Here is a 57,671-nt window from a genome sequence, read left to right as displayed (position 1 = left end):
TATAAGGAATAATTAAGAAAAGCGGTGTTCCTCAGATGTTTTTTGACCGCTCAGCGTATCTCAGCATCCGCTTGCTTGTTTTTCTGATGTCTCTCAGTCAGGCATTCCATTTTGTAATGTTTTTTCATGAGTATTGAGAATGTTTGAGCCAAGCACCTAATGCCCGCAGAAAGGACCGGGCCCCCGGCAGCAGGTGCTGTCGGGGGCCCGGTGCGCATGCTCGGAAAACCGTCGCCGTCAGGGGACGCTACTCGAAGTCGTACGGCTTGATCTGGCGGATGACGTCGAGGATGGTGTCGTCGCGCGCCTCGACGATGGCGACGACCTTATCCTCCCACTGCAGCGGGTCGGGCTCGCCCACGATGGAGTAGGCCTTCTCCTGCAGGCTCTCAATGCTGACATGCGGGATGCCGGCCGCATCCAGGCACTCGATGATATCAGTGCGGGCGGGGTTCACCGCGGTGCCGTAGTCGGTCACGAGCACGTCGACGCACTCGCCCGGCGTGGTGACGGTGGTGACGTCCTTGCACACAACGGGCATGCGGCCGCGCACGAGCGGTGTCACGATGATGCAGCACTTCGAGGTTGCCGCGGTATCGGGGTGACCGCCGGGAGCGCCGCGGACCACGCCATCGGAGCCGGTAACGACATTGACGTTGAACTTGGTGTCGATCTCGAGAGCGGAAAGCACCATGTAGTCCAGATAGTTCACGAACGAGCCCTTGGATCCGGGGTTCGCGTACTCGCTCTGACTCATCTCCACATGGTTCGGGTTGTTCGCAAGGTGATTGATTGCGGTCTGATCGAAATCCTGCACATCGATGATTTTGCCAACAAGTCCCTTGTCCAACAGATTGCAGATAGCACCGGACGCGCCACCCAGAGCGAAGCCCATCTTGATGTTCTCCTCGCGCATGTGATCCTCGAGGAATCGATTCACCGCGAGCGACGGGCCGCCGACACCGGTCTGGAATGAGAAGCCGTTCTTGAAATACGGCAGCGCGGCGATAACGTCGGCAGCATTCTTGGCCATCATGAGCTCGCGCGGATCCTGAGTGAAGCGCGCCTCCTTAGAGGCGATGAGCAGGGTGCGGCCGACCTCGACGCCGAACTCGCGCTCCGCGGCCTCGACGGCGGCCTCAACCTGGCGGACCATGTCGGCGCTCTCGCACTTGGCGATGCGGATGCCGTCGGCACCGCCGGCGACGCACACGCGCACGTCCTCCTGCCAGTACTCCGTATCGAGACCGTTGATGCGGACGATGACCTCGGTGTCGCCGTAGTCGATCGTGGTCAACGCGTGGTAGAGGCTGAACCGAGCAGCGTCCTTCTGGTTGACGGCGACCGCGTCCTCGAGGTCGAGGATGATCGAGTCGACACCATAGATATAGGCGTCCTTGATGAGGCCCGGGCGCTGCGCGTTCATGAACATCATGGTGCGGCGCAGACGATCCTTCTTCGGGCGCGGGCGGGTGATCTTGTCTGCCATTATCGAATAGCACCTCCCCAGGGGATATCGGTGAGCGATGCGTCGCAGCTGCGGAACACCGCGCACTCGACGCGGGCCTTGAGCGTGCAGTCCAGCGCACCCTTGTCCACGATGGAGATCAGGCCCTGCTTGATGTCCAGGCGGTCGAGGACATCCTCGACCGTGGCCTTGATCTGGCGACCGTACTGGTTGATGACGCTGCTCTCGATGATGACTTCCAATGTATCGGCGGGCGACACGGTCACTTGAGCGTCGCTCGACTCGAGCGTGCCGGCCATCGCGGTCTTCTCGACAACCATTTGCACTCCCTTCTTCCTATGCTCGGGACGACCCTTGCGGTCCGATTTGCCCTCCCAAGCGCTTCATCGCAATCATAGGAAGTGGTTATCAGTATTAGAAGTTCTTGATTTACCTTGTATTCCATTCCAGTTAGGAATTGTTCTGCTCTCGCCGAGATTTCTCGCGGTGCGCGACCGTTCAGCTCCAAAACCCATCCGCCTGCCTGTTCTTATGCTGTTCTTGCAGCTAACATTCCAAATATGAAACGCGGTCCAGAACGATATTGCATAGAATGCAATCCATGCGTTGCTACCATTTCCATTACGTTGCGGAATCCTATACACCGGTTTCCATGAAGCCGGCGTATAGACATGAAAGGAGGGCCGCCGGTGGACGAAAAGGACTTCGCGCTGCTGCATGTGCTCAAGGAGTGCGGCAACATCACCCATGCCGCCGACCGGCTCTATCTCACGCAGTCGGCCCTTTCCAAACGCATCAAGGCGGTTGAGCGCGAGCTAGGGTGCGAGATCGTCCTGCGCACGCGCAAGGGCGTCCGCTTCACGCCCGCCGGCGAACTGGTGCTCGAGCACACCGCGCAGGCAGCTCGCGAACTCGGTCTTCTGCGCCGCGAGCTCGACGCCGCCCAAGACAAGGTCTGCGGCACGCTGAGCGCGGGCTTCTCGGTCAACTACGCCTTCATCCACCTGTCCGAGCTGCTCACCGAGTATCACCGGCGCTACCCCCAGGTGCAGCTCAACATCGTCACTGGACAGAGCCGCGACCTGCACGGACTGCTGCAGCGCGGCGAGCTCGATGTCGCGGTGCTGCGCGGCGAGTTTCCCTGGGACGGTATGCAGTACCTTCTGTCGCAAGAGCGCATCTGCGCCGTCTGCACGCACGAGAACGAGCATACGCCGCTGTCGGAGCTGACCTATATCAACCACACCACCGACGTGGCGCACACCGCGCTCATGACGCGGTGGCTGCACGAGAACAACCTTGCGCAGACCGCGAATCGAATCAACGTCACCGCCCTCATGACCTGTCAGGAGCTCGTCAAGCAGGGCATCGGCTGGGCGCTGCTCCCCGAAATCGTGCTCGGCGGCTTCGACGGCTGCATTCGTCCGTGCATGTTCTCCAACGGCGAGCCGTTCATCCGGCGTATGTACATCGACTGCCAGAAGGAGGCGGAGCAGCTCCCCCAAGTCCAGGCGCTTGTGGACCTCATCAAGGAGCAGTACGCCCGCGGATCGGGCGCAAGTCCGGTCAACACCGCGATATCGCCCCAAAGCGCCTTGTCTGACCTGCCGTAACGCTCTTTTCGTCCGCCTCCTCCCCCATCCAGAAAGGACCACCATGGAAGACTACACCGTGTCCAAGGTCTGGCCGTCAGACGCCTACACCCTCTCCAAAGTCGACGCCCTCCTCGAACGGGAGGGCATCCAGCGCGACGGCAACCTCGACTACACCTGCGCGATCCAAGATAACGACCTGAACGTCATCGCAACGGGCAGCTGCTTTGGCAACACCCTGCGCTGTCTCGCGGTCGATAGCCGCTATCAGGGCGAGGGCCTCATGAACAAGCTCATCACCCATCTGATCGATGTGCAGTATGAGCGCGGGAACACCCATCTGTTCGTGTATACGAAGGTCTCGTCGGCGAAGTTCTTCTGCGACCTCGGCTTCAAGGAGATCGCCCGCGTCGACGGCATGCTCGTCTTTTTGGAAAACCGCCTCGACGGCTTCGCCTCCTACCTGCGCAACCTCTCCGCGACGCGTCGAGAGGGCACCGCAGGCGCCGTCATCATGAACGCCAACCCCTTTACCCTCGGCCATCAGCATCTGGTCGAAGTCGCCGCCGCGGATGTCGACACGCTCCACCTGTTCGTCGTGAGCGAGGATGCGAGTCTGGTGCCGTTCGCCGTGCGCAAGAAGCTCGTGTGCGACGGCGTCGCCGAAATCGACAACGTCGTGGTGCACGACTCCGGTCCCTACATCATCTCGTCGGCCACCTTCCCGAGCTACTTCCTGAAAGACGACACCGCCGTCAACGAGGGCCATGCGCGCCTCGACATCGCCATCTTCAGCCGCATCGCGCACGAGCTCGGCATCACGCGCCGCTATGTGGGCGAGGAGCCGACCAGCCAGGTCACCGGCGTCTACAACCGCGTCATGCTCGAGGAGCTGCCCCGCGAGGGTATCGAGGTCGTCGTGGTGCCGCGCGTGGGCGTCGACGGCGCCCCCGTCAGCGCCTCGACCGTGCGCCGCGCCCTGCAGACGGGAGACTGGAATCGCGTCCGCGAGCTCGTGCCCGAGACGACCTACAGCTACTTCCGAAGCCCGGAGGCCGCCCCGGTACTCGAGCGCATCCGCGCTGCGGAGAACGTGGTCCACTACTAGGCGAACTTTTGGGCTTTTGGGGACAGTCCCTTTTTGTTCACGACGGCGCAGCCGCGCCGTCGTGAACAAAAAGGGACTGCCCCCAAAAGATCGCCCCCGTCTTGCAGACCAACTCGGGGCATATTAGAATAGTTGACATGTCAAGTATTCTCGAGATTCGCGAGGCCCCGTGGAACTGATTCATATCCTGGCAACCCTGTTCATCGCCGTTGCGGGCTTTTTGGTCGCCCGCCGCATCGGCATACCCGTCCCCGCCATGATCGGCTCCATGCTTGCCGTGGGCATCGTCAGCGCGTTCACCGGCTTCACCGAGATGCCCGCTCCCATCAAGGCGATTTCCCAGGGCATCTCGGGCGCATTCATCGGCCTTTCCATCTCACGGCGCGATGTGCGCAACGTCCCGTACATGATCAAGCCGCTTATCCTGCTGATCACGCTGCTGACCGTCAACACGATTTCTCTCGGCATCGTGTTCCACGTTGTCTTTGGATGGGACCTCATGACGGGCCTGCTCTCCTGCGTCGCGGGAGGCATTGCCGACGTCTCGCTCATCGCCATGGATCTCGATGCGGATGCGAGCACCGTCGCCATCATGCAGACGCTGCGTCTGGCCACCGTGCTCGCCTTTCTGCCCTCATGGGTGCAGTTCATGACGCGCAACATCGACGAGGAGGAGGATTCCGGCCCCTCGCTCGACATGAGCCATGTCGACAACCCGACCGTGCTGGACCGATTCATCAACACGCAGAGGCGCAAGACCGCCTTCACCCTGATTATCGCTCTGACCTGCGGCGCTGTGGGCTATGCGAGCGGAATCCCCGCGGGCTCGCTTGTCTGCTCGCTGATCGTGGTCGCTGCGCTCAACATCTTCACCGATGCCTGCGCGATGCCCATGACCATCAAGCGCATTGCACAGGTGCTCGCCGGCAGTCTCGTGGGCTCATCGGTCACGCCCGAGACCATTTCGCACCTCAACACCATCGTCGGCCCGGTCATCATCATGATGGCAATGTACATGATCGTGAACTTCACGTTTTCGAAGATCGCGACCAAGACCGGCATGCTCGATATGAAAAGCGCCCTGTTCGCCTCATCGCCGGGCGGCGCGAGCGATATGGCGCTCATCGCCGGCGACCTGGGGGCAGACCTGGCCAAGATCGCCGTGCTGCAGATCTGCCGCGTCATCTACGCGTCGGCGCTCATGCCGCAGGTGGCCATCTTGGTCGTGCGCCTCATGGCCTGATTTTGGGGCGAACTTTTGGGGACAGTCCCTTTTTGTTCACGGCGGCGCAGCTGCGCCGCCGTGAACAAAAAGGGACTGTCCCCAAAAGTTCGCCCCTCCCGGACTACATGCGACCGAGCTCGCGCATCTTGAGCTCGTAGGCCGTGGCGATGATCTCGCAGCAGCCCTCCACGCCGAACAGGGCGCGGTTGATGACGAGGTCCTTGCCCTGGCGCAGCTTGCGCTTGCCCGCAGAGTAGCGCTTGTAGAACAGCTCGCGGTTGCGCTGCATCTTCTTGATGAGTTTCACAGCCTTGGCCTCGGTCAGGCCGCGGCGGCGCTGCACGATCTCCACGCGCTCGGAGAGCGGCGCGGTCACGTACACCGTGATGAGGTTCGGGTTGTCGCGCAGGATGTAGTCGGACAGGCGGCCGATGATGATGCACGACTCGCTGGAGCCCACGTCCAAGATGACCTGCTTCAGGTTCTCGAACAGCTTGTCGGCCGTGGTGCGCGAGTCGAAGCGGTCCGGCAGAAACGTCATCATCTCCGCCGCGACCATCTCGTCGTAGGACGCGACCTTGTCGACCACCGTGTCCGAGCGGCGGGCGGCGCGGATGAGCAGCTCGTTGTCGTACAGCGGGATGCCGAGGCGCTCCTGCAGCGCGATGCCGATCTCGTGCGCATCGGTGCCGTACTCGCGCGCGATGGTGATCACCACGGGGTACTCCGGATCGCTCGTCTCGGTCGGCGCGCCGAGGGCGTCGTTGGCGTACATGTCCTGCGCGTAGAGCTTGGTCACATCCACCGATTTCTTGTTCGCAAGTGCCATGGGAGGCCGTCCAATCTGCCGGAGGCGTGCGCCCCGGCGGCTCGTTCGCTACGCGGCGACCACGCGACGCTGGTAGGCGCGCACGATCAGCGAGATGCCGAAGTTCAAGATGAAGTATAGCGCGAACACGAAACCGTACACGAGCAGCACCTGGTCGAGGTTGGTCGTGTAGCCCATGACCACCTTGGACTGGAACATGAACTCGGCCACGTTGATGCCGGCCAGGTACGAGGAGTCCTTGATGACCGTCGTGCACTGGCTGAACAGCGCGGGGATAATCGTCTTGAACGTCTGCGGCAGGATGATGAGGCGCATGCTCGCAAAGAAGCCGAAGCCCTGGGAGCGCGCCGCCTCGAACTGGCTCTTGGGGATGGAGTTCAGGCCGCCGCGGATTATCTCGGCCATGACCGCCGACGTGAAGATCGTGAAGGCGAGCACCGAGATGAAGATGTCATCGCCCTTGACCGTGAAGTAGATGAACAGGATCCACAGCAGGTTCGGCGTGCAGCGGAACAGCTCGATGTAGGCGCTCACGAGCCACTTGAAGATGGCGAGCTTGCCCGTGCAGAACTGCTTGGCGAGCGCGAGCACCGTGCCCAAGATGACCGAGAAGATGATGGCGAGAACCGAGATCTCGATGGTCCTCACGAAGCCCATCAGCATGAACGTGACGTTGGCTTGGGTAAAGATCTCCATGCGCTACGCCTCCTTCGCGGGCTCGGGGGCAGGGGTGATGCCCGGGATGTTCTTGGCGCGCGGACGGCGCTTGGAGCGGCGCTCCAGGAACTGGACGAGCAACGCCAGCGGGAAGCAGATGAGGAAGTACAGCACGCAGGCCATGATGTAACCCTGCAGGTAGCCGTAGGTCGACACGAAGTTGTCCGCGTTGTACATGAGGTCGCCGCCGGCGATGAGCGCGAGCACCGAGGTGTTCTTGACCAGGTTCAGCGCCTGGTTGCACAGCGGGGGCAGGATGACCTTGAACGTCTGCGGCAGGATGATGTAGGCGTAGGCCTGCGGGCGGGTGAAGCCCTGCGACAGCGCCGCCTCCATCTGGCCGCGCGGCACCGACTCGATGCCCGTGCGGATGACCTCGGAGATGTAGGCCGCGTGATAGAGGCCCACGCCGAGCGCGCCGATGGCGAAGGCCGACAGGCGGACCGGCGAGTCGGCGCCGGTGATGGCCTGCAGCAGCCTCGGGCCGGCCATGTAGTAGAAGAACACCTGCACCGGCAGCGGGGTGTTCTGGAAGAACTCGACGTAGATGCGGCTGATGGCGCGCAGCACACGCGAGTGCGTCGTCGAGAAGACGCCCAGGACGGAGCCGAGCAGAAGCGAGATCAGCAAGCCGGCGACAACGACCTGCAGCGTGAAGGCGAAGCCCTCCCACAGCGCAGGCATCTCCGCCAACGTGATCTCCCAACGCTTGGCGTCTAGCAGACCCTCGAGCATATCTCTCCTTTCCAATCTGTCTCAAGATGAGGCCGGTGCGCAGCGAAATCCGCGCGGGCGCGACCCCGCGAACCAGCCTTGTCTGAAGACAACACAGGGGCGGACGTCCTGATACGGCGTCCGCCCCGCATGCAGCTATAGGCTACGGTTACGCGCTCGCGCCCAGCCAGGTGGAAATCTCCTCATCCATCCAGCCGTTGTCGAGCAGCTCGACGACCGTGTTCTCGACCACGTCGGACAGGTCGGAGCCCTTCTTGGTGGCAATGCCGTAATCCTGCGTGCCGAACTCGATGTCGGGCTGGACGAGCTCCTTCTGATCGTTCATGTAGGTGTTCAGCGTGGAGCGGTCCATGGCGAAGGCGTCGATGTTGCCGGACTCGAGCGCGGAGTTGATGGACGGGTAGTCCGGGTACTCCTTGAACTCGGGCGTCGCGCCGATCTCCTTCTCCTCGAACATGGTGAGGATGGCGTCCTTGGTGGTGGAACCCTGGGAGACGCCGATGATCTTGCCGTCGAAGTCGGCCATCTCGGCGATGCCGGAGGACTTCATGACCATGATGCCCACGGAGTCGGTGCGGTAGGAGGTGGAGAAGTCCCAGTCCTCCTCGCGCTCGGGCGTGATGGTGTAGGTGGCGCACACGATGTCGAGGGAGTCATTGTCGATAAGCGGGCCGCGGGTCTTCGGGGTCACGGTGGTGAACTCGCAGAGCTTCTGCGCCTTGGCCTCATCGTAGGAAACACCCAGGACCGCCGCGGCGACCTGGTAGCATAGGTCGATCTCGAGACCCTCGTACTCGTTGGTCTCGGTGTTCAGATAGCCGTAGCCGAGAACGTCGGCCTTGACGCCGCAGTTGAGCTTGCCGCGATCCTTGATGGTCTGGATCTTGGAGTCGCCGCTGGCAGTGGAGCTGCCGCCGCCCGTGGTGGAGCCGGAGTCCCCACCGCAGCCGGAAAGCGCGCTGGCGCCAGCCGCCGCCACGATGCCGAGACCGCAGACCTGCAGGAAATTGCGACGAGAGATGTTCTTCATGATCGGTACCCCTTCCATCTGGTACGGATATCGCCATCTGCGACGTAAGCCGCCGCAGGGGGCTACAGGTAGGGCGAGCGTCGCCGGCTCGCTAGTGCAGAATCTTGTTGAGGAAGTCCTTGCAACGGGGATTCTGCGGGTTGGTGAAGAAGTGCTCGGGCGTGCCCTCCTCCAGGATCTGGCCATCGTCCATGAAGATCACGCGGTCGGCGACCTGCTTGGCGAAATTCATCTCGTGCGTGACGCAGATCATGGTGATGTTGTCCTGGGCGAGCTCGATCATGACGTCGAGCACTTCCTGAATCATCTCGGGGTCGAGCGCGGAGGTCGGCTCGTCGAACAGGATGATGGGCTGCTTGGTGCACATGGCGCGCGCGATGGCGACGCGCTGCTGCTGGCCGCCGGAGAGGTTCTGCGGGTACTCGCCGGCCTTTGCGGCCAAACCGACGCGCTCGAGCGCGGCCATGGCGGTGCGCGTCGCCTCTTCCTTGGTCTTCTTCTGCAGCTTGATCGGGGCGAGCGTGAGGTTGCCGAGGACCGTCATGTTCGGATACAGGTTGAACTGCTGGAACACCATGGACGAGTACTTGCGGGCCATCTCGAGGTGGTTCTTCTTGGTGAGCTCGATGCCGTCGATGATGACCTGGCCGCTCGTGGGCTCCTCGAGGTAATCGACGCAACGGATGAGCGTGGACTTACCCGAGCCGGACGGCCCGATGACAACGACCTTCTCGCCCTCCTTGACGGTGAGGTTGATGTCCTTCAGGACATGAAGGTCGCCGAAATACTTGTTCAGCCCACGGATTTCGATCATGTCGGCCATTGGCGCGGTTCCCCTCCTTCAACGAGTCGAAACCGCGTGGAGCATATGCGCCACCCGCGCGAGCGGGCGGTCATGGCGGCTCGACTCATGTGCTGTACGTTCCGTGCGGGACGCGTCTTTGATGTACGACGCGTCCGCGACGAGTTGATTTTCAAGTTAGCGCATGCGACGCGAAGCGAAACATGCAGGGTTTTGAATAAAACCATTGTCCACCGGTATGGTGAAAAAGGATTTACCCTATTGGAGCTCCATTATACACACCGCTTGAATGCAGTATTTACAGGCAGCTTCCCGAAACAGTTTGGTTACCAAGAATGTATAACGCCGCTGAACCTAGATAAGGCGCGCGCCGACCTCCTTGGCTGCCATCGGCTTGTCGAAGTTGCCCCCGGTCGCCTTGGTGAGCGCGCCCATCACGCGGCCCATGTCCTTCTTGGACGTAGCGCCCAGCTCGGCGATCGTCTGCTCGATGAGGGCGATGAGCGCATCGCCCGTCACCTGCTCGGGCAGCAGGCTCTCGAGAATCTTGACCTGCTCGGTGAGCGTATCGGTACGCTCCTGGTTGTTGGCGGCCTTGATCGACATCTCCAGCGTCTCGTTCGTCTGCTTGATGAGGCGCTTGATCATGTTGTCGACGTCCGTCTCGGTCGCATCGCGGCGCTCGTTGACCTCGATGTTCTTCACCTCGCCGATAACCTGGCGGATGATGGACAGCCTTGTCTTGTCCTTGGCCTTCATGGCCGCGATCATCTGCTCGTGCAGCTCTTCGCTCGTCATATGTCCTCCTTATCCTTGCGGCTCGCCGAGACGGCGAGGACCCCGTTCGGGGGACCCTCGACCGTCTCGGCGAGCCTCTTCGCGATCACATGCGCACGCCCGCGGACGCGGCGGTTGGGCCAAAAGGCCGCGGCGGCGCAGCCGAATCTCCGATGCCCCGTCCTACTGGGCGCTGCCGTTAGAGGGCTCGACGCCGTCCAGGCTCACGTTGTAGGGAACGTTCTCGGGCATGGGGTTGATCTGGATGTCGGCCTGCTCCTTGTAGTTGTTCCACCACTCGGTCCACGCGGAGCTCTCGGCCTGCGTCTTCACGATGTTGGAGATGTAGGTGCGGATCTCCTCGGGCACCTCGTCGATCGAGGTGACCTCGTTGTCGACATGGAAGTAGCCGGTGCATTTGATGATGTGGTAGCCGTAGGTGCTCTCGACGATGCCACTCACCTGGTCGACCGACAGGGCGCTCAGCGCGTCCTGGTACTCCGTCACGAAGCTCGTGAGCTTGTCCCAACCCACGTCGCCGCCGTCCTCCTTGGAGCCGGAGTCATCGGAGTACTGCTCGACCGCATCCTCGAACGAAAGCTCACCGGAGTTGATCTTGTCGAGCGCCTCCTGGGCCTTCGCCTTGGCATCGGCCTTCTCCTCGTCGGTAGCGTCGGACGCCACGCTCACCAGCAGGTTGGAGGAGCGACGTGCGTCGTTGTAGGTGTCGAGGTTCTCGTTCAGGTAGTCGATGATGTCCTGGTCGCTCGGATCGTCGACCGGGCACACCTTCTCCTTCAGCTTGTCGAGGGCAAGGCTGTTCGAGAGGCTCTGCTTGTAGGAATCCTCGGTGTAGCCGTAGCTGGACAGCTGCTCGATGAACGCGTCCTCGCCGCCGTAGGACGCCGCGGCGTTCTGCCACGCCTCCTCGATGTCCTCGTCGGTGACGGTGATGTCGTTCTCGCTGATGGCCTGCTGCTGCAGATACTGCTCGGCGTAGCTGTTGATGGTCTGCTCGCGGTAGCTCTCGGGCGTCTGGCCGGCGTCGACCAGATACTGGGCCCAGCTGCCCTCGCTGCCGTAGCCGTAGGCGTTGCGCACGGCCATGATCTGCTTGGTGATGGTGTCCTCGGTGATGTTGACGCCGCTGACCGTCGCGGCCACGCCGCCGGTGAGCTCGTAGTCCTCGCTGTTGTCGCCCGTGATCTGGCTCAGGACACCCGAGCACGCCATGGCGGTGACCGACAGCAGCATCGCCGCGCAGCCGATGGCGACGATCAGGATCTTCACGCCCTTGGAAAGCGTCTCCTTCTTGCTCTTCTTGGCCTGGCTCTTGGTGGGCTGGCCCTCAGGTGCGGCATCGCGCTTGACGCGCGGATTCTTGTTGAGCGGCATAGCGTCGTCCCTTTCCGGTCCCGGTAATCCACGGTTCATCTGCCGTGAGACGAAATCGACATAAAGCTTTCCGTATTGTCGCACAGGGGGCCAGAAGACCACCATAAAAGCAAGCGATAACCACAGAGCGCATATGCAAAGAGGGCCTGTTGCCCGAGGCGGTCGGATGGGTGGAGGCAATCCACCCCAATAGGATGGGTTGGAACGAACCCGTCCCCAACCAACCCATCTCCAAACGCGCCGAAAAACGTGTATAGCGAGTTTGGTGCGATTTTTCGATGAGCTTTGCCCATGGGCGGTACACCCCTCAGCATTTGCCCAGTTGGATCCTGCGGAATTACTGATGGGTGCGGCGCGTGTGGGGAAATGAGCCTCAAAAATCGTACCAAACTCAACCTACTGTCTCTATAGGTTTTATTCAGAGCGTCTTTTTATGCAACTTTGTGCAGTTTTGCAGTGGAAATATACATTTCGCACCAGTCCCGACAAAGCCACAGCTGCCTAAAACGCATCGCGGGGCGGGAGGATAGCGCACCCTCCCGCCCCGCGGCTTCATCGTTTTAGAAACGGCTGCCTTAGTCCACGGCCTCCGCCAGCTTCTCGGCGCGATCGGCTGCCGCCAGCGCGTCGATGACGGTGGCGAGCTGGTCGCCCAGCAGCACACCGTTGTACGTGGAGTTGAAACCGATACGGTGGTCGGTCACGCGGTCCTGCGGCTGGTTGTACGTGCGGATCTTCTCCGAACGGTTGCCGTGGCCGATCTGGCTCTGGCGCTCGGCGCCAAGCTCGGCCTGCTGCTTCTCGAGCTCCATCTCGTACAGGCGGGCGCGAAGCATCTGCATACAGACCTCGCGGTTCTGGATCTGCGAGCGCTGCTCCTGGGACTGGACCACGGTGTTGGTCGGAAGATGCGTGATGCGCACCGCGGAGTACGTGGTGTTCACGCACTGGCCGCCGGGGCCGGAAGCGCAGTACGTGTCGACGCGCAGGTCGGACGGGTCGATGTGGATGTCGATCTCATCGGCCTCGGGCAGCACGGCGACGGTGGCCGTGGAGGTCTGGATGCGGCCCTGGCTCTCGGTCTTGGGAACGCGCTGAACGCGGTGCACGCCCGACTCGTACTTCATGACCGAGTAGACCTTGTCGCCAGACACCTTGAACTCGATGGATTTGAAGCCGCCCGCGTCGCTCGGACTGGAATCGAGCACCTCGAGCTTCCACTTCTGGCTCTCGCAGAAGCGCTGGTACATCTTGAACAGATCGCCCGCGAAGATGGCGGCCTCGTCGCCGCCGGCGGCCGACCGAATCTCGACGATGGTGTTCTTCTCGTCGTTGGGGTCGCCCGGGATCAGCATGAACTTGATATCTTCCTCGAGCTGGGGAAGCTTGGCCTCGTTGCCGCTGATGTCCTCCTGGAGCATGGCCTTCTCGTCCGGATCGGACGTGTCGTGCAGCATCTCCTTGGCGATCTCGATGTCATCGAGCGCCGCCAGGTACTCGCGCGCCGCCGTCACCAACGGGGTCTGGTGCGCATACTCCTTGTTGAGGCGGGTGTACTCCTTGATGTTGGCAGCGACCGAGGGGTCGGCGAGCTTCTTCTCGAGCTCCTCGTAGGCAGCGATGAGTTTTTCCAGCTTGTCGCGCATGGATTCTCCTTTTCCTGAGGGCGTCCTCGCCCTGCATGGTTCGACGTGAAACGATGCCCCGCACGGGGCGGCAGCGGTCAGGGACCGCACAGCTGCGAATGTAGCTAGAACTTGTCGAACTTGATAAACACGCGCGAACCTCTTTCTCTCGGCCTTCTATCATACCCAGCGTTCCCGCACAGGCAAGCACGCGCGCCCCAAACGAGCCCACAGCACGCCCCACCTGCGCAAAACGTCCACAGCAAACACGCGGTGCGACGGCTGCGCACTCGACGCCCTTTCATGGAAATGCTCGACTATCTCACAACTAACTCAGAAAAACTCAGAATTCTGAGTTTTTCTGAGTTTAAAAAGGGCCGAGGGGAATATCCCCTCGGCCCGCAGATGACAGCTGTAGCCGCGCTCCTACTCGTCTGACTTGTCATCCAGGTAGCGCGCAAGGAACTCGCGGGTGCGCGGATGCTTGGGCGAACCGAAGATCTCGGCAGGCGAGCCCTCCTCCGCGATGATGCCCTTGTCCATGAACACGACGCGGTCGGACACGGTCTTGGCGAACTGCATCTCGTGCGTCACCACGACCATCGTCATGCCGTCGCGCGCCAGGCCGCGCATGACCTCGAGCACCTCGCCCACGATCTCAGGGTCGAGTGCGGACGTGGGCTCGTCGAAGAGCATCAGGTCGGGCTGCATGCACAGCGCGCGGGCGATCGCCACGCGCTGCTTCTGACCGCCGGAAAGGTTGTTGACATCGGCTTTGGCGAAGTTCGCCAACCCCACGGCCTCCAGATGCCTCATGGCGACCTGCTCGGCCTCGGGCTTCTTCATCTTCTTGAGCGTGACGGGGGCAAGCGTGCAGTTATCCAGCACGTTCATGTTGTTGAACAGGTTGAAGCCCTGGAACACCATGCCGATCTTCTCGCGCAGGCGGTTGACGTCCACGTGCTCGGCGGCGAGATCGGCCCCGTGGAACCACACGTGACCCGCGTCGGGCGTCTCGAGCAGGTTGATGCAGCGCAACAGCGTCGACTTGCCGGAACCGGATGCGCCGATGATCGTCACGACCTCGCCGGGCATGACGGCGAGGTTGATGTCGCGCAGAACCTCGAGGTTGCCGAAGGACTTGCGCAGGCCCTCGATGCGGACCATGGGCTCGGCAGAGGTTGCGGTATTCATAGCCATGATTTACTCCTCCACCTTGACCGGCTGATCGGACGTACCGCCCAGCGCCTGGGGTTTCACATCGAGACGACGGGCGAGCTTGCCCAGAAGCCACGTGGCCACCATGGTGAGAATGAGATACACCACGGCGACGATGAGGCTTGAGTGCAGCTGCTGGTAGTAAATACCGGACACGGTGGTGTTCGCGAACATCAGGTCAAACGTGCCGATGACCGACAGAACCGACGAGTCCTTGATGTTGATGATCAGCTCGTTGGACAGACCCGGAATGGCGTATTTGATGCCTTGGGGAAACACGACCTTGCGCATGGCCTGCCACTGCGAGAGACCGAGCGAACGCGCGGCCTCGGTCTGACCCGCATCGACCGACTCGATACCACCGCGCAGCACCTCCATCATGTAGGCAGTGGAGTTGAGCGTGATGGTCACCAGACCGGCAAAGAACGTCGACCAGATGGCGTTGATCTCAGTCGTGGTGAGATTGGTGCCGCGCAGAATGCCGAACACGCCGTAGTAGATGATCATAGCCTGGACCATCATGGGCGTTCCGCGAACAACGGTGCTATAGACCTTTGCGAAACCGCTGCCGATCCTCTTCCAGAAGCGGATGAAATCGTTGTCCGGGCGATCGATGGTCTGGATACGACAGAACACCAGCAACAATGCCAGGAAGAAAGCGATCACGGTGCCGAACACCGCGAGCTCGATCGTGGTCACCAAGCCGGTGATGAACGTGTCGCGCCCGTTCCACAGGATGTAGCACATGCTCTCGAGCATGTTCTCAGAGGGACGTTTGGTCGCGCTGACGGCGACCATCCATGCGGACGCCACGCCCATGACGATACGGTCCACGGCCAGCACCAGCACGATGGCCCACACCACGTAAGATGCATAGCGCAGCACACGGCGAGCAGCGGGCTTGGTGAACGGCGAGGTCTCGGCGTAGGTACGCCACTTGGCAAGCTTAAACACCAGCGCCACCGCGCTGATGACGAGCCAGGCGACCAACAGGTAGTACATGACCAGCTCGACAGCGTACGCCTGGGACATGAAGCTCATCGCGGGGCGCGACGAGCTTGAGAGCAGCATGCCGATAAAGGCCACCGCGCTCGTGCCCAACAGCACATAACGGTGGTCATCGAGCACAAACGACGCGATACGCCCGCGCCGTCTCGGCACGTCCTGCTCACGTGTGGGAGCGGAACTCATAGGTTCTCCTTCGGTCTTCTTAATACAGGCACGGGACGTGCGCCGGCCGCAAGGCCTGGGCGCACGTCCCCTTCAAACACGAAATCGCATGTAGATGCGTCGGCGTTACGCAGGCTGACGGTCCATGCACTCGTTCCACATCGTCTGGCGATCCTCGTCGGAAATGCCGGAGATGATCTCGTTGATCTGCTCTAGGATGTCGTCCTGGCCCTTGGCGATGGCCGCGTTGTCGGGCATGACGGAGTCCTCAAACTTGTCGGTCATCTCGAGCTCGACGAAATCAGGGTAGGTCTCGAGCAGCTTGGGCACGGACAGCATAGAGTAGGTGATGATGTCGCTCGTACCGGAGGACAGGCTCTCGACAACCAGGGGCACGGTCTCGGCCGGGGTCATGTGGTTGACCTCAGCGACTTCGGCGATCTGATCGATGACGGTGTCGTACATCGTTGCCGCCTGGCCCATGATGGAGGCACCCTCGAGATCGGCAAACGTGGTGGCGCCCGCGTAGGCCGAGTCCTTCTTGGTGATCATCACGATGTCGTCGTCGACATAGGAGTCGGAGAAATCGGCGGAATCCTGGCGCTCGGGCGTCACGGACATGCCGGCGCACACGATGTCGATCTGGCCGTTGTTGAGCGAGTCGATGAGGGCGGCGAAGTCAAGCTTCACCGCGACGGGTTCCATGCCCAGGCCCTCGGCGATGATCTTGGCGACCTGCACGTCGTAGCCGTCGGCGTAGGCGCCATCAACGTTGTCGATGGGAATGGTGTAATCGGAGGCCTCGGAGACCTGCCAGTTGTAGGGGGCGTAGGCGGCCTCCATACCGACGCGCAGCGTGGTGCCATCGCCGAGCGTACCGGAACCAGACGTGGAATCATCCGCAGCGGAACCGGCATCCGTGCTATCGGTGCCCGAATCCTGTGCGGCGGGGCCGCATCCGGAAAGGAACATCATGCCTCCCACGCTGAACGCCGTAAGCCCAGAGAGCTTGAGGAAATCGCGACGAGAGCACTGCCCAGGTTGCATGTTTGCAAAGGAATTCTTGGTCATGATGGTTTCCCTTCCAAAAGTTTTTGTCTATGACCCCTTCCGTGCGACGCAACCGGAGGGGACCCATTCCCCTCCCCCTTGCAACTTAATGCGAGAAAGTTACGCGCACAATGTGGCAGGATACCGCGGGCGTATGCAGAAAACCACCCCATTTTGCAAGGAAACATGCACGTAACTCAATTATGGGCCGAAAACTGAAGGCTTGGCCCCGTCTTGCCACCCGAAAACCTGCCGCGCCCGCCCTACAGCAACGTGATGGTGAAGGCGCGCACGTCCGCTTTGCCCGCCTCGAGGATCGTGATGTTCTCCTTGTGCTCGAGCACGTCGTCCTCGGTCGTGTAGGTCGCATGCCCCGTCCAGGGCTCGAGCGCCACGAACGGCGCCCCCGGCGCGGACCAGACGCCCAGGAAATCAAAGCCCGGGAAATCGACGCGGATGCCGCGACCCGACTTGGTGCCCACAAGCGTGACGGTGTTGCCCGGCACATGATCGAAGATCATCGTGTCATAGGCGAAGCAGTCGCGGGACAGCGCAAGCGTATCGGCATCCTCGACCGGCGTGAACGTGTCCTCGGGATCGGCGAGTCCACCGCCAAGGATCTTGGGGCACTTGGCCGTCCAGGGCTCGGCGAAACGGAACTCGTAATCCTCGAACGCCTCATCGCCCGCATCGGGCACGGGGATGTTGAACGCAGGGTGGCCTCCCACCGAAAACGGCAGGTCGACATCGCCTGTGTTGGTGACGGCGAACGTCTGCGTCAGCGACGCGGGGCCGGTCAGCGCGTACGTCATATTGAGCTTGAACCGATAGGGGTAGGCCTTGAGGGTCTCGTCCGAACTCGAGAACTCGTAGGTAACCGACGACCCATCCTCGGAAACATCCACGAGCTCATGCTCATAGATGCGCGCGAGACCGTGACGCGCCATGAAGCACGGGCCGGCGGCCGACGTCGCTGCGTCTGCGCGCAGATTGCCCACGATGGGGAACAGCACCGGGGCATGCTTGCCCCAAAATGCGGGATCCGCCTGCCACAGGTACTCGCGTCCGTCGAGCGCCAGGCTGCACAGCTGGGCGCCCATGCTGTCGATACGTGCCGTCAGTCCGTCGCGAGAGATGGTTGTCATGGTGGACATGGGAACTCCTTAGCAAACGTCGCCATCCGGGCTCGACATCACGCCGATGCGCCCTAGATTCCACTATACCGCGCAGAGGTCGACACGGGCCTCTCGCGAAAGTGGCTAAAAAGTTCTGTTTTGCTGTTGCCGGGCCCCGCGCAAGCGGGCCCAAGCCCGCCCTTGGGCACCGGATGACCCCGTGCTGGGCCCCGATGAAGGCATCCGGGAGCGTCGGGCCCGCCCAATATGCAGCTAATTCGGATAACTCGGCCAAAACGACAGACTCCGCTCCTTCCGCCCAACAGCAAAACGGAACTTTTTAGCCACATCCGGCCCGCAGCGCCGACGCAACCCGGTCCCGCAGGCGTTCGCCACGGAAGCGGCCCCAAGGTATGGGAAATCGAAAGATACCGGTGCGGGGCCGCAGCGCAGCACCCTTCGCGCTAAGCTTATGCGCGTGAAATCTCGAAGATCCGGAGGATCGCATGACAGCAAAGCACACGGACATCGCCGAGGAAGGCGAGCTGTTCTGTACGCATATCGGAGGCTCGGCAACGCTTGAAGGCGTCATGATGCGCGGCAAGCTCAATTGGGCAGTCGCGGTGCGCTGCGAGGACGGCAGCATCTATGTCGAGGAGCACGACCTTCCCGACGCGTCGTCGCGCCCGGCGTGGTTCCGCTGGCCCATCGTGCGCGGGTGCGTGTCGTTCGCCGAATCCATGGTGCTTGCCTACCGCGCGCTCGACATCGCCTCCGAGCACGTTTTCATCGACGAAGAGGACGAGGAGCAGGAAGACGCTCCGTCTGATTCCCCCGAACACGAACAGAGCGATACCGAGGAGAAGGGCGGCGTGATGGGCATCGCGATGGCCGTCTCCGCCTGCATCGGCGTTCTGATCGGCATCGCCCTGTTCATCCTGCTCCCCCTGCTGATAACCAACCTGGTCGTCGGCGAGCTCAACAGCGGTAACTCTTTGGTCTGGAGCCTCGTGGAGGCGCTGCTGCGCATGGTCGTGCTCGTCGCCTACGTGGGCGGCGTCGGCCTCATCCCCGACATGGCCCGCATGTACGGCTATCACGGCGCCGAGCACCAGTCGATCCACTGCTTTGAGCACGGGCTGCCGCTCACGCCGGAGAACGCCGCGCGGTTCTCGCGCCTGCACGTGCGCTGCGGCACGGCCTTTCTGGTCATGACCGTCGGCATCGCGCTGATCCTGCACGCCGTGGTGCCCGTGGGAGCCTGGGCCGAGGCGCTGGGCCTCTCCGGCATCGCGCGCACCCTGTTCGTCATGGGCTCGCGCCTGATCCTGCTGCCCATCGTCGCCGGTGTCTCGTACGAGGTCACCGTGAAGTGGGCGGGATCGCACCCGGACAACCCGCTCGTCAAAATCGCCCTGTGGCCGGGCCTGCAGATGCAGCGCCTCACCACGCGCAAGGCGGACCCGGGGATGCTCGAGTGCGCCATCGAGGCGCTCAAGCGCGTCGACGCGCGAGAAAAGGCGGCCGCGTCGGCATAGGAAGACGGGGGCGTAAGCCCCCGTCTTCCTATGCGCTACTCAAGCGGCTGCAGGCTTTCCACGATGCAGGCGTACAGATAGTCATCGGTCACGAATACCAGGTCCGAGTTTCCGTCGTTTGCGACCATCTCATCGCGGATGGACTCGTACGTGACGTTTCCACCGGTCTGCAGATCGACGATCTCCTCCGCCTCGTCCATCGTGTAGTAGTCGTTCGGATCCGTCGAGTTGGTCATGTAGGCATATCCGATCAACCAGCCCCAGCGGTGCGCCCACACGGACGCGTAGGTTCCGTCGCCGAGGGCGACATCTCCCAGGCAGGCATAGCCCACATCGCCCACCGCTTGCGTGGTGCCGCGCTGAACGGTCACGTTGAAAAGCTCGAGATCTGGGTATTTCGCCGAGCACACCGAGACATGGTCGCCATCGACCTGCACGGTCACGCGTCCGTCCCAATACGAGGGCATATAGAACTCGTAGGAGTCGGCGACCACGTGGCGGGAATCGTAAGACTCCTGCTCCTGCTGCTCCTGCTTGGCCGCAGCCGCGTCCTCGCGGCGCTGGACGGCGGCGGCGCGCAGGGTGTCGGCGTCGGCATGGCCGTCCGCCGTATCGGCGGCGGCGAGCTGGGCGGCGGCCAGGATCTGATCGTCGGTCACCTCGAGCGCATCGATGGGCGTCAGGGTGAAGGAGCCCTGCGATGTGACGTCGACGGCGTCGCCCGGGTTATCGGTCGCCACCGTGATGTCGAGCACCGTGTCGGGAACCGTGTAGATGGTGCCGTCGGCAGCGATGGGCGAGCCGGCAACGGACAGCTGGTAGGAACCCTGGCGCAGCATCAGGCCGGTGCCCGCCGTCGTGACGTACTGTGTCTCGTCGACGGCTTCGCCCGTGGAGTTGGTGCCCACGACGCGGACCGGCAGGCGCGAGGCGCCCTCGTCGGTGTTCCACCCCTCGGCCGCCACCGCGATCGTCACGCTGTGGAGCGCCTGTGTGGCCTGCTCCGCCTGCTGGGTCGCCTCATCCTGCTGGCGCTGCGCATCGAGCGCGTACCACAGGCCTCCCCCGGCAAGGGCCGCCACCGCGATGACCCCGACGACGATGCCGACGGTCTTTCCGACATTCCGGCGCGGCTTCTCGCCATCGTCATGCGACGGGGCAGCGGACGGCGCGGGAACGGCGACGCGCGGCATGGGCCCGGTCGATCCCGAGCGCAGGCGCGGGTCGGCGGGGGCGACCGCCTCGCGAGCAATGTCGACCATCGTCGTGTCGGCGGACGGCTGCGCGCTCGGCGCGGATTGGGGAGACCCCGCGCGTGACCCGAGCAGACGCACGCCGCAAGCGGGGCAGTACGGGTCGGTAGGGCTGACGGGCGCTCCGCAAGAAGGGCAGACGAGCGCCCGGCGCGTGGGAGTCGCGCCCTGGCCGTCGCCCCACAGCGCGGCAGCGGCCTGCGCCGCATCGTCGACCATGGGCACGGCCGCCGGCACGCCGGCCGGCGCGACGGACGCGCCGCAATGCGAGCAGAACAGCGCGCCGGGAGCAAGCTCCGCCCCGCACTGCGGGCAGACGGCAGCCGAGGCGGCCGCGCCGACCGGCTCGATCTTGGTCCCGCATGAGCTGCAGAATAACGCATCGTCGGATATCTCAGCATGACAGGTCGGGCAGATCATCTCGCCTTCTCCTTCCTGCTCAACAATCGGTTCAACAACGATACCACGCCGCACAGACGGTCGGGGGCGCCCGGCGCAGAATGGACCCCCGTCGCCTCCAAACGACGCGTCCGTCCAAAACCTGTCAAAATGTACCCGTCCTCAACGAGTTGCTATACAAAGGAGCGGCCATGCATAGAATCCTGTTCATCTGCCACGGCAACATCTGCCGGTCGACGATGGCCCAATCGGTTATGGCCGAGCTTGTGCGCCGTGCGGGCCGCGAGCGGGAATTCGATATCGACTCCGCCGCCACCAGCTATGAAGAGATCGGCAACCCGCCGCACTGGGGCACTGAGACCAAGCTGCGCGAGATGGGCATACCGCTTGTCCCGCACCGCGCGCGGATCATCTCGCCCAGCGAGTACGACCGGTGGGATCACATCATATATATGGATGGGGAAAACCGGCGCGGGCTCAAGCGCATCCTCAAGAGCGACCCCGACGGCAAGGTGAGCCGGCTGCTCGACTGGACCGATCGCCCCGGCGATGTCGCCGATCCCTGGTACACCGGCAACTTCGACGCCACCTACCGCGACGTCCTCGACGGCTGCACCGCGCTCCTCGCCGCGCTCGACTGAAAAACAGCAGATTCATTGCTTTCGCGCCTCCCTGCGCAAGGGGTCCGACCCTCGCGCAGGGAGGCAAATTCGTCAGAAACATGAATAATTCGTTCACCTAATTATTCGGTACCTTGACTTGTAGATTCACGGTAGTACCCTTCTTGAGTCCAACTTGAAAAATCGATAAGGGGAAAGGAGATCTGCATGTGCGATACCGCCGATAGCGATCCGGCGACACGTCCTGCGTGCACCGCGCCGGATGCTCCACAGCCCAACGACACGCCCGAAGAGGCGCGTGCTCGCCGACTGCTGTGGAATCTCGGATATTGTGGCCATTACCTGCATTTTCATAGCGGGGGAAGGTCTGGGCGAGCGGCCATCATCTGCCTTCTGGCCAAAAACGACGGCCAGATGTCTCAACAGGAGCTCGGTGCGTTTTTCGACCTCAAGCCCGGCTCGCTGTCCGAGATTCTCGCCAAGATCGAAAACGCGGGCCTTATCGAGCGAACGCGCAACCCGGAGGACCGCCGCCAGCTTTTCATCCGCCTGACCCAAAAGGGCACCGAGGAGGCGGCGCTCGAGCAGGAGCGACGCCTGCGCTTCAGACAGCGGGCGTTTTCCTGCCTGACCACCGAGGAACAGGAGCAGCTCGTCGTCATGCTCGACACCATTCGTTCGCATTGGGAGGGATTGAATGATTAAAACGCTCATGGGGAGCATCCGCGAATACAAGAAAGCGGCTATCGCCACCCCCATCATCGTGACGGGCGAGGTGGTGATGGAGGTCGCCATCCCCTTCGTGACCGCCCAGCTCATCAACACCATCCAGCAAGGCGCCACCGTGTCCGAGATGCTGCCTTTCGCCGGCATCCTCGTCGCCATGGCGCTCGCGTCGCTGTGCTTCGGCATCGGCGCCGGCCTCACCTGCTCTGAGGCGAGCTGCGGCTTTGCCAAGAACCTGCGCCACGACGTGTTCGCCGCCGTCCAGCGCTTCAGCTTCGCCAACATCGACCAGTTCTCCAGTTCCTCGCTGGTGACGCGCCTCACCACGGACATCACCAACGTGCAGCTGGCCTACATGATGATCATCCGCACCGCCATCCGCTGCCCGCTCATCCTCATCTGCGGCATCATCATGGCCTTCATCATGGGCGGCCCCATGGCCATCGTGTTCGTCGTCGTGGTGCCCATCCTGGGCTTCGGCCTCTACAAGGTCATCCGCACGGTGCACCCCATCTTCCGCTCGGTGTTCCACAAGTACGACGCGCTCAACGAGTCCATTGAGGAGAACGTCACCGGCATGCGTGACGTCAAGAGCTACGTGCGCCAGGACTACGAGAAGCAGAAGTTCGGCCGTGCCGCCCAGGACGTGTGCGCCGACTTCACGCGCGCCGAGAAGATCCTCGCCTTCAACGCGCCGATGATGAACCTCGCCGTCTTCACGGTGTTCACGATCATCATCCAGTTCGGCTCCTACCTCATCATCTCCAGCCGTGGCACCACGCTCAACGTGGGCCAGTTCTCCGCGCTGACCACCTACGGCTTCATGATCCTCATGGCACTCATGATGGTGTCCATGGTGTTCGCCATGATCACCATGGCGCAGGAGTCGGCCGAGCGCATCGTCGAGGTCATCGAGACCGAGCCCACCATCAAGAACCCGGAGCACCCCATCACCTTCATGCGCGACGGCTCCATCGACTTCGATAACGTTACCTTCAAGTATTCCGAGAAGGCCGAGCACCGCGCGCTCGCCGAGATCGACCTGCACATCAAGAGCGGCGAGACCCTGGGCATCATGGGCGGCACCGGATCGGCCAAGACCTCGCTCGTGAACCTCATCAGCCGTCTGTACGACGTGACCGAGGGCTCCGTGAAGGTCGGCGGCGTGGACGTGCGCGACTACGACCTCGAGTACCTGCGCAACAACGTGGCCGTGGTGCTCCAGAAAAACGTGCTGTTCTCCGGCACCATCAAGGAGAACCTGCGCTGGGGCGACCCGAACGCCAGCTATGACGAGCTCGTCGAGGTCTGCAAGCTCGCCCAGGCGGACGAGTTCATCCAGGGCTTCCCGCAGAAGTACGACACCTACATCGAGCAGGGCGGCACCAACGTATCCGGCGGCCAGAAGCAGCGCCTGTGCATCGCGCGCGCCCTGCTGAAGCGCCCGAAGGTCCTGATTCTCGACGACTCCACGAGCGCCGTCGACACCAAGACCGACGCGCTCATCCGCGAGGGCCTGGCGCAGTACCTGCCCGAGACCACCAAGATCATCATCGCGCAGCGCACGAGCTCCGTCGAGCACGCCGACCGCATCCTGGTGCTCGACAACGGTCATATCGTGGGTCTGGGCACGCACGACGAGCTCATGCAGACCTGCGACATCTACCGCGACACGTACGAGTCCCAGAACCGCACCAACGACGAGGATACCGAGGCCGCAGCCGTCCACGACGACGCCTCGGCGCAAAAGGATCCCGCCACGCAAGCCGAAACCGCGAAAGGAGGTGTCGCCGATGAGCATTAACAGCGATGCCAAGAAGCAATACGAGGCCAGCCGCCAGAACGTCGCCGGCCGCCAGGCGCCCGCAGCGCCCGCACGCGGCGGGCGCGGGAAGACGCTCGGCCGCCTCATCCGCACCCTGTTCACGTTCTATCCCAAGCTTTTGCCCATCGTGGTCGTGTGCATCGTGGTCCAGGCCATCCTGTCCGCCATGCCTGCCACCTTCATCCAGCGCGCGCTCGAGATCGTGACCGCCACGTGGGAGTCGGGCGACTGGGCATCGGTGTCCGGCAGCATCACCACCCTCACGCTGACGCTCATCTGCGTGTACGCCGTCACGCTCGCCGCGAACTTCACCCAGACGCGCCTCATGGCCATCATCACCCAGGGTTCGCTCGAGAAGTTCCGCGAGATGCTGTTCGACCACATGCAGGATCTGCCGATCAGCTACTTCGACCAGCACCAGCGCGGCGATATCATGAGCTACTACACCAACGATATCGACACCCTGCGCCAGATGATCTCGCAGTCCATGCCCAACATCTGCCTGACAGTCATCACCTGCTGCTCGGTGATCTGCGTCATGGTGTACTACAGCGTGTGGATGGCGCTCGTCGTCATCCTGGGCGTGTGCTTCATGGCCTACATGACCAAGCAGCTCGGCGGCCGCTCCGCCCGCAACTTCGTGGCGCAGCAGCATGAGATCTCGGTGGTCGAGGGTCATGTCGAGGAGATCATGAACGGCCAGCGCGTCGTTAAGGTCTTCTGCCACGAGGACGCCGCGCAGGAGGACTTCGACGTCCGCAACGAGAAGCTCTTCCGTGCCGCCCGCGCCGCCAACATGTACACCAACACCCTGGGCCCCATCCTCATGAACCTGGGCAACCTGATGTATGTCATCGTGGCGCTCGCCGGCGGTATCTTCATCGCCTTCGGCACGCCCAACGTGTCCGTGTCCGGCCTGGCCTTCTCCGTTGCCGTCACCGTGCCGTTCCTCAACATGACCAAGCAGTTCGCCGGCCAGATCGGCCAGATCTCCCAGCAGATCAACGCTGTAGTCATGGGTCTCGCAGGCGCCGAGCGCATCTTCGAGCTCATGGACGAGGAGCCTGAGCACGACGAGGGCTACGTCACGCTCGTGAACACGAAAATGGAGAACGGCCAGCTCGTGGAGGTCGAGACGGGCAAGCACACCGGCCGCTGGGCCTGGAAGCACCCGCATCACGACGGCACCGTCGAGCTCGTGCCGCTCGAGGGCGACGTGCGCCTGTCCCACGTCGACTTCGGCTACAAGCCCGGCCACACCGTGCTGCATGACGTGAGCGTGTGGGCGAAGCCTGGCCAGAAGATCGCCTTCGTGGGCGCCACCGGTGCCGGCAAGACCACCATCACGAACCTCATCAACCGCTTCTACGACATCGCCGACGGCAAGATCCGCTACGACGGCATCAACATCAACAAGATCAAGAAGAACGATCTGCGCCGCTCGCTCGGCATGGTGCTGCAGGACGTGAACCTGTTCACCGGCACCGTCATGGACAACATCCGCTACGGCCGCCTGGACGCCACGGACGAGGAGTGCATCGCCGCGGCCAAGCTCGCGGGCGCGCACGGCTTCATCGAGCGCCTGCCCGAGGGCTACAACACGATGCTGACCGACAACGGCTCCAACCTGTCCCAGGGCCAGCGCCAGCTGCTCTCGATCTCCCGCGCCGCCGTTGCCGACCCGCCCGTCATGATCCTGGACGAGGCAACCTCGAGCATCGACACGCGCACCGAAGCCATCGTGCAGCGCGGCATGGACGCCCTGATGAACGGGCGCACCACGTTCGTGATCGCGCACCGTCTGTCGACCGTCCGCAACTCCGACGCGATCATCGTGCTCGACCACGGCCGCATCATCGAGCGCGGCAGCCACGACGAGCTGATCGCCAAGCGCGGCACGTACTACCAGCTGTACACCGGTGCCTTCGAGCTGGAGTAACCGGCACCCTCATAGCACCTGAAGCGGCCCCGTGCATCTCATGGATGCGCGGGGCCGCTCGCGTGATGGCGATATGCTTTAAGCCTCTACCGGCTCGTTCATTCATGAATAAGCGAGGTGTCGAACAATCGAATCCTGGGCAAACGTCAAAATGGCACCCGCTCTTTCATGAATGAACGGGGGCTTAGGCCAGGCGGTCAGCCTGGTTGGTTGGGGACGGGTTCGTTCCAACCCATGTCTGGCGTTGCGACGGTTTTTGCGGGAAGGCGCCGCGGGTGCATATCGGGGACGTACTTTCCGCATGCACTTCTGCACGCCGGGGACACCCCTTCGGCGCGCCCGCTCGCGCGGACCCCGTATCCAGGGAGGTCTAACAGAGGCTAGCGAGAAGAAAGGACCCTTTGGGCCTTCTCCACCACGGCGTCGCGTATGAATTTCGACGTAGATTGATCCGTCGTCCTGGCGGCACGTTTCACGTACGACACGAGCGATTGAGGGAGCTTGAAAGACATGGTTGCCGTCGGCTCATTTGCCAACCGCGGCCGACCGGGACGAACAACCCCGGCCGAGCCGGGGACTTCACCCTTGTCCCGTTGTTCCGCAGCCTCGATCAGCATGTCTTCGGTCACAAGTGACCCATCTTCTGTATGGAACGGCCTCATCGTCTTCCCCCTATCATGCCGAGCTCTCGAAGGACGTTCTGCGTGGCCGGCATGGCGTGAATGATGACCCAGCGCGCCTTTTCGTCATTCCAAACGGAAACCGTTTGGATGTCTCTGCCACGCAGGTCCGCACCCACCGCAAGGCGTTGAGGAAGATGCGTGCCGACACGCATTTGACCTAGAACCTATGGGCGCTCTCGACCTATATCATCACTAATATAGTATTACTAAATTCGTGGAGCCTCAACGCGCACGGCATCCGAGCCCCTCGAGGTCCGGGACATGCCCTATGAACCCGCGCTAAATCAAACCGAAGTGTGCCAGGCCGGTAGCCACGCCGTCGTGCGCGGCGGAATCGGTCACGTAATCTGCCTGCGCCTTGACGACATCCATGGCGTTGCCCATGGCGATCGATGTCTCGACGGCCCGCAACATGGGGAGGTCGTTCTCGGAGTCGCCGAAGGCGTACGTGTTCTTCGTGCTGTGGTTCAGCTGCTCCAGCGCCTTCGAGATGCCGAAGGCCTTGTCAATACCCACGGGCCCCGCCTCGCCCGCACCGAGCCCCAGGTTGTAGAACGTGTAATGGGAGCGCAGGGGCTCGCCCATCTGCTCGACGCGCTCGATCATGTCGCCCGCATAGGAGAACTTGCTGAAGCGCAGGTCCGTAGCGGCGCACAGTTCCTCCCACGAATGGACGGAGAGCGCACCGGGGATATCGGTGTAGACGCCGCCGTTCGGAAGCAGGGCGGCAGAGCAGTCCGTGCCCTCGAACAGCACCTCGATGCCCTCCCCCATCAGCCAATCGACCGTCGCGTGCAGAAGGTCGAGGTCGATCGTCCGCTCGAACACCTTGCGCCCCTCGAGAAACAGGCATGCGCCGGACGATGTGATGAGTCCGGTCGGATTGAGATCGAGAAGCCCCTGGTTGATCAGGTTGCGAGGACGGCCCGTGCAGATAAACGATAGATTCCCCCGCGCGTGCAGACGTTCGAACGCTCGCTTCACCCCCGGTGTCACCTGCGCGTGCGCAACGTTTTGCGCCGCATTGGCGTCCGGGTCGTGCCAGATGAGCGTCCCGTCAACATCGAAGAACGCCACGGCAGGGATATCGTACATGGGTGTCTGTCTCCCTTCTTGTCGCTCGCTTCATCATATAATGGTGCGATACCGATAGCGGCATCATCCTGCGCGCTCTTCAGCGCATCTCCATTCGCCCGCGCCATATCCGTACGATCCCGCGCGCCGCGCACATCCATCCAGAAAGGCCCCTCATGGAATTCTATGCAAGCTGCCCTCAAGGGTTTGAAAGCGCTCTCGCCGACGAGCTGCGCGACCTGGGTCTTCCGCGGGTGCGCAAGCTCAAGGGGCGCGTGTCGTTTGCGGGCGCCCCGTCAGACGCGGAGCGCGCCTGCCTGTGGTCGCGTCTGGCAAGCCGCATCTTCGTGGTCTTGAAGCGCTTTACCTGCCGCGATGCCGACGAGCTCTACGACGAGGTCTATACCATGCCGTGGGAGGACATCCTGAGGCGCGGCTCGACCATCGCGATCACGGCGTCGGGTACGAACGGGAACCTGCGCAACACGCGCTTCACCGCGCTGCGCGCCAAAGACGCCCTCTGCGACCGCCTGGCCGACGAGGTCGGCGTCCGCGCCGATGTCGACACCGGGCGCCCCGATGCCCGCATCTCGATCGCCCTCCATGACGACCGCGCCAGTCTGCAGCTCGACCTGTCGGGCGAGCCGCTGTTCCGCCGCCTGCCCCGCGAGATCGGCCGCCAGGGAGGCTCGCTTGCCCTGCGCCCCGATTACGCCGCGCTCGTGTTGGCGCAGGTCGCATGGAAACCATGCTGCGACGCGGACGACGCACCGGTGCTGATCGACCCCTGCTGCGCAGATGGGGGAATCCTTCTGGAAGCGGCATCGATTGCGGCCGGCCGCGCACCGGGGCTCGAGCGCACGCGCTGGGGCTTTTCGTGCTGGGCGGATCACGACCGCGCCGCATGGGACCGAATGCGCTCAGAGGCCAGGCAGCGAGCTCAACAGGCCGGGCGGGCGCACGCGCGCATCATCGCGACCGACTTCGATGCCGCCGCGCTCGCACGCACCCGTCGCCTGATCAAAGCAGCCGGTGCGGACGGTATCGTCACGTTCGTCCAGCCGACCGTCGAGGCGATATCGGCGCACCTCGGCAGCCCCTCGGACACCCACGTGCTCGCCGCCAACATGTGCACGCTCAGACTCAACGACGCGTCCCGCGCATCAAGGCTCATCCAGCAGCTCGCGGCGCTCGCCCCGCTGCGATGCGCGCCCGTCTCTGCGCTTTCCCGCGACGGCCTGCTCGAGGTCGCCCTGCGGATGCGCCCGACCGCCGACATCGCGATCAAGCCCAACAACGAGGACGCGCGCCTCGTCCTGTTCGACCGCTCGCACGGCTCCACCGACGCGGGATCGGACGCAGGCGCAAACACGCGCCCGAACGCATCGAAACGCACGCAGGCACCGGTCGAGACCGTCGCCACCGTGGACGTGGGAGACGGCTCCCCCGTCGCCGTGCTCGTCCCCGAATCCGATCAGTTCGCCGCACGCCTCAAAAAGGTCGCGCGCCTGCGCCGCAAATGGGCCAAGCGCGAGGGCGTCACCTGCTACCGCGTCTACGACGCCGACCTTCCCGACTACTCCGCAGCCATCGATCTGTACGAAGGGGCTCCCGACACGCCGGGCCGCTGGGTCGTCGTCGCGGAATACGCGGCGCCCAAGTCGATCGATCCCTCCCTCGCGCAGGCGCGCCTGCTCGACATGCTCGAGATCACCCCGCGCGTCCTCAAGGTCGACCCCGACCACGTCGCCGCGCGCTCGCGCACCCGTTCGCGCGGCGGCTCCCAGTACGCCACGGGCGGCGGGGCGTCGTCGGGAGGCTCCGCGCGCGAAACGGGTCGTGCCCAGACCCATCAAAACGCCTGGGAGCAGGGCGCGGTCCACATCCAGGAAGGCGGCCTGACCTTCACGGCCAACTTCAACAGCTACCTCGACACGGGCATCTTCCTCGACCACCGCGTCACGCGCGACCTCGTGCGCACGTACGCCAAGGGCTGCAAGCGCTTCCTCAACCTGTTCGCCTATACCGGAACGGCCACGTGCTATGCCGCAGACGGCGGGGCGCTGAGCACAACGACGGTCGACCTCTCCAACACGTATCTGGACTGGGCCCGCCGCAACATGGCTCAAAACGGCTTCATCGGCCCCGAGCATCGCTTCGTGCGCGATGACGTTCTGGCATGGGTCGCCGAGCAGCGGCGCGCCCATCGCACGTGGGACCTCATCTTCTGCGATCCGCCCACCTTCTCCAACTCCGCCAAGATGGGCGAGCGGACATGGGACGTCCAGCGCGACCACGTCGAGCTGCTGTGTGCCCTCTCCGGCCTGCTGGCGCCGGGCGGACGCGCCATCTTCTCGTGCAACCTGCGGACCTTCCGCCTGGACGAGCGCGCGCTCGCCGACGTGGGCATCGCAGTCGAGGACATCACCGAGCAGACCATCCCCGAGGACTTTGCGCGCAACAAGCGCATCCACCGCTGCTTCATCATCACCAACCGATAGGCCCCCGCGCCCCTCCGCACAAGAACCCGTCTCCCGTAGCCGAATCGCCACCGGGGACGGGTTCGTCTGGCAGACGGGCCACCACGTTGCATAAGTGCGCAAAGCTGCGATAATTACTTGCAATTCTGTTGTCCTACCAAGGGAGAAGCGAACATCATGGGATCTTCCCGTAATGCGAATGCTGCTGAGCGATCATCTGCGCAGCATTCTCCTGAAATCCCCATCAGCATCGGGGCCATGCTCGTGACGCTGGGTGTCGTGTACGGCGATATCGGAACGTCGCCGATGTACGTCACCAAGGCGCTGCTTGCGGGCAACGGCGGCATCATGTCCGTCAACGAGGAGTTTATCCTGGGCGCCATCTCGCTCGTTATCTGGACGGTCACCCTGCTGACCACCGTCAAGTACGTCCTCGTCTCGCTGCGCGCCGACAACCACGGCGAAGGCGGCATCTTCGCGCTCTACAGCATCGTGCGCCGCGGCGCCAAATGGCTGATCATTCCCGCCATGCTCGGCGGATCCGCGCTGCTCGCCGACGGCGTGCTCACCCCCGCAGTCACCATCACCACCGCCATCGAAGGCTTGCGCACCATTCCCGAGGTGCACGCCATCATGGGGGATAACCAGCTCAACGTGGTGATCATCACGCTCATCATCGTCTGCGTGCTGTTTATCGTCCAGCGTGCCGGCACGTCCAAGATCGGCCGTGCCTTCGGCCCGGTCATGACGTTCTGGTTCATCTTCTTGGGCGTCAGCGGCCTTATGCACGTGCTGGGCAACCCCGTGGTGCTCAAGGCGTTCAACCCCGTCCGCGGCATCATGTTCCTGCTTTCGCCCAACAACCATGCGGGCATCATGATCCTGGGCAGCTGCTTCCTCGCCACGACGGGTGCCGAGGCGCTGTATTCGGACATGGGTCACGTGGGACGTGGCAACATCTACGCCACCTGGCCGTTCGTGAAGATCTGCCTGATTCTTTCCTATCTCGGCCAGGGCGCATGGCTGCTCGCCAACGCCGGCAACACCGAGCTGCTCGGCATCGCCGACCTCAACCCGTTCTTCCAGATGCTGCCCGACGCCATCCGTCCCTTCGGCGTCGTGCTGTCGACCTGCGCGGCCATCATCGCGTCCCAGGCACTCATCACCGGCGCGTTCTCCCTGGTCTCCGAGGCGAGCGGCCTGGACCTCATGCCGCACATGCAGGTCTTCTATCCGGCAGAGACCAAGGGCCAGCTCTACATCCCCATGGTCAACTACGTCATGTGGGCCGGATGCATCGTCGTCGTGCTGCTGTTCCAGTCCTCGGCGCACATGGAGGCCGCCTACGGTCTGGCCATCACCATCACGATGATCTGCACCACCGTGCTGCTGTTCTTCTACCTGCATAAGATCCGCCACGTAAAGGTGCTGCCGTTCATTTTCGTCGTCTTCTTTGTGGCGCTCGAAGGATTCTTCTTCTTCTCGTCGCTCACCAAGTTCTTCCACGGCGGCTACTTCACCATCCTGCTCGCCGCCCTCATCATGTCCATCATGGTCAGCTGGTACAACGGCAGCCGCGTCGAGCGTCGACAGGCGAACCTGTTGCCGATCCGTTCCTACCTCGACCAGCTTGACCGCCTGCGTCACGACGAGACCTACGACAAGCTGTGCGACAACCTGGTGTACCTCACCAACAACACCCGCACCGACTATCTCGACCGCGACATCCTGTATTCCATCTTCGACAAGCATCCCAAGCGCGCGCAGGCCTACTGGTTCTTGAACGTGCAGGTGACCGACGAGCCGCATACGTTCGAGTACGCGGTCGAGAACTTCGGCACCGACTACGTGTTCCGCGTGACGTTCTACCTGGGCTACAAGGTCAACCAGCGCGTGAACGCCTACCTGCGCCAGGTCGTCGGCGACCTTTCCGCCTCCGGCGAGCTGCCGCCGCAGAAGAGCGACTACTCGGTATACAAGACGCCGGGCCCCATCGGCTCGTTCCGCTTCTGCATGGTCTACAAGACGCTGGCTCCCGAGTCCGACGTCGATCCGAGCGAGCGCAGCGCCATCGCCTTGAAGTACGCGATCCGCCGTCACGCCGGCTCGCCGGTTCAGTGGTACGGCCTGGAGAACTCCAACGTCATCTACGAGTACGTGCCGCTGTTCACCAAGTTCAAGACAGTCGAGCATCTGACGCGCATCTATCCCTCGCAGCATTCGTAAACAGGCCAACCGAGCTGGCACTTTTGAGCGGGGCCGGTACGTTTTGGACGGGGTCATCCCCGTCCAAAACGTACCGGCCCCGCGGCGTCTACCAGTTTTCGAGCCACCGCTCCATCGAGCGGCCCATCTCCTTCATGAAGTCCGAGGTGTGCTTGCGGGTGTAGATGTCGACCACCCGCTCCCCAGCCTCCTGCGCATGGGGGCGGAACATCGCATCCATCTCCGCTATCTGCGCATCGAGCGTCGCCTCGTCCGCACGACGATAGCGCTCGGACATGACGATGTTCTCGACGGGATGGGGCGTCGCGGGACGCTCTTTTGCGGGAACGCCCAAGATGAGCATGCTGAGCGGCACCGTATGCTCCGGCAACCCGAGCAGCTCGCCCACCTCTTCGGCATTCTCGACGATATCGCCGATATAGCAGCTTCCTAGGCCAACCGCCTCGGCAGCGATCACCGCGTTTTGCGCGGCGATGACCGCATCTTGCGCCGCGATGGCAAACTCCCCCAGGCCCGGGGCCCGACGAGGCTGCTTGCCCGTGCGCTCGACGAACGCCTCGCCGAAACACCCCGCGTGCTCGAACAGGTCGATCCACTTGCAATAGTCCACCACGAACACGAGCGCCCACGGCGCCTGCGCGATCATGGGCTGATGGTCGCAAAGCTCCGCCAGCCGGTCGCGCGTCGCCTGCTCGCGAATGTCGATAATGGAGTACATCATCATCGCGCCCGCCGAGGGGGCGCGCGTCGCGGCGTGCAGGACCGCTTCGCGCTGGGCGTCGGAAACGGGCTCGGGCGCGAATCGACGCGTTGAGCTGCGCCGCTCGATAACATCGAGCACGGCGTTATTCCAGGCAGGGGTCATGTCGCTCATAGGCACATCCTCCATCATCTACGGGCGGACCATTCGGCGTACAACCGAGTATACACGCGTGTATTCCTGCTGTTTTCCCATCCTAACTGTGCACTCCTTGTCGAGTCGATACAATCTCGACAATCGTTCTGTACCATTGGTTCTTGCAGCATCAAGACGATGTCACCTTTTGGTTAAGAATCTTTGGGCCGCCTGGCCCATAAAGGAGTTTTCCGCCATGGTCGTAACGATCATCACGTGTCTAGGCCTTGCCGGTACGGTGACCTCTGCAGCCCTCGCCGTGCGTCGCGCCCGCTCCGGGCAAGGATCCATCTCCCCCTATGCCATCGCATGGGGTATAGCGTTCGCCCTGCTCCAGGCCTTTATCGCCATCTGGTCGGGCATCGGGCTCGTTCAGGATGACCTGCTCTCCGCACTCGTGCTGAACATCATCCTGACCGGATGCGCGACCGCCGCCTTCAACCGCGAGCAGCTTGCATCCCACCTGCAGAGCCTGACGTCCCCGACCGGGCGCTTCCCCCACCCCCTCGTGCTCTCCATCGCGTTCATGCTGCTTGCGAGTACCGCCGCCACGCTCGGGCTCGAGCTTTCATCGAACCACAATCTGACCTGGATGTACCCGCTGTGCCTGCTGCTTGAGTTCGGCCTGATCGCCGGCGTGCTCACGGGCCTCTTCTTGGTGCTCCAGCGCCGCGGCGCCGCGAGCGCCGCCCTCGCGCTCATCCTCTATATCATCGGCGTCGCCGAGTACTTCGTCATCACCTTCAAGTCCATGCCCATCACGCCGGGCGACCTGTCCGCCCTTTCGACCGCGGCGGCTGTGGCGGGAACGGGCTACACCTACACGCTGTCCGCGTTCTGCCTGTATGCTCTCGCGTGCGCCGCGATCGCCATGCTGCTTGCCATGCTCGCTGGCACCCTGCGTCCCGCCCCCGAGGCCCGTTCGCGCAAGGGCCTCATCATCAACCTCGTCATCGGTCTGCTCATCATCGGCGGCGTCGGTGCGCACGTCACCCTTATCGACTACTACCACACCCTCGGCATCACGATCTACACGTGGCGCCCGCTCGAGAGCTACTACCGTCAGGGATTTTTGCCCGCCTTCATCTCGGGCGCCCAGACCATCAACCCGCCCAAGCCCGACGATTACAGCGTCGATGCGGCCGAGGCCCTCATCGATGAGTACGCGCGCGCCTACGATGAGCAGAACGCGACCAACGAGAACCGCGCCGCGGCCGAAGCCCAGTTCGATGAGGAGAAGCCCACGGTCATCGCCATCATGAACGAGACGTTCGCCGATCTGTCCATCTACCAGCAGATGCACGCGGACTACACCGGTCCCGAGTTCTTCAAGAGCCTGTCGGACTGCCTGCAGCGCGGCAAGCTCTACGTCTCGGCGTACGGCGGCGGCACCGCCAACACCGAGTACGAGTTCCTGACCGGAAACTCCATGTCCAACCTCGGCACGGGCGTGTACCCCTACACCATCTACAACCTCATGGACGCCGAGAACCTCGCTGGTCAGTTCAAGGACCTCGGGTACGACACGGTGGCGATGCACCCCAACCATGCAACGAACTGGAACCGCGAGAACGTCTACGAGGACTTCGGGTTCGACGACTTCCTGGCCATCGAGGACTTCCAAGATGCCGAGACGCTGCGCGGCATGGTCACCGACCGCGCCACGTACGACAAGATTCTCGAGCTGCTCGATACCAACAACAACCCGCAGTTCATCTTCGACGTGACGATGCAGAACCACTCCGGCTACAACACCGGCCTCATTCCTGCCGACAAGCGCGTCGAGCTGAGCATCGACGGCATGTCCGACTCCGAGATCAACGAGTACGTCTCGCTGATCAAGGAATCCGACGAGGCCCTGCGCTACTTCATCCGCCAGCTGGAGCGGCTCGACCGCAAGGTCGTCGTGGTGTTCTTCGGCGACCACCAGCCCTTCTTCCCCTCGCGCTTCAACGACCTGTGGTTCACCGACGAGGACGAGGCGACGCACCAGGAGCGCCTGTGGCAGACCGACTACCTCATCTGGGCCAACTACGACGTGGCGGGCAACGACCAGACGAGCGAGACGGTCGACCTGTCCACCAACTACCTGGGCTCCGCTCTCATGAACGTCATCGGCGCGCCGCTCAGCGATTACCAGAAGTCGCTCATCAGCCTGCGCGAGGCGCTGCCCGCCATCAACACCACGGGCTTTGAGGACGCCGACGGCCGCTGGTACCTCTCGAGCGTCACCGACGCAGGCGGAAACGCCACGCTGGAGGAAGCCGTTCAGGCCCGCAGCGACTACGCGACGATGCAGTACTACGAGATGTTCTACGACGGCAAGAACATCTACACGACGCGATACCAATCGGCGGCAAACGAGACCGATCCGAACCTCGCACCGGGAACGACCAAGATCCAGTAGCCGGTCATCATAAAGCGCGCGCCCCTGTTTTCCATAGAGAGCAGGGGCGCGCGCTTTTTCACCGGTGCGCACAGGAAGGCGCCGCGGAGCGCGGAGGTATCCGCAGCTACCTGATGTCCAGAGCAGCCAGCATCGCGTCGGCGATCTTTTGCACATCGCTCGCATCGGGGTGGCTTGCCGCGGCGTCGAAGTTGTCGATCATCGCCTGCACGCGCTGGTCACCAGGCTTCTCCGCCAACATGGCCTCGTAGCGCTTGCGAATCGCCGGGCCCATCTTCCCCTGACACATGGCGCCGCCCAGATACGCCGCATCTTCGGGCAGCTTTGCCTTCACGCCGGCAAGGATCCGTTCAAAATACTCGGGCGCCCCGCCGAATCCGGCCGTGCCGAACACGAAGACCTGCTTGCCAGACAGCTCGGGCAAAAGCTCCGACACCTCCTCGGAACAGGTTCCCTTATCACACCAGAAGCCCAGCAGAACCACATCGGCAGGCTTGATCGCCGAGCGCGCACCATCGAGGTCGGCTGCGGTGATCTCGCACGCTTCCGCCTCGATACCATGCTGAGCCAACGCATCCCTCAGCGCCTCGGCGACCATCTTGGTGTTGCCCCCACGGCTGTTGTAGAGCAGCGCGACGTTCCTCTTGTCCACGTCCCTCTCCCTGTCACTCGTCATGAAACCGTAATCACACCGCTCTATACCCCAGTCCGGCATCGGATAACCGCACGGCGCGCATATCAACCGTGCGATACGCCCACCGCACGCATACGCGGGCCTCCGGATCAACCGGAGGCCCGCGCGCATGAAAGGGATCGGGTGATGCTAGTTCGCCTTGTTCAGCACGTCGGCGATCCATGCCACGTCATCGGTGGTCTTCATCTTCTCGAGCACGCTCTCGTCCTCGATGGCCTTGCAGATGGCGGCCAGCACCTCCAGATGCTCGTTGCCCTTGCCGGCGATGCCAAAGAGCAGATACGCCTTCTCACCATCAAAATCCACGCCGTCGGGATACTGCTGCAGGACCACGCCGGTATGCTTCACCGCATCCTTGGCCTCGTTCGTACCGTGCGGGATCGCCACGCCCATGCCCATGTAGACGCTGGTCAGCTTGTCGCGCTCGACCATGGCATCCACGTAGCTCGCGTCGACGCAGCCCTTCTCCACGAGCAGCGCGCCGGAAGCCCTGATCGCGTCCTCGCGTGAAAGCGTCTGACAGCCCACGCGGATATCATCGGCAGTCACGCTAAGCACGGGTGCGGACGCCTCGGCCGGCTTGGGTTCTTCCACGAGCGCCGGAGCGGCGACCTCGTCGCCCTTGAGCTCGTGGGCGCGGGCGAGCTTGGTCAGCGCCTCGTACAGCGCATCGAGCGCGGGGTCGTCAAGGAAGTTGTCGATGGTGACGATCTGCGCAGTCGGCGCGCTCTTGCGGGCACGTTCGGACAGTACGCGCTGGCACACCACTATGGCCGCGTCGGCGGGAACGGTGTCGACGCTCGAATGCTCAACGGTCAGGTCGGGTCGCTCCGCCTTGATACGGTTGCGGAACCTGGTGGCGCCCATTGCAGAGGAGCCCATGCCGGCGTCGCACGCGAACACGATCTTGCCGTCCTTCGTGTCCGAGATGACCGCGGCCTCGGAGGTGCCCTTCATCTCGCGCATCTGCTCGCTTGCGCGATCGATATCCGCCACGGCCATGGAGCGCACCAGCGGGACGGCGATCGCAAACGACACTCCGGCGGCAATCGCGACGCCGATGATATTGGTGACCATGAACTCAGGCGGCGTCATGGACAAAAATGCAATGATGGAACCAGGGGAAGCCGCAGAGGTCAAGCCGGTGCCGGTGAAGCTGAACCATGCGATGGCGCACGCATTACCCACGATGGGGGCGATGATGACCTTGGGGTTCATGAGCACGTAGGGGAAATAGATCTCGTGGATGCCGCCGAAGAAGTGGATGATGACGGCACCGGGCGCGGACTGGCGCGTCTTCGCATCGCGGCAGAAGAAGCAGTATGCCAGCAGCACGCCGAGACCGGGGCCGGGGTTGGCCTCAAGCATGTACATGATTGAACGTCCGGTCTCCTGCGCCTGGGCGATGCCGATGGGCGTGAAGATGCCGTGATTGATGGCGTTGTTCAGGAACAGCACCTTCGCCGGCTCGATGAAGATCGCGAGCAGCGGCATGAGGCTGTACTGGATCAAGATCTGGACGCCACCCATGAGGACGGTGAGGATCGCCGTCATAATCGGGCCGATGGCGACGTAGCCGAGCATCGCCAGCAGCATGCCGATGATGCCGACCGAGAAGTTGTCGATAAGCATCTCAAAGCCAGCGGGCGTGCGGCCCTCCATCGCCTTGTCGAACATCTTGATGACCCAACCGGCAAACGGGCCCATCACCATGGCGCCCATGAGCATCGTCGTGTCGGGCGCGCCGGCGATGCAGCCGATGACCGCGATGGCACCGGTGATGCGCCCGCGATCTCCTCCGGTGAGATAGCCGCCCTGAGCCGCGATGAGCACGGGGATGAGATAGGAAAGCATCGGTCCCGTAATGCTCGCGAACTGCTCGTTGGGCAACCAGCCCGTCTCGATGAACAGCGCCGTCAGGAAGCCCCAGGCGATAAAGGCGCCGATGTTCGGCATCACCATACCGCTCAGGAACTTTCCGAATGACGACACTTTGTCTTTGATCGCCATCGTGTCCTCCCTTTCGTTTGTGGGTAGCGATTCGATAGCCTGTATCCTATTGTTGTTGTTTCAACAGTTCTGTCTAATCCTTGCTTTTACACTTTAAACGGTAGTTTTTAGTCGGTAAATGGCAGTTCTGGACTTTTGTTTTCACTATTTTTGACTGTTGTATTGACAAAGCATTTCGCTGATTTAGGCTGTACTTAGCTTTCGAACCAACAGAAATGAGGTTTGCGATGATCTACACCGTTACCTTGAACCCCGCCGTCGACAAGACCATCTATGTCGACAACTTCACCTTGGATGCGGTCAATCGCGTCTCCTCCATCCGCCAGGATGCGGGCGGCAAGGGCATCAACGTCTCCAAGACCATCCAGCAACTGGGGGGCACGAGCACGGCTGTTGCGTTTTTGGGCGGTGCATCGGGCTCCTTCATCACCTCCGCTCTCGATGAGATGGGCATCCCCGTGCGCGCGTTCGCAGCCGAGGGCGACACACGTACCAATACTAAGGTTGTCGACCTTGTCTCGCACACCTACACCGACATCAACGAGCCAGGTGCCGCAGTCACCAAGGCCATGCTCGACGATGCACTCGCCATCTTGGCGCTCGAGATCAATCCGGGCGATATCGTCGTGCTTTCCGGCAGCCTGCCCGCCGGCGCTCCGACCAAGACCTACGCCACCTGGACGCGCGCCTGCCGCAAGGCCGGCGCTCGCGTCTTCCTCGACGCCGACGGCGAGGCGCTCGTCGAAGGGCTCGCCGCCAAACCGAGCCTCATCAAGCCGAACGAAGTCGAACTCGGCCGTATGCTCGGACGCGAGCTTGCCGACGACGACAGCATCATCGCCGCAGCTCAAGAACTTGTCGACGGCGGCATCGAACAGGTCATGGTCTCCATGGGCAGCGCGGGCGCAATCTTTATGACCGACAAGGGCGCATACCGGCTGCACCAGCCCGCCGTCGAAGTGATCTCCACCGTCGGCGCCGGAGACTCCGTCGTCGCGGCGCTCGCGTACGCCGCCGACCAGAACCTTCCCCTCGAGCAGGCGGCGCGCCTCTCCATGGCCGTGGGCGCCGCAACCGTCATGCAGCCAGGAACCGAGCCCGCCAAGCGGGACGACATCGATCGCCTGCTGGAGCAGGTGCAGCTCACGCGCCTGTAGCCCCTCATCCACGCCCCATCGGAAATCTCGCGCTGCGATCTGCGGCGCGTCAAGAAAGGAGTAATCATGAAAGCAAAAGCAGTCCGCCTGCACGCGGCCAACGACCTTCGCCTGGAGGAGTTCGAGCTGCCCCCCATCAAGGATGACGAGGTGCTCGTGCGCGTCGTGTCCGACAGCATCTGCATGTCCACCTACAAGTGCGCCACGCTGGGCGTCGACCACAAGCGCGTGCACGAGGACGTGGCCGAGCACCCTGCCATCATGGGTCACGAGTTCGCCGGCGATATCGTCGAGGTGGGTGCCAAGTGGGCCGACCGCTTCAAGCCGGGCATGAAGTTCACCATCCAGCCCGCGCTCAACTACAAGGGCACCATGTGGAGCCCGGGCTACTCGTACGAGTTCTGCGGCGGCGACGCCACCTACTGCATCCTGCCCGCCGAGGTCATGGAGTGTGACTGCCTGCTGGAGTACACCGGCGAGGCGTATTACCAGGCGTCGCTCGCCGAGCCCATGAGCTGCTCCATCGGCGCGTTCCATGCCGCGTACCACACCCAGATGGGCGTGTACGAGCACGAGATGGGCATCCGCGAGGGCGGCAAGCTGGCCATCGTGGCCGGCGCGGGCCCCATGGGCCTGGGCGCGCTCACCTACGCGCTGCACTGCGACCGTCGCCCGAGCCTCGTCGTGGTGGCCGACATCAACCAGGACCGTCTGGACCGCGCCGCCGAGCTCTTCCCGCCTGCGGAGATTAAGGCCGAGACCGGTATCGACCTCATGTTCATCAACAACGGCGCCTGCGATGACCCGGTGGCCACGCTGCGCGAGGCCTCGGGCGGCACGGGCTTCGACGACGTCCTGTGCTACGCGCCGGTCGCGCCGGTCGTCACGCTCTCCTCGGCCATCATGGGCCGCGACGGCTGCCTCAACTTCTTCGCCGGCCCCACCGACAAGCAGTTCAGCGCCCCCATCAATTTCTACGAGGTGCACTACGGCAGCCACCATGTCATGGGCACCACCGGCGGCAACACCGCCGACATGGTGGAGTCGCTGGAGCTCACCGCGGCTGACCGCGTCGATCCGTCCGTCATGGTCACCCACGTGGGCGGTCTGGACGCCGCAGCCGACACCACGCTCAACCTGCCCAAGATCCCGGGCGGCAAGAAGCTCATCTACACGCACATCTCCATGCCGCTGACCGCCCTCGACGACCTGCGCTCCAAGGCCGCAGAGGACGAGCGCTACGCCGGCCTGGCCGACATCGTCGAGGCCAACCGCGGCCTGTGGTGCCCCGCCGCCGAGCGCTACCTGCTCGAGCACTGGGCCGAGACCGAGTAGCACGACGGTTTCTCCTCGGATCCCATCTTTCGGCGGCCGTCAGCAGGGGGCGGTCGCCGCCTCTCCCCACGATCAATGCCGCGGGCAGCGCTTTCTGCCCACGGCATTGATTTCAAACCGGCACGGGATTTATTTCTGCCGTGCTCTGTTATGATGCATCTCACAGCAACATGCTCAACTTCAAACGGAGAGAATCGCATGGAAGAGCGTCGCAATGCCATCGTAGAGCTCGTCGAAGCCATGGGAACGGTGTCGTTTCGACAGTTGAAGGAAAACTTCCCCAACGTTTCGGAGATGACACTCCGCACCGATCTCAAGGCGCTCGACGCCGAGGGGCGCATCGTCCGCATCCACGGCGGCGCGCGCTCCGTTGAGCAGATCATCGGTACCGACGGGCTGCTCAGCACGCGAACGGGCAAGAACACCGAAGCCAAGAAGCTCGTTGCCCGCAAGGCCCTCGGACTCGTTCAACCCAACACGAGCATCTTCCTTGATTCGGGCAGCACCACCACGGCATTTGCCGCCGCCCTACCCGACGAAAACGCGTTGATCTTCACCTCGGGACTCACCTGCGCCGCCGAACTTGCGCGCCTTGAACGCCCGCAGGTCTACGTCATCGGAGGCAAGCTCAACCGCTACAGCATGAGCATCACCGGCAGCCAGAGCGTCGACGCCGTCAAGGAATTGGCGTTTGACCAGTATTTCATGGGCGTGACGGGCTATTCGCCAAAAACCGGGTTCTCCTGCGGCTCTAGCAAGGAGGCGAGCCTCAAGCGCGCATGCATCGAGCAGGCCGATGAGGTGATCGCCCTCATGGACTCCAGCAAGGTCGGTACCCGCAGTACGTTTTCGGTCTGCGGGCTCGAGCGTGTCGATATCATCGTGAGCGACGGCAACCTGCCCGCCGATTTCCTGCAAGCCTGCGCCACCGCAGGCGTCGAGGTTCTGTAGGCCATCGGAGATCTGGCAGCCGTCTGGCTGCGGCAGGAGTATCGCACCCTGATTAAACCTTTTGTCACGATGCAAAAGCGACAGTAGATGAATTTGGTATCAACCTCCGGTTCCGATACCTCAAACGTTGATACCAAATCCAAACAATTGATATAAAGACCCTCTGCACGCGATTCGCCGGAGGATCACGACCACTCTACCCCTCACTGAACTGGCTGTTGTACAGCTCCGCATAGAAGCCGCCGCGCGCCAGGAGCTCGTCATGCGTGCCGCGCTCCAGAATCTGCCCGTCGCGCATGTAGAGGATGCAATCCGCGTTGCGGATCGTCGAGAGGCGGTGCGCCACCACGAAGCTCGTGCGACCGTCCATCAGCTCGTCAAAGGCGGCTTGGACCTGCAGCTCGGTGCGGGTGTCGATGCTCGAGGTCGCCTCGTCGAGCAGCAGGATGGCAGGGTCGGTCAGCATGACGCGCGCGATGCACAAAAGCTGCTTCTGGCCTGCCGAGAAGGACCCGCCGTCCTCGCCGATCACCGTGTCGTAGCCCTGCGGCAGCTGCGCGATGAACTTGTCGGCATGCGCTCGGCGAGCGGCCGCGATGACCTCCTCGCGCGTGGCATCCGGTTTGCCGTACGCGATGTTGTCGTGAACGGTGCCCTCGAACAGCCACGTATCCTGCAGCACCATGCCGAACGACCTGCGCAGGCTCGCGCGCGTGATGTCGCGCGTCTCGACGCCGTCCAGCTCAATGCGACCGGCATCCACGTCGTAAAATCGCAGCAGCAGGTTGATCAGCGTCGTCTTACCGCAGCCTGTCGGACCGACGAACGCAAACCGCATACCCGGCTTGGCGTCGATGCAAATGTCCTGCAGAAGCTTGCGGTCCTTCACATAGGAGAAATCAACATGGGACAGGCTCACGCCGCCCTGGGGATGGTCGACGACAGCAGCGTCGGCCGCATCGGGCTGCTCCTCGACGGCATCGAGCAGGGCAAACAGACGGCGTGCCGAAGCGTAGGCCGTCTGGACCTGCGTGATGACGCTCGTCACCTCGTTGAACGGCTTGGTGTACTGGTTGGCATACGACAGAAACGTCTGAACCTCGCCCACGGTCAGCGAAGCCGGCACGCCCGTGATGACGCCGACGCAACCGATAACCGCCACCACCGCATAGATGAGGTTGTTGATGAAGCGGGTCCCCGGATTGGAGAGCGAACTTAAGAACTGGGCGCGCTCGCCGGCAACATAGAGCTCGCCGTTGATGGCGTCAAAACCGTCTTGAGCCTCGTCACCATGCGCGAAGGCATCGACCAGGCGCTGATTGCCCACGTATTCCTCGATGTAGCCACCCAGCTGACCCTGCACGCGCTGCTGGTCGTTGAAGCTCCGGTTGGAAAATTTGGCGATCAGCGAAGCGGCGAGCACCGATGCGGGCGTCACGAGCACGACCACGATCGCCATGGGAACCGAGATCGTCAGCATGAACACGAGCGTGCCCACGATGGTCACCACGCCGGTGAACAGCTGCGTGAAACCTTGCAGCAGGCCATCGCCCACCTGGTCGACATCGTTGACCACGCGCGAGATGAGGTCGCCGTGCGGGTGCGCGTCGATGAACGAAAGCGGCATGCGACCGAGTTTCTCGCTCGCCTGGATGCGCATGTCGCGAACCGTCTCGTAGCAGAGACGGTTCACGCAATAGCCCTGCAGCCATTGGAACGCCGCGGCGCCGATGACGACAAGCGCAAGCACCTGCACCAGCGGCAGCAGCGCATCGAAGTCGACGCGCCCGGTATCGATGATGAGGTCGATACCGCGTCCGATCAAAATGGGCGTATACAGCTGGAGGACCACGGAGATGGCAGCGGAGACGAAGGAGATGGAGAACGAGACCGCATGCGGCCTGACATATGAAAGGAGCCTGCGCGTCACCTCGCCGGTCGACAGGCGAACGCCGCCGATCTCACCGCGCGGGGCGCCGCCGCCGTCGGCATTCAGATTATCGTTTCCCGAAACGCTGGCCGTGACCGTGGACACCGATCCGGCGGATGCATACGGATTCATCAGGCCTCACCTCCTGCCAGTTGGGGACGGACGCGCGTCGGGCGGTCGACCGCAGGCGCCGACGTGGGCGCAGCGGAGCCTCCGAGCTCTTCGCGCTTAAGCTGAGAGAGGCAGATCTCCTCGTACAGAGGGCAGTTCGCCAGCAGCTCATCATGCGTGCCGAGTCCGGCGACCTGACCGTGCGACATGACGCAGATCACGTCGGCGTCGCGCACCGATGAGACGCGCTGGCTCACGATCACCGTCGTGAGCGGCAGGCCGCCCTCGGCGGCGCTGCGCTGCCCGCGCTCGTGTATCGCGTGGCGCAGGGCGGCATCGGTCTTGAAGTCGAGCGCCGATGCGGAGTCGTCGAGAATCAAGATGAGCGGGTCGCCCACCAGGGCGCGCGCGATCGTCAGGCGCTGGCGCTGGCCGCCAGAGAAGTTCTTGCCCCCTGCCTCGACAGGTGCGTCCAGCCCTTGGGGAAGCTTGCGCACGAACTCCGCCGCCTGCGCGATCTCCAGCGCGGCCCACAGCTGATCGTCCGTCGCATGCGCATCGCGCCATGTCAGGTTGCTGCGTATGGTGCCCGAGAGCAACGATGCCCGCTGCGGTACGATGCTGACCACGTGTCGCAGCTGCTTGAGCGGCCATGCGCGCACGTCGGCGCCCATGACCTCGACGGAACCGGAACGCGTATCGTACAGGCGCAGCATCAGCGACACGAGCGTCGACTTGCCCGAACCGGTACCGCCGATCACACCGAGCGTCTTTCCGAGTCCCAGCTCGAGCGTCGCCCGGTCGATCGTGTTCACCTCGGCATCGCCGAATGCAAAGCAGGCGCCATCCATGCGTATCGCACAGGGAGCCTCGCCCGAAGCAACGGCCTCGGAGGACGGCAGGTCAACCGACTCGTTGCCCGCATCGACAATCGACGGCTCGCAGTGCAGCACCTCGTTCACACGAGACGCGCTCGCGCTCGCCTTGGTGAACACCACGACGAGGTTCGCCACGTACACGATCGACAGCAGCGTCTGCGTCATGTAGTTCACGAACGCCATGACCTCGCCCTGCGTGAGTTCGCCCGTATCCACCTGGATGCCGCCCATCCACAAGATGGCGCAGACACCGAGGTTCATGACGAGAAATGTCACCGGGTTGAGGATTGACGACAGTTTGCCGACCGCGATCGCGACGGCCGCCTGATCGTAGGCCGCATCCCTGAAGCGCTTGCGCTCGTGCTCCTCGCGCACGAACGCGCGGATGACGCGGACGCCTGAAAGCCCTTCGCGCGTAATCAACCCGATGCGGTCGAGCTTGGCCTGCATCTGCTTGAAATACGGCACGCACCGGGCCATGACAATCCAGAACACCAGGCCGATCAAAGGCGTCGAGACCAGGAAGATCAAGCCGAGCTTCAAGTCGATCAACAGCGCCGCGACCATGGAGCCGATCGCCAGAAACGGCCAGCGGATGAGCTGGCGGATACCCAGCGCCAAAGCGAGCTGGATCTGGTTGATGTCGTTGGTGATACGCGTGATAAGCGACGGGGTGCCAAATCGGTCGAGCTCCGCGTGCGAGAACTCGTTGATGCGACGGTAAAGGCGCGAACGCACCGCCGTGCCCATGCCTTGCGACGCGAGCGCCGCCATCTTCTGGCATACGAGGGTGAATCCCATGCCTACCACGGCCATCACGAACAACAGCACGCCGTAGCGAACGACGACGCCCGCGTCGTGCGAACCCACGCCCTCGTCGATCATGCGCGCGATCACCAGCGGCGTCAGCAAATCAAAGAAGACCTCGAGCAGCTTGCAGGCGGGACCGATAACGAAATACCGAACATATCCGCCCGAGAAGCGCTTGATTAGCTCCAGCATAGGCATTGTCTCCAAGCGACCGAACAACACGGTTAGGGAAACGCCGATCAATTTCTTTCGCGGCGCCCGCCACGAGGCCGACCGGCGCGAAAAGAATTGATCGGCGTTTCCCTCGCATCATCATACGCCAGATGCAGGTCGCTCAGATGTACCTCAAGGAAAGCATGACAGGAGCGTGGCCGAATCTTGACCGATCCGAAAAACAAAATGCGCCCGTGCGCTCGATGGGAACGGGTGCCCGGCAGAGGCTCCTTATGGCTGCTTCCTCCCGGACCTGACCAGATTCGGAACATATCGTCACCCGAACCCATCGAACGCGCTAGGCGCTGTTGCACTATAGTACCAGACCCCATGAATTTTTGGGGACAGTCCCTAAAATTGCATGCACGCCCCGGTGCCTATGCTTCATCGTCAGAGGTCGCGCTCGCCTTCTCTTTCTCGCGTTCCGCCTTGCGCCTTTGGCGAAGGGCGGCGAAGAACTCGCGGAGCAGACCTGCGCATTCGTCTTCCAGCACGCCTTGCGTCACCTCGAACGCATGGTTGAGGCGCGGGTCGTCGTTCACCTGGTATAACGTCCCCGTCGCCCCGCCCTTGGGATCCGGGGCGCCGAACACGCAACGGTCGATGCGCGCGTTGACCATAAGGCCCGCGCACATGAGACAGGGCTCGAGCGTAACGTAGACGGTGCAACCCGTCAGGCGCCAGCGCTTCAACACCCGGGACGCCTGCAGCATGGCGGCGAATTCGGCGTGAGCCGACGGGTCCTCCGCGGTTTCTCGCAGGTTGTGGGCACGCGCGATGATCTCGTCTTCATACACCACGACCGCACCGATGGGCACTTCCCCCAATCGCTCCGCCTTGCGCGCCTCCTCCAGGGCCTCGCGCATGTAGCGCTCGTCTGATTCGATTGTGTTCACGCACGTCCTTCCGCCGATCCGCCTTTTCGTTTGATGCTATCATTACCAATCACGGAGAGATGGCAGAGCGGTTGAATGCGGCGGTCTTGAAAACCGTTGAGCGCGCGAGCGTTCCGAGGGTTCGAATCCCTCTCTCTCCGCCACCTTGCCTTTGCACCACCTTCTGAAACCAAATATGGCTAATCCCCGCCATCGGGGTATTCAGCGGTCATGCACCGGTTCATTTCCATGTAAGATAGCGAAGGTTTTCAAGCCGCTTCTACCCTACAAGAGGATTGCCTCATGTCCGCATTGCTTTCCATCGCAACCCCCGCCCTTCTCGCTGCAAACGCCGGCGGAGGAGCTGCCAGCCAGATGGTTCCCGTCCCGATTGGATTCGAGATGCTCGCCGTCGTCACCGCTTCGGCCACCGGAGCGCTTGCCGCGCGCAAGCAGAAACTCGATCTCATTGGAGCCATATGCCTTGCGGTCGTCTGCGGTCTGGGCGGCGGTCTGCTGCGCGACATGATCCTTCAGGTCGGAAGCGTTTACTTCCTCGACCAGCCGCTCGCGCTGCCCGCATCCGTTATCACGGCGGCCATCACCTTCGTCATCCCCTCGCTTTTGGAGAAGCAGGACCGTCTTATCGCGATCCTCGATATCTTCTCCGTGGGGCTCTTTGCCGCCACGGGCGCCGATAAGGCGTACGTCTACGGATTCGAGCCGCTTATCTGCGTGACCATGGGCTTTTTCACCGCGGTCGGCGGAGGCATGATTCGCGATGTATGCCTGGGACGCACGCCCGCTATCTTTCAACCGAGCAATTTCTACGCTGTCGCCGCCATCGGCGGCGCTGTCGCCTACGTGGTCCTTGTGGATATGGACATCTCCAACATCATCGCGTTGATCATCTGCGTCGCGACGACCATGCTCTTGCGCTTCATCTCGCTCGCCTACGACATCAAGAGCCCGGCCGACATGGATATCGCTGAGGCGATCCATCGGTCACGGCGCCGCACGCGCACCACGACGCGCCCCGAAACCACCAACCGCTCCATCGAGGAGCTCGAGGGTCGACGCGAGCGCGTTCAAGCCGATATCGCACGTCGCCGCCATCGCGAAAGCAAGAAAGCGGCCCTCGATCGGCTCAAGCGGCATCGCCAGCAGCGCGAGCATCGGCGTCTCGATCTCTAAACTGACCGTATTGGTCGCTTTTCCGGCGCAATGTCGATTTCCCAAAACAAAAAAAGGGACTTTTGTTTTCTCGGGCTCTCCGACAGGGATGAAAACATAAATTTTTATTATTACTAATAAGCAACACAATATTCCGTGAAAAAGCGCCCTATCCCCACGGTGGGGATAGGGCTCTTCTCAATAGCGAATACGCATTCTACCAGGTAAAGCGCTTCTTACTTGCCGCTCATGGCGCGCGCGGCGGCCTTCTTGCGGTCGGTTGCGTTCAGCAGGCGCTTGCGCAGGCGGATGTTCTTGGGCGTAATCTCAACCAGCTCGTCATCGGCGATGTACTCCAGTGCCTCCTCAAGCGAGAAGGTGCGCGGCGGAACGAGCTGAACCGCGATGTCCGCCGTAGAAGAGCGCTGGTTGCCCAGGTTCTTGGTGCGCGCGATGTTGACGACCATGTCACCGGGCTTGGAACGCTCGCCCACGATCATGCCCTCATAGCACTCGGTACCGGGCTCGACGAACAGCTGGCCACGCTCCTGCAGCGTGCCGAGCGCGTAGGCCACCGCCTTCTCGGTCGTCATGGAGATCATGGCGCCGTTGTTGCGGTTGCCGATCTCGCCGGCATAGGGACCATACTCAAGGAAGGTGTGGTAGAACACGCCCTCGCCGTGGCTCACGTTCATGATGCGGTTCTTCAGGCCCATGATGCCGCGCGTGGGGATGCGGAACTCGATATGCGTCACGGTGCTGCCCGTCTGCATGTTGGTCATGGTGCCACCGGCATTACCGAACACCTCGATGACCTTGCCCGCGTACTCGTCAGGGCACTCGACAACGGCCTGCTCGATCGGCTCCATGCGGTTGCCGTCCTCATCCTTCTTGATCAGGACGCGCGGACGGCCGACCTGGAACTCAAAGCCCTCGCGACGCATGGTCTCCATGAGCACGGACAGATGCAGGATGCCGCGACCGGAAACCTCCACGCCGCTCTTGTCGGGCAGCTCCTCGATACGCATGGTCACGTTGTTCTCGCGCTCGTTGAACAGGCGCTCCTTGAGCTGACGGGCACCGACGATATCGCCGTCGCGACCCACGAGCGGGGAGGTCGACGCCTCGAACACGATGGACAGCGTGGGCGGATCGATCTCGATCGGGTCGAGCTCCACGGGGTTCGCGGGGTCGGTGTACACGTCGCCGATGTCGGTGGAGTCAACGCCGACCACGGCCGCGATGTCGCCCGCGCCGACCTCGGTGCACTCGGTGCGGCCGAGGTAGTCGAACGTGAACAGCTGCTTCACGGTCGCCATGGCGCGCTCGCCGTCGTTTTTGACCACGAGGATCTGATCGCCGGCATGAATGGTGCCGGAGTACACGCGACCGATACCGATGCGACCCACGTAGCTGGAGTGGTCGACCGTCACGCACTGCATGGCCAGGGGGCCGTCGACGTCGACGTCGGGCGCCGGCATGTCGTCCAGGATCATGTCGAGCAGCGGGTACATGTCCATGTTGCCGTCTTCGGGATCAAGGCGGGCGAAGCCGTTCATGGCGCTCGCATACACCACGTGCTCCATGGCAAACTCGAGCTGCTCGTCGGAAGCGCCCAGATCCGCCATGAGGTCGAGGCAGTCGTTGTACGCCTTCTCGGGGTTGGCGCCGTCGCGGTCGATCTTGTTGATGACGATCATCACGCGCAGGCCGCAGTCGATGGCGTGACGCAGGACAAAACGGGTCTGGGGCATGGGGCCCTCGAACGCATCGACCAGAAGCAGGGCGCCGTCGGCCATGCGCAGCACGCGCTCGACCTCGCCGCCGAAGTCGGCGTGGCCGGGCGTATCGATGACGTTGATCTTCACGCCCTTGTACTCGATGGAGATGTTCTTGGCAAGAATGGTGATGCCGCGCTCGCGCTCCTGGTCGTTGGAGTCGAGCACGCGATCCTCGACCTGCTGGTTGGCACGGAACGCATCCGTGGCGCGCAGCAGCTTGTCGACCAGCGTCGTCTTGCCGTGGTCGACGTGTGCGATGATGGCGATATCCCTCAGGTTATCAACGCGCATATGTCCCTCTTCCTCACTGCAGCACGCATGCCCAATCGGTGGGCGTGCGATATTCTCGGTAATCGGTTTGAAAAAACGTATATATAGTAGCGGACCTTAGAAGAGCGCGGGCTCTTCACCTGCAGGTTCAGGGTCGCTCCACATAAAGTTGTCTTTGGCGCCAACGCCGTCGTAGAGCACGTAGGCCGAAAAACCCGTCGCAAGCCCCCGCTCGTAGAAGCTCACGAGCACCGCGTTCTCATAGGCCCCGTCGATCTCGACGCATCCGGTGCACGCAATCGCATAGCGCTCGAGCTTGCCCACGCCGTCGCTGGACACGCCGTGCGCCGCATGCTCGGTCACAAACGCCTGCGCGGCGCTCAGGCAGGCCTCCTCACCGTCATCGGTGAAGACGACCTCGTATCGGTTGCACGCCTTGTCCTCAACGCACACGACAACTCCCGGATCATCGCCCTCGGCAAGCGCGTCGAGAAACATGCCGATCACATCGCAGGTCATCTCGTCGAGCTCGGGTGAGACGGTGCTGGTCGTCTGGTTGTTCTGGGGCATCGCACGCATCCTCTCGCGCAGGCAATCGTATGGTCTAACCGTTTATTCTACCGCGTATCCCGGCCATGCTGCACAGGGCGGCAATCAAACCCGCAGGTTACAGATTCGCCGCATCTTCAGCGATCTTGCGAGCGGCGTCGCGTGTCTGGAGCAGCTCGCGCGAACGCTTCTGCAGCGCATCGACCTGGCTGGACAGTATGACGGCATCGATGACGCCCCACACGGCCACCATCGAGGCGATGGAGCCGATCGTCGCCCCGAAGCCGCCGGCAAAACGCATCCGCAGGCAGACGAACGCGACCACCACGGCCACGCCGGCCATGACGAGCATCGAGCGGCGCCGTTCGCGCATGGTGCGCAGCTGCGCCACCACCGAGAGCCGCGCGGTCTCCGCAGCGTTCGCGCGGGCCGTTGCCTCGAACGCGATCGATGCGGGAGATGAGGCCTGGGGGGCAGACGGGCGGCGCGCCGAGGACCGCGCCCCCTTGAGCAGCACGTCGCGGGCCTCGTTGATGGCGCGCATCTGCTGCTCGGCGCGTTCGCGAAGACGCTTGTTGTCGCCGTACTTGTCCGGATGGAGCATCTGTGCGAGCTCGCGATAGGCGGCCGCGATCTCCTCGCGGCCGGCACCCGTCGACAACCCGAGCACGCTCAGTGCCTCGTCGCGCGTCATGCGTCCTCCTCGAATACCTATGAAAAGACCCCGTCGCCGGGGTCTTTTACATACATATGGTGGGCCGTTAGGGGTTCGAACCCTAGACCTTGGGATTAAAAGTCCCCTGCTCTGCCAGCTGAGCTAACGGCCCGCGAATGGCATTGTACCACGTCGGCCGCACATTGCCGTCCACGTTGGCACGCGAGGCAAACTACTCCCAGCTCCACTGGCCGTTCACGAACACGGGGATCTCCGTGCCGTCGGCGCAGACGCCCATGATGTCGAGGTCGTCGGTGCCGATCATGAAGTCCACGTGGGTGCTCGACGTGTTGACGCCGCGCTCGCGCAGCTCCTCGGTCGTCATGCCGTACCCGCCCTCGTAGCACTCGGCGAATCCGATGCCGAGCGCCAGATGGCAGCTCGCGTTCTCATCGTACAGCGTGTCGTAGAACAGCATCTCGCTTTCGCGGATGGGCGTGTTCTTGGAGATGAGCGCGACCTCGCCAAGACGGCGAGCGCCCTCGTCGGTTGCAAGGATACTCGTGAGCGCGTCCTTGCCGATCACCGCGTCGTAGTCGACCACGCAGCCACCCTCGAAGCGCAGCCAGAAGCGATCGATCTTGTTGCCATGGTGGATGAGCGGGAGCGCGGAGTACACGATTCCGTCCGCCTTCTCGCAGTCCGGCGAGGTGAACACCTCCTCGGTCGGGATGTTCGGGAAGAACGGGTGGCCATCCGGCGTCTCGCCGCAGCCTCCCGCCCACAGATGGCGGTCGGTCAGACCGACTGTCAGGTCCGTGCCGTTATCCGCCGTGTAGTGCAAGGCAACGAAGCGCTTCTCGTTCAGGAAGCGCAGGTTCTTCTCGAACGTCGCGTTGTGCAGCTCCCAATCGCTTTCGGGATCCGCGCCGTCAGCACGCGCGACGGACAGGATCGCGCACCACAGGCGATAGATGGCGACGTCGTCCGGCACGCCGGGGAACACGTGCTTCGCCCATGCCGCGACGGGAGCGCCCGCGATACACCAGGGGTTGATGTTGAAATCGAGGCCGCGGCGGAAAGAGCGGCACTGGGTGTTGCGGGCCTTGGAGGCTGCGGCGGGCTTTGCGGGATCGATGCCCTTGAGCGCCTCGGGGTCGGCGCCCTCGACAAAGATGAAGCAGGCTCCCGCCTCCGCGAGCGAATCGAGCTGGATGCGCTGCCACTCGGGCGTCTGCTCGAAATACGCGGTCTCGACGTTCTCATAGGTCATGCGCGTCACCGCATCGTCGTTCCAGATGACCGTCACGTGGCCGGCTCCAGCCGCGTAGCCGTGCTTGACAAGCAGGCGCACGAACTCGCAGGTCTCCACCGGCGCCTGGACCACCATCTCCTGACCGGGCTTCACGTTCACGCCCGTGCGCACAATCAGGTTCGCGTAGCGATCGATCTGCGGTGCGAGCGCCTTGATGCCGGCACGGGCCTCTTCGGCGGTCAGCTCGGCTCTATCCATGGTTCCTCCTATCAATCACGCGCACGCGCGGGCCCAAAAAAAGGGGCACGTCGCGCTCAGGCGACGCACCCCATATTCCATCCATGTTGCCGACAGGATGCCGGCCCTTGTGCACGTCGCCTCCGGCGCAGCTACTTCTTTTTCTTGGCCTCGCGCTTGGCGCGATCGGCGGCAGTAGCCTCTTCGATCAGCGCGATCTGCTTGGCCTCGGACATGCCCTCGGCACGACGGCGGGCGTCGTTGCGCAGCGGGCGGATGCGCACGATATCGTAGATGAACGCCGCGATGATGCAGACGTACGCGATGACCAGGCCCACGATCTGGACGGGCCGGGCAATATCGGCAGCACCGGTATCGATGCCCAGCAGCACGAGCCACACGGCCAGCGTGGCGACCAGACCCACGGCAAGCAACACCCAGAACACCCTGCGTCGGCTCTTGTAGTCGGGCTCGCCTTTGAGAAGCTCGTTCGAGACCGCGTAGATGCGATCCTCCTGAAGGCGCTGCTCGCGCCTGCGGGCGCGCTTCTCCTCGCGAGAGAGGCCCGCCAGGGACTCGCCGCGCTCGGCCTGCTTGCGCTTCTCCTTGGCGGAAGCCGGGACGACGCGCACAGACGAAGCGGCCGCGCGCGCCGGCTTGGCGGAACCTGCCGACTTGCGCGTGAATCCGGTCATGTCGCCGGACTGCTGCGCCTGGCTACGCTTGTTCATGGGGTTGCGGGTACTCACTTACTTGTTCTCCTTCATGGACCTGAACGCGGTGCCCGTGATGATCTCATAGGCCTCGCGGTATTTGGCCGAGGTCTCCTCGATGACGTAGGCGGGCAGCTGCGGCGCGTCACCGGTCATGTCCCAGTTGGCGAGCAGCCAGTTGCGCAGGTACTGCTTGTCGTAGCTGGACTGGACCTTGCCCTCTTCGTACTCGGCGGCCGGCCAGAAGCGGCTGGAGTCCGGAGTCAGGCACTCGTCGATCAGCGCCACCTTGCCATCGATCAGGCCGAACTCGAACTTCGTGTCGGCGATGATGATGCCGCGCGTCGCCGCGTAATCGGCAGCTGCGGAGTAGATCTTGATGGACAGGTCGCGAAGCTGGCTGGCGATGTCCTCGCCCACGATGTCGCAGCAGCGCTCGTAGGAGATGTTCTCGTCATGGTCGCCGATATCGGCCTTGGTGGAAGGCGTGAACAGCGGCTCGGGGAGCTTGGAGGCCTCGGTCAGGCCGGCGGGCAGCTTGATACCGCACACGGTGCCGTCCTGGTCATAGGTCTTCTTGCCGCTGCCGGTCAGATAGCCGCGGACGATGCACTCGATCTTGATGGGCTCTGCCTTCTTGACGAGCATGGCGCGGCCGGCCAGGTAGTCGCTGTAGTCGGCGAACTCCGCCGGGAAGTCCTTCACGTCGATCGAGACCACGTGGTTGGGGACGATGTCGGCGAACTTATCGAACCAGAACGCGGAGATGCGGTTCAGCACCTCGCCCTTATACGGAATCTCGTTCGGCAGAATATAGTCGAACGCCGAGATGCGGTCGGATGCAACCATGAGCAGGTTGTCGCCGGCATCGTAGATATCGCGAACCTTGCCCTGGGAATCCGGACGACGCTCCATCGAAGTCACGCTGGTCAACTCCTTAACCTAGATATACGTTCTCCCACACCGGAGGTGCCGATGTGCAACTGGCCTGCTCGGAGCGGCAGAAACTCGCCCGCACGGGGCGGGCGCGAGTATCTCCTTGACCGACAGGAGCACAGTCTAGTGTTTCATTGTACTTGAAGGCGCTTCGGGTGCATGCTCACGCGGAAGATGAATCGTAAAAGTCGTACCCTTTCCAAGTTCCGACTCCACGGAGATGAACCCGTGATGGCGCTCGACGATCTGCTTGGTCACCGCAAGGCCGACACCCAGTCCGCCCGCCTCGCGCGCACGGCTCGCATCGGCGCGCCAGAACCTTCCGAAGATGCGCGACAGATCCTCCTTGGCGATGCCGATACCCGTGTCGGCGACCGAGATGAGCACGTCCTTTCGGTCGAGCATGACCGACGCGACCACCCAGCCGCCCTCCGGCGTGTAGCGCATGGCGTTGGAGAGCAGGTTGATGATGGCCTGCGTGATCATGTCGGGATCGATCTCGATGGTGGCGCCGCGGCCACCCGTCTCATCGGCAAAGCGAAGGCGCAGGTCGCGCTGGACGAACAGCTGCTCTTGGGAATTCACGATGTTGCGCGCGAGCGCGACGACGTCCACCGGCTCGAGGTTGAGCGGGGCCGTGCGGTTTTCCATACGGGAGAGGTCGAGCATCTGCTGCACGAGGCGCGCCAGGCGGCGCGTCTCCGATGCGACCGTCTCAAGGTGCTCGGAATCGGTAGGATAGACGCCGTCTTGCATGGCCTCGACGGTGGCGAGCATGGCCATCAGCGGCGTGCGCAGCTCATGGGCCACGTCCGACGTCAGGCGGCGCTCGTGCTTCAGGTCCTTCTCGAGCGAGGTGGCCATCTCGTCGAACGTCTCGCCCAGCTGGTCTATCTCGTCGTCTCCGCGCATGGCCGTGCGCGCGGACAGATCGCCGTCTCGGATCTGCTTGGCCGTGCCCGTGATGCGGCGAATGGGCTTCACGAGGCTGCGCGACACCAGAAGACCGACGAGCAGCGCAATCACCACGGCCACGAACGCGGCGATGACCATGGCGTTGAACGTACGATCGCGAAACGCCGCATCGGCCTTGGTGAGCAGCACGTCGCTGCCCATGACCCACAGGCGCACCGAGCCGACGTTCTCGCCGTCGCTCGTGACGATCTGCTCGGTCACCGCGCCCTCGGCATCGGTCGGCGCCGTGGACACCAGGCTGTGCGCCTGCGCGGGCCAGCTCTCGTCATCGCTCTCCTCGCCGGAGGACCCTTCTTCCCTGAGGCGCTTGAGCTCGGCGGCGACCGGGGCGGCGGGCCACGTGTCGTCGTACAGGATGGTGCCGTCGGTATCCATCACCTGCAGGCCGATGTCATCCGATGTCATGGTGGAGTCGCTCAGCGAAGCCAGGTCGGAGAGGCTCCATGAGCCCTTGGTCTCATAGATGCTCGCAAGCTTCTGGCTCGTGAGCTGTGCGATCTCGGTCACGTTGGCGCGCGTGTACTCGGAAAACACGCCGCCCCACACCACCGAGACCACGCAGACCATGATCAGCACGGTCATGAGCGAGGTCAATGCGAACGAGAGCGCCATGCGCGTGCCGTAGCTCATATGCGTGCGGGAATCGGAACGAGGCGTGTTCCAGCTCGCACGGGAACTCGCCTCGGTGTCCTGTTTATTCTTCTGTTCGGTAACCAAGCGTGCCGGAAGCATTACTTGCTGGCGTCCTCATCTTTCTTGGGTTGCTGCGGGGCCTCAAAACGATAGCCGACACCGTGCACGGTGAACAACCACTTGGGTTTCTTGGGATCGTCGCCCAGCTTGGCGCGCAGGTTCTTCACATGGCTGTCGATCGTGCGCTCGTAGCCCTCGAAGTCGTAGCCCAGAACCTTCTCGACCAGCTCCATGCGGTTGTACACGCGGCCCGGATGGCGGGCGAGCGTAGTGAGCAGCTTGAACTCGGAAGCCGTGAGGTCGACCTCGCGGCCCTCAACCAAAATCTTATGGCCGGAGATGTCGATGACCAGATCGCCGAAGTCGAGCACCTCGACCTGGGGCTCATCGGCCAGATGCGTGCGGCGGAACAGCGCGCGCACGCGGGCCACGAGCTCGCGCGGCGAGAACGGCTTGATGAGGTAGTCGTCGGCGCCGAGCTCCAGGCCGATGATGCGGTCCTCGACCTCGCCCTTCGCGGTCAGCATGATGATGGGCACGTCGGAGGTGTCGCGGATGGCACGGCACACGCGCTCGCCGGAGAGCTTGGGGAGCATGAGGTCGAGCACGATCAGATCGAACTGATGCTTCTCGAACTCCTCGACGGCAGACTGGCCGTCACCCACGCCGACAACCCAATACCCCTCGCGCTCGAGATAAGCGGCCACAGCATCACGAATTGCCTTCTCGTCTTCGACTAGCAGAATCTTTCTTGCATCCGAAGCCATTTCAGGCCCCTTTCTTCTCGCGTCCGGGACGTATTCGTTCATTCTAACGCACATTGTGCTCATTGCTGATTATGTGCACGCCAACATGCCCGTCAAATGACGAGCGCCGGCGGTTGCAGTACATTATTCCCACTGAGCCGTATTTCTACCAGGAGACATCATGGCCTACCAAATTCGCACCGCAACCCCAGCGGACGCCGAGCGCCTGCTCTCGATCTACGCACCGTTTGTGACCGATACCGTCGTGTCCTTTGAGTTCGAAGTCCCGAGCCTCGATGAGTTCCGACGCCGCATCGAGGCAACCGGCAAAGACTTCGCCTACCTCGTCGCCGAGGACGCTGACTCCGGCGACATCGCGGGATACGCCTACTACTCTACGTTGAGGAGCCGCCCGGCATATCAGTGGGCCGCCGAGACATCCATCTACCTCAATCCGGCCCATCAGGGCCGCGGGCTGGGGTCCACCCTGCTCCACAAGCTCGAGGAGCTCATGGCCGCGCAGGGCATAGCGCTCGCCGTCGCCTGCATCACATCCGAAAACACGGGGTCGATCGCGTTTCACGAACGCCTGGACTACCGCATCTGCGGCACATTCGACAACTGCGCGTTCAAGCTCGGGCGCTGGCTTTCGGTCACGTGGATGGAAAAGCAGCTTCTCCCCTGCGACGCGGCGCCCCAGCCACGAGGCCCGCTCTCACCGGAAACCATTGCCTCGATCCTCGCATAGCGTCCGGTCGCCCGGATGGGTCCTTTGGGGACAGGTGCGGTTTTGTAGACGACAT

46 protein-coding genes, 2 tRNA genes and 1 other RNA gene are annotated in these 57,671 nt (G+C 62.9%); 17 read left to right on the top strand and 32 right to left on the bottom strand.

Annotated features, from left to right (window positions below; all coding sequences use genetic code 11):
• Positions 1 to 247: 247 nt before the first annotated feature.
• Both QVN30_RS10310 and citD read right to left on the bottom strand, forming a co-directional pair.
• Positions 248 to 1,489, bottom strand: coding sequence for an aldolase/citrate lyase family protein (locus QVN30_RS10310; RefSeq protein ID WP_289836287.1), 1,242 nt, complete (start codon positions 1,487 to 1,489; stop codon positions 248 to 250).
• Complete coding sequence (citD, locus tag QVN30_RS10305; protein WP_289836286.1) at positions 1,489 to 1,788, bottom strand: citrate lyase acyl carrier protein; 300 nt, start codon at positions 1,786 to 1,788, stop codon at positions 1,489 to 1,491. Before citD ends, QVN30_RS10310 begins: the two co-directional genes overlap by 1 nt.
• A 369-nt stretch (positions 1,789 to 2,157) precedes the next feature.
• Here citD and QVN30_RS10300 point away from each other — a divergent pair, with 369 nt between their 5' ends.
• From QVN30_RS10300 to QVN30_RS10290, 3 genes are all read left to right on the top strand, one after another.
• Positions 2,158 to 3,081, top strand: coding sequence for a LysR family transcriptional regulator (locus tag QVN30_RS10300; protein WP_079989084.1), 924 nt, complete (start codon positions 2,158 to 2,160; stop codon positions 3,079 to 3,081).
• A 43-nt stretch (positions 3,082 to 3,124) separates the two neighbouring features.
• Positions 3,125 to 4,168: a [citrate (pro-3S)-lyase] ligase gene (gene citC, locus QVN30_RS10295; RefSeq protein WP_289836285.1), complete on the top strand. Its 1,044-nt coding sequence runs from the start codon at positions 3,125 to 3,127 to the stop codon at positions 4,166 to 4,168.
• A gap of 169 nt (positions 4,169 to 4,337) precedes the next feature.
• Positions 4,338 to 5,411: an AbrB family transcriptional regulator gene (locus QVN30_RS10290; RefSeq protein WP_289836284.1), complete on the top strand. Its 1,074-nt coding sequence runs from the start codon at positions 4,338 to 4,340 to the stop codon at positions 5,409 to 5,411.
• Between the two features lie 103 nt (positions 5,412 to 5,514).
• On the opposite strand, the gene QVN30_RS10285 is transcribed toward QVN30_RS10290, so the two are convergent.
• From QVN30_RS10285 to QVN30_RS10230, 12 genes are all read right to left on the bottom strand, one after another.
• Complete coding sequence (locus tag QVN30_RS10285; protein WP_239459428.1) at positions 5,515 to 6,222, bottom strand: cytidylate kinase-like family protein; 708 nt, start codon at positions 6,220 to 6,222, stop codon at positions 5,515 to 5,517.
• A 48-nt stretch (positions 6,223 to 6,270) separates the two neighbouring features.
• Entirely contained in the window at positions 6,271 to 6,918 is a 648-nt protein-coding gene (locus QVN30_RS10280) for an amino acid ABC transporter permease (protein ID WP_087200977.1), read from the bottom strand.
• Positions 6,919 to 6,921: 3 nt separating this feature from the next.
• Positions 6,922 to 7,674, bottom strand: a complete 753-nt coding sequence (locus QVN30_RS10275) for an amino acid ABC transporter permease (protein ID WP_087200975.1) — start codon at positions 7,672 to 7,674, stop codon at positions 6,922 to 6,924.
• Positions 7,675 to 7,822: 148 nt separating this feature from the next.
• The gene (locus QVN30_RS10270; RefSeq protein WP_289836283.1) at positions 7,823 to 8,704 is read right to left on the bottom strand and encodes a transporter substrate-binding domain-containing protein; all 882 of its coding nucleotides are present in this window, start codon (positions 8,702 to 8,704) and stop codon (positions 7,823 to 7,825) included.
• Positions 8,705 to 8,795: 91 nt separating this feature from the next.
• Positions 8,796 to 9,527, bottom strand: a complete 732-nt coding sequence (locus QVN30_RS10265) for an amino acid ABC transporter ATP-binding protein (protein ID WP_066830551.1) — start codon at positions 9,525 to 9,527, stop codon at positions 8,796 to 8,798.
• A gap of 333 nt (positions 9,528 to 9,860) precedes the next feature.
• Complete coding sequence (locus QVN30_RS10260) at positions 9,861 to 10,304, bottom strand: GatB/YqeY domain-containing protein (RefSeq protein ID WP_087200972.1); 444 nt, start codon at positions 10,302 to 10,304, stop codon at positions 9,861 to 9,863.
• A 162-nt stretch (positions 10,305 to 10,466) separates the two neighbouring features.
• Positions 10,467 to 11,678, bottom strand: a complete 1,212-nt coding sequence (locus QVN30_RS10255) for a peptidylprolyl isomerase (protein WP_289836282.1) — start codon at positions 11,676 to 11,678, stop codon at positions 10,467 to 10,469.
• Between the two features lie 575 nt (positions 11,679 to 12,253).
• The gene (gene prfA, locus QVN30_RS10250; protein WP_066830560.1) at positions 12,254 to 13,324 is read right to left on the bottom strand and encodes a peptide chain release factor 1; all 1,071 of its coding nucleotides are present in this window, start codon (positions 13,322 to 13,324) and stop codon (positions 12,254 to 12,256) included.
• A gap of 405 nt (positions 13,325 to 13,729) precedes the next feature.
• Positions 13,730 to 14,503, bottom strand: coding sequence for an amino acid ABC transporter ATP-binding protein (locus tag QVN30_RS10245; RefSeq protein WP_273343400.1), 774 nt, complete (start codon positions 14,501 to 14,503; stop codon positions 13,730 to 13,732).
• Between the two features lie 3 nt (positions 14,504 to 14,506).
• Positions 14,507 to 15,712 (bottom strand): amino acid ABC transporter permease, encoded by a 1,206-nt coding sequence (locus QVN30_RS10240; protein ID WP_273355776.1) that lies wholly within the window; start codon positions 15,710 to 15,712, stop codon positions 14,507 to 14,509.
• A gap of 105 nt (positions 15,713 to 15,817) precedes the next feature.
• Positions 15,818 to 16,762 carry a transporter substrate-binding domain-containing protein gene (locus QVN30_RS10235; RefSeq protein WP_204586390.1) on the bottom strand — a complete coding sequence of 315 codons (945 nt, stop codon included), beginning with the start codon at positions 16,760 to 16,762 and terminating at the stop codon, positions 15,818 to 15,820.
• Between the two features lie 242 nt (positions 16,763 to 17,004).
• On the bottom strand, positions 17,005 to 17,895 hold the full coding sequence (locus QVN30_RS10230; protein WP_289836281.1) for an aldose 1-epimerase family protein: 891 nt from the start codon (positions 17,893 to 17,895) through the stop codon (positions 17,005 to 17,007).
• Between the two features lie 467 nt (positions 17,896 to 18,362).
• Between QVN30_RS10230 and QVN30_RS10225 the strand changes: the two genes are divergently transcribed.
• Positions 18,363 to 19,394 carry a DUF1385 domain-containing protein gene (locus QVN30_RS10225; protein ID WP_289820108.1) on the top strand — a complete coding sequence of 344 codons (1,032 nt, stop codon included), beginning with the start codon at positions 18,363 to 18,365 and terminating at the stop codon, positions 19,392 to 19,394.
• A 35-nt stretch (positions 19,395 to 19,429) separates the two neighbouring features.
• Here the strand turns inward: QVN30_RS10225 and QVN30_RS10220 are convergent, their stop codons facing one another.
• Positions 19,430 to 21,067: a zinc ribbon domain-containing protein gene (locus QVN30_RS10220; protein WP_289836280.1), complete on the bottom strand. Its 1,638-nt coding sequence runs from the start codon at positions 21,065 to 21,067 to the stop codon at positions 19,430 to 19,432.
• 170 nt (positions 21,068 to 21,237) lie between these two features.
• Here QVN30_RS10220 and QVN30_RS10215 point away from each other — a divergent pair, with 170 nt between their 5' ends.
• The 4 genes from QVN30_RS10215 to QVN30_RS10200 all read left to right on the top strand — a co-directional run bounded on the left by QVN30_RS10215 (position 21,238) and on the right by QVN30_RS10200 (position 26,156).
• Positions 21,238 to 21,687, top strand: coding sequence for a low molecular weight protein-tyrosine-phosphatase (locus QVN30_RS10215; protein ID WP_066830580.1), 450 nt, complete (start codon positions 21,238 to 21,240; stop codon positions 21,685 to 21,687).
• A 186-nt stretch (positions 21,688 to 21,873) separates the two neighbouring features.
• Positions 21,874 to 22,371, top strand: a complete 498-nt coding sequence (locus tag QVN30_RS10210; protein WP_289820106.1) for a MarR family winged helix-turn-helix transcriptional regulator — start codon at positions 21,874 to 21,876, stop codon at positions 22,369 to 22,371.
• Positions 22,364 to 24,196 carry an ABC transporter ATP-binding protein gene (locus tag QVN30_RS10205; RefSeq protein WP_289836279.1) on the top strand — a complete coding sequence of 611 codons (1,833 nt, stop codon included), beginning with the start codon at positions 22,364 to 22,366 and terminating at the stop codon, positions 24,194 to 24,196. Before QVN30_RS10210 ends, QVN30_RS10205 begins: the two co-directional genes overlap by 8 nt.
• On the top strand, positions 24,186 to 26,156 hold the full coding sequence (locus QVN30_RS10200) for an ABC transporter ATP-binding protein (protein ID WP_066830594.1): 1,971 nt from the start codon (positions 24,186 to 24,188) through the stop codon (positions 26,154 to 26,156). Before QVN30_RS10205 ends, QVN30_RS10200 begins: the two co-directional genes overlap by 11 nt.
• 962 nt (positions 26,157 to 27,118) lie before the next feature.
• Here the strand turns inward: QVN30_RS10200 and QVN30_RS10195 are convergent.
• A complete protein-coding gene (locus QVN30_RS10195) occupies positions 27,119 to 27,934 on the bottom strand; it encodes an HAD hydrolase family protein (RefSeq protein WP_289836278.1) in 816 nt (271 codons plus the stop codon).
• A 155-nt stretch (positions 27,935 to 28,089) separates the two neighbouring features.
• Here QVN30_RS10195 and rlmKL point away from each other — a divergent pair, with 155 nt between their 5' ends.
• Positions 28,090 to 30,414, top strand: a complete 2,325-nt coding sequence (gene rlmKL, locus QVN30_RS10190; RefSeq protein ID WP_289836277.1) for a bifunctional 23S rRNA (guanine(2069)-N(7))-methyltransferase RlmK/23S rRNA (guanine(2445)-N(2))-methyltransferase RlmL — start codon at positions 28,090 to 28,092, stop codon at positions 30,412 to 30,414.
• Between the two features lie 156 nt (positions 30,415 to 30,570).
• Entirely contained in the window at positions 30,571 to 32,619 is a 2,049-nt protein-coding gene (locus tag QVN30_RS10185; RefSeq protein ID WP_289820102.1) for a KUP/HAK/KT family potassium transporter, read from the top strand.
• An 88-nt stretch (positions 32,620 to 32,707) separates the two neighbouring features.
• Here QVN30_RS10185 and QVN30_RS10180 read toward each other — a convergent pair whose 3' ends face one another.
• Positions 32,708 to 33,493, bottom strand: coding sequence for a nitroreductase family protein (locus QVN30_RS10180; RefSeq protein WP_289836276.1), 786 nt, complete (start codon positions 33,491 to 33,493; stop codon positions 32,708 to 32,710).
• A gap of 217 nt (positions 33,494 to 33,710) precedes the next feature.
• On the opposite strand from QVN30_RS10180, the gene QVN30_RS10175 reads away from it, so the two are divergent.
• Positions 33,711 to 35,921 carry an LTA synthase family protein gene (locus QVN30_RS10175; RefSeq protein ID WP_289836275.1) on the top strand — a complete coding sequence of 737 codons (2,211 nt, stop codon included), beginning with the start codon at positions 33,711 to 33,713 and terminating at the stop codon, positions 35,919 to 35,921.
• 106 nt (positions 35,922 to 36,027) lie between these two features.
• Here the strand turns inward: QVN30_RS10175 and bilS are convergent, their stop codons facing one another.
• Positions 36,028 to 36,573 (bottom strand): flavodoxin family protein BilS, encoded by a 546-nt coding sequence (gene bilS, locus QVN30_RS10170; protein ID WP_289836274.1) that lies wholly within the window; start codon positions 36,571 to 36,573, stop codon positions 36,028 to 36,030.
• 171 nt (positions 36,574 to 36,744) lie between these two features.
• On the bottom strand, positions 36,745 to 38,625 hold the full coding sequence (locus QVN30_RS10165) for a PTS mannitol transporter subunit IICBA (protein ID WP_289836273.1): 1,881 nt from the start codon (positions 38,623 to 38,625) through the stop codon (positions 36,745 to 36,747).
• A 227-nt stretch (positions 38,626 to 38,852) separates the two neighbouring features.
• Here QVN30_RS10165 and pfkB point away from each other — a divergent pair, with 227 nt between their 5' ends.
• The 3 genes from pfkB (at position 38,853) to QVN30_RS10150 (ending at position 42,068) form a co-directional block, all read left to right on the top strand.
• Positions 38,853 to 39,782: a 1-phosphofructokinase gene (gene pfkB / locus QVN30_RS10160; protein WP_289836272.1), complete on the top strand. Its 930-nt coding sequence runs from the start codon at positions 38,853 to 38,855 to the stop codon at positions 39,780 to 39,782.
• A gap of 66 nt (positions 39,783 to 39,848) precedes the next feature.
• Positions 39,849 to 41,117, top strand: a complete 1,269-nt coding sequence (locus tag QVN30_RS10155; RefSeq protein ID WP_204563451.1) for a zinc-binding dehydrogenase — start codon at positions 39,849 to 39,851, stop codon at positions 41,115 to 41,117.
• Positions 41,118 to 41,315: 198 nt separating this feature from the next.
• Entirely contained in the window at positions 41,316 to 42,068 is a 753-nt protein-coding gene (locus tag QVN30_RS10150; RefSeq protein ID WP_066830618.1) for a DeoR/GlpR family DNA-binding transcription regulator, read from the top strand.
• Positions 42,069 to 42,264: 196 nt separating this feature from the next.
• Here QVN30_RS10150 and QVN30_RS10145 read toward each other — a convergent pair whose 3' ends face one another.
• The 4 genes from QVN30_RS10145 to tadA form a co-directional block, all read right to left on the bottom strand.
• Entirely contained in the window at positions 42,265 to 44,130 is a 1,866-nt protein-coding gene (locus tag QVN30_RS10145) for an ABC transporter ATP-binding protein (protein ID WP_289836271.1), read from the bottom strand.
• Positions 44,130 to 45,989 (bottom strand): ABC transporter ATP-binding protein, encoded by a 1,860-nt coding sequence (locus QVN30_RS10140; RefSeq protein ID WP_289836270.1) that lies wholly within the window; start codon positions 45,987 to 45,989, stop codon positions 44,130 to 44,132. Before QVN30_RS10140 ends, QVN30_RS10145 begins: the two co-directional genes overlap by 1 nt.
• Before the next feature lie 218 nt (positions 45,990 to 46,207).
• Positions 46,208 to 46,303, bottom strand: an RNA gene (gene ffs, locus QVN30_RS10135) — signal recognition particle sRNA small type.
• A gap of 84 nt (positions 46,304 to 46,387) precedes the next feature.
• The gene (gene tadA, locus QVN30_RS10130; protein WP_289836269.1) at positions 46,388 to 46,906 is read right to left on the bottom strand and encodes a tRNA adenosine(34) deaminase TadA; all 519 of its coding nucleotides are present in this window, start codon (positions 46,904 to 46,906) and stop codon (positions 46,388 to 46,390) included.
• 53 nt (positions 46,907 to 46,959) lie between these two features.
• Between tadA and QVN30_RS10125 the strand changes: the two genes are divergently transcribed.
• Both QVN30_RS10125 and QVN30_RS10120 read left to right on the top strand, forming a co-directional pair.
• A tRNA-Ser gene (locus QVN30_RS10125) sits at positions 46,960 to 47,049 on the top strand.
• A gap of 139 nt (positions 47,050 to 47,188) precedes the next feature.
• Positions 47,189 to 48,079 carry a trimeric intracellular cation channel family protein gene (locus QVN30_RS10120; protein WP_289836268.1) on the top strand — a complete coding sequence of 297 codons (891 nt, stop codon included), beginning with the start codon at positions 47,189 to 47,191 and terminating at the stop codon, positions 48,077 to 48,079.
• A 215-nt stretch (positions 48,080 to 48,294) separates the two neighbouring features.
• On the opposite strand, the gene typA is transcribed toward QVN30_RS10120, so the two are convergent.
• The 9 genes from typA to QVN30_RS10075 all read right to left on the bottom strand — a co-directional run bounded on the left by typA (position 48,295) and on the right by QVN30_RS10075 (position 56,889).
• Entirely contained in the window at positions 48,295 to 50,130 is a 1,836-nt protein-coding gene (typA, locus tag QVN30_RS10115) for a translational GTPase TypA (protein WP_204538427.1), read from the bottom strand.
• A gap of 96 nt (positions 50,131 to 50,226) precedes the next feature.
• Positions 50,227 to 50,679: a hypothetical protein gene (locus tag QVN30_RS10110; protein WP_187119114.1), complete on the bottom strand. Its 453-nt coding sequence runs from the start codon at positions 50,677 to 50,679 to the stop codon at positions 50,227 to 50,229.
• 97 nt (positions 50,680 to 50,776) lie between these two features.
• Positions 50,777 to 51,352 carry a J domain-containing protein gene (locus QVN30_RS10105; protein WP_289836267.1) on the bottom strand — a complete coding sequence of 192 codons (576 nt, stop codon included), beginning with the start codon at positions 51,350 to 51,352 and terminating at the stop codon, positions 50,777 to 50,779.
• A 57-nt stretch (positions 51,353 to 51,409) separates the two neighbouring features.
• Positions 51,410 to 51,485 (bottom strand) — tRNA-Lys (locus QVN30_RS10100).
• A gap of 60 nt (positions 51,486 to 51,545) precedes the next feature.
• A complete protein-coding gene (locus QVN30_RS10095) occupies positions 51,546 to 52,826 on the bottom strand; it encodes an aminopeptidase (RefSeq protein WP_289836266.1) in 1,281 nt (426 codons plus the stop codon).
• Positions 52,827 to 52,957: 131 nt separating this feature from the next.
• Positions 52,958 to 53,536, bottom strand: coding sequence for a hypothetical protein (locus tag QVN30_RS10090; protein WP_289836265.1), 579 nt, complete (start codon positions 53,534 to 53,536; stop codon positions 52,958 to 52,960).
• Between the two features lie 18 nt (positions 53,537 to 53,554).
• Entirely contained in the window at positions 53,555 to 54,433 is an 879-nt protein-coding gene (locus QVN30_RS10085) for a phosphoribosylaminoimidazolesuccinocarboxamide synthase (protein WP_204538468.1), read from the bottom strand.
• A 144-nt stretch (positions 54,434 to 54,577) separates the two neighbouring features.
• A complete protein-coding gene (locus QVN30_RS10080) occupies positions 54,578 to 56,161 on the bottom strand; it encodes a sensor histidine kinase (protein ID WP_289836264.1) in 1,584 nt (527 codons plus the stop codon).
• Positions 56,161 to 56,889, bottom strand: coding sequence for a response regulator (locus QVN30_RS10075; protein ID WP_066830656.1), 729 nt, complete (start codon positions 56,887 to 56,889; stop codon positions 56,161 to 56,163). The genes QVN30_RS10080 and QVN30_RS10075 overlap by 1 nt, the downstream gene beginning before the upstream one ends.
• 160 nt (positions 56,890 to 57,049) lie before the next feature.
• Here QVN30_RS10075 and QVN30_RS10070 point away from each other — a divergent pair, with 160 nt between their 5' ends.
• Positions 57,050 to 57,616, top strand: coding sequence for a GNAT family N-acetyltransferase (locus QVN30_RS10070; RefSeq protein WP_204538418.1), 567 nt, complete (start codon positions 57,050 to 57,052; stop codon positions 57,614 to 57,616).
• The last annotated feature ends 55 nt before the right edge of the window (positions 57,617 to 57,671 follow it).

This window comes from Collinsella ihumii (assembly GCF_030385545.1).
GTDB classification, from domain to species: Bacteria; Actinomycetota; Coriobacteriia; order Coriobacteriales; family Coriobacteriaceae; genus Collinsella; species Collinsella ihumii.
The sequence above is the reverse complement of the archived record's forward strand: the minus strand, read 5'-3'. Positions and strand labels throughout refer to the sequence as shown.

What these genes read in the sequence shown, in the direction of transcription:
- citD (WP_289836286.1), bottom strand. Translation starts at nt 1,788, where the DNA reads ATGGTTGTCGAGAAGACCGCGATGGCCGGCACGCTCGAGTCGAGCGAC.
- QVN30_RS10070 (WP_204538418.1), top strand. Translation starts at nt 57,050, where the DNA reads ATGGCCTACCAAATTCGCACCGCAACCCCAGCGGACGCCGAGCGCCTG.
- typA (WP_204538427.1), bottom strand. Translation starts at nt 50,130, where the DNA reads ATGCGCGTTGATAACCTGAGGGATATCGCCATCATCGCACACGTCGAC.
- QVN30_RS10210 (WP_289820106.1), top strand. Translation starts at nt 21,874, where the DNA reads ATGTGCGATACCGCCGATAGCGATCCGGCGACACGTCCTGCGTGCACC.
- QVN30_RS10245 (WP_273343400.1), bottom strand. Translation starts at nt 14,503, where the DNA reads ATGGCTATGAATACCGCAACCTCTGCCGAGCCCATGGTCCGCATCGAG.
- QVN30_RS10185 (WP_289820102.1), top strand. Translation starts at nt 30,571, where the DNA reads ATGGGATCTTCCCGTAATGCGAATGCTGCTGAGCGATCATCTGCGCAG.
- QVN30_RS10310 (WP_289836287.1), bottom strand. Translation starts at nt 1,489, where the DNA reads ATGGCAGACAAGATCACCCGCCCGCGCCCGAAGAAGGATCGTCTGCGC.
- QVN30_RS10240 (WP_273355776.1), bottom strand. Translation starts at nt 15,712, where the DNA reads ATGAGTTCCGCTCCCACACGTGAGCAGGACGTGCCGAGACGGCGCGGG.
- pfkB (WP_289836272.1), top strand. Translation starts at nt 38,853, where the DNA reads ATGATCTACACCGTTACCTTGAACCCCGCCGTCGACAAGACCATCTAT.
- QVN30_RS10230 (WP_289836281.1), bottom strand. Translation starts at nt 17,895, where the DNA reads ATGTCCACCATGACAACCATCTCTCGCGACGGACTGACGGCACGTATC.
- QVN30_RS10215 (WP_066830580.1), top strand. Translation starts at nt 21,238, where the DNA reads ATGCATAGAATCCTGTTCATCTGCCACGGCAACATCTGCCGGTCGACG.
- QVN30_RS10095 (WP_289836266.1), bottom strand. Translation starts at nt 52,826, where the DNA reads ATGGATAGAGCCGAGCTGACCGCCGAAGAGGCCCGTGCCGGCATCAAG.
- QVN30_RS10085 (WP_204538468.1), bottom strand. Translation starts at nt 54,433, where the DNA reads ATGGAGCGTCGTCCGGATTCCCAGGGCAAGGTTCGCGATATCTACGAT.
- QVN30_RS10145 (WP_289836271.1), bottom strand. Translation starts at nt 44,130, where the DNA reads ATGAATCCGTATGCATCCGCCGGATCGGTGTCCACGGTCACGGCCAGC.
- QVN30_RS10265 (WP_066830551.1), bottom strand. Translation starts at nt 9,527, where the DNA reads ATGGCCGACATGATCGAAATCCGTGGGCTGAACAAGTATTTCGGCGAC.
- QVN30_RS10120 (WP_289836268.1), top strand. Translation starts at nt 47,189, where the DNA reads ATGTCCGCATTGCTTTCCATCGCAACCCCCGCCCTTCTCGCTGCAAAC.
- QVN30_RS10200 (WP_066830594.1), top strand. Translation starts at nt 24,186, where the DNA reads ATGAGCATTAACAGCGATGCCAAGAAGCAATACGAGGCCAGCCGCCAG.
- QVN30_RS10150 (WP_066830618.1), top strand. Translation starts at nt 41,316, where the DNA reads ATGGAAGAGCGTCGCAATGCCATCGTAGAGCTCGTCGAAGCCATGGGA.
- QVN30_RS10180 (WP_289836276.1), bottom strand. Translation starts at nt 33,493, where the DNA reads ATGAGCGACATGACCCCTGCCTGGAATAACGCCGTGCTCGATGTTATC.
- citC (WP_289836285.1), top strand. Translation starts at nt 3,125, where the DNA reads ATGGAAGACTACACCGTGTCCAAGGTCTGGCCGTCAGACGCCTACACC.
- QVN30_RS10255 (WP_289836282.1), bottom strand. Translation starts at nt 11,678, where the DNA reads ATGCCGCTCAACAAGAATCCGCGCGTCAAGCGCGATGCCGCACCTGAG.
- QVN30_RS10275 (WP_087200975.1), bottom strand. Translation starts at nt 7,674, where the DNA reads ATGCTCGAGGGTCTGCTAGACGCCAAGCGTTGGGAGATCACGTTGGCG.
- QVN30_RS10220 (WP_289836280.1), bottom strand. Translation starts at nt 21,067, where the DNA reads ATGATCTGCCCGACCTGTCATGCTGAGATATCCGACGATGCGTTATTC.
- QVN30_RS10280 (WP_087200977.1), bottom strand. Translation starts at nt 6,918, where the DNA reads ATGGAGATCTTTACCCAAGCCAACGTCACGTTCATGCTGATGGGCTTC.
- QVN30_RS10235 (WP_204586390.1), bottom strand. Translation starts at nt 16,762, where the DNA reads ATGACCAAGAATTCCTTTGCAAACATGCAACCTGGGCAGTGCTCTCGT.
- prfA (WP_066830560.1), bottom strand. Translation starts at nt 13,324, where the DNA reads ATGCGCGACAAGCTGGAAAAACTCATCGCTGCCTACGAGGAGCTCGAG.
- QVN30_RS10110 (WP_187119114.1), bottom strand. Translation starts at nt 50,679, where the DNA reads ATGCCCCAGAACAACCAGACGACCAGCACCGTCTCACCCGAGCTCGAC.
- QVN30_RS10140 (WP_289836270.1), bottom strand. Translation starts at nt 45,989, where the DNA reads ATGCTGGAGCTAATCAAGCGCTTCTCGGGCGGATATGTTCGGTATTTC.
- rlmKL (WP_289836277.1), top strand. Translation starts at nt 28,090, where the DNA reads ATGGAATTCTATGCAAGCTGCCCTCAAGGGTTTGAAAGCGCTCTCGCC.
- QVN30_RS10260 (WP_087200972.1), bottom strand. Translation starts at nt 10,304, where the DNA reads ATGACGAGCGAAGAGCTGCACGAGCAGATGATCGCGGCCATGAAGGCC.
- QVN30_RS10090 (WP_289836265.1), bottom strand. Translation starts at nt 53,536, where the DNA reads ATGAACAAGCGTAGCCAGGCGCAGCAGTCCGGCGACATGACCGGATTC.
- QVN30_RS10270 (WP_289836283.1), bottom strand. Translation starts at nt 8,704, where the DNA reads ATGAAGAACATCTCTCGTCGCAATTTCCTGCAGGTCTGCGGTCTCGGC.
- QVN30_RS10105 (WP_289836267.1), bottom strand. Translation starts at nt 51,352, where the DNA reads ATGACGCGCGACGAGGCACTGAGCGTGCTCGGGTTGTCGACGGGTGCC.
- QVN30_RS10225 (WP_289820108.1), top strand. Translation starts at nt 18,363, where the DNA reads ATGACAGCAAAGCACACGGACATCGCCGAGGAAGGCGAGCTGTTCTGT.
- QVN30_RS10165 (WP_289836273.1), bottom strand. Translation starts at nt 38,625, where the DNA reads ATGGCGATCAAAGACAAAGTGTCGTCATTCGGAAAGTTCCTGAGCGGT.
- QVN30_RS10155 (WP_204563451.1), top strand. Translation starts at nt 39,849, where the DNA reads ATGAAAGCAAAAGCAGTCCGCCTGCACGCGGCCAACGACCTTCGCCTG.
- QVN30_RS10075 (WP_066830656.1), bottom strand. Translation starts at nt 56,889, where the DNA reads ATGGCTTCGGATGCAAGAAAGATTCTGCTAGTCGAAGACGAGAAGGCA.
- QVN30_RS10080 (WP_289836264.1), bottom strand. Translation starts at nt 56,161, where the DNA reads ATGCTTCCGGCACGCTTGGTTACCGAACAGAAGAATAAACAGGACACC.
- QVN30_RS10195 (WP_289836278.1), bottom strand. Translation starts at nt 27,934, where the DNA reads ATGTACGATATCCCTGCCGTGGCGTTCTTCGATGTTGACGGGACGCTC.
- QVN30_RS10205 (WP_289836279.1), top strand. Translation starts at nt 22,364, where the DNA reads ATGATTAAAACGCTCATGGGGAGCATCCGCGAATACAAGAAAGCGGCT.
- QVN30_RS10175 (WP_289836275.1), top strand. Translation starts at nt 33,711, where the DNA reads ATGGTCGTAACGATCATCACGTGTCTAGGCCTTGCCGGTACGGTGACC.
- QVN30_RS10285 (WP_239459428.1), bottom strand. Translation starts at nt 6,222, where the DNA reads ATGGCACTTGCGAACAAGAAATCGGTGGATGTGACCAAGCTCTACGCG.